A 43776-nucleotide genomic window follows, 5' to 3' on the forward strand; every position below is an offset into this window, starting at 1 on the left:
TCACCCGTTCGCCGCTCGAGTACCCCCGAAGGGGCCTTTCCGCTCGACTTGCATGTGTTAAGCACGCCGCCAGCGTTCGTCCTGAGCCAGGATCAAACTCTCCATTAAGGCCTAACGACCAACCAAGGCGCGAACCCCAGCCGGCCAAACCTCGAAGAAAATCCCAGCAAACACAAAACCCCAAGGGTCTGTGCATTGCCTCAAAGAAATCCCAGACCATCACCACAAAAGATGACGGTCACGGGGCGGTCCAGCCACAACAGGCCGAACCGATAAAGGCACTGGCTTTTAACACGCTGTTGAGTTCTCAAGAAACGGACACCCACCGCGCTGGATTCGCTTTCGCGTTTCCCGCTCCGGGGCGACTCGTCTTACTTTATCGGATTCTTCCGGGCTGTCAATTTCCCGGCTTCTCCGATACGCCTTTCCGTTGCCGCTTGCGCGGCGCCTTCCGGGCGGTGGAGCTATTTCATCAGATCCGGCCCGATTGTCAAAACGAGCCTTTTCCGCCCCACCATGACTGAGCCGACGCGACGATGCCGCGTCAGTTGGTCGGTTGGTGGTTCCCCGCGGGCCGGCCGCCGTGAGGCGTCCCGCACTCCTGTGGGGCGAAGTGAACAGTATGCCCAAGACGAGGGAACGTCAAACCGGCGCGCCCGCACGAATGTTGCGCTGCTCCTCCTCCGGCTCAAGCCGCACGCGCATCGGCACGCCGTCTACCTTGGGTTTTGTCCGGCTATCGCCCGTCCGAACATCATGTGCAACGCATACCGCACGACAAATGTTTCGGTTCGGCAACGCCGATTCGGCGGCGTGCCTCACGGCTTGGCGAGGTACCCGCCGATGAACAGGACGCCCTCGGCCAGCACCCAGATGAACGCCGCGGCGGTGAGGAGGAGGTCCAGCCGGTCGGGCCTGCGCCGGACACCGGGCATCGACCACGCGGTCACCGCGACCGCCGCGGCGATGACGGCCACCGGTGCCGAAAGGCGGACGGCGTCGTCGAATCCCGCGGCGCACCCGGGATCGCGCAGCTCGCCCTCGCCGCAGAAGGCGGCGTCGCCCCAGCCGCCGAGGGCCGAGAAGCCCCACAGCACGGCCAGCGCGCAGTTCGCGATCGTCGGAATGGCCGGCGATATCCACCAGCCGTTCGGACGTCCGGGCATGGCCTGCACGCACGGAAGGTACCTCGCCGCGCCGGAGCCGGGAAGTCCCAACGCGGGCGATGGCCAGGTCAGGTGATCTCTTTCGCCTCGTGCAGGTTCATGTCCATCACGATCGCCGTCATGACCGCCAGCGTCCGCAGCGGTTCCCGGACCGGATCGGAGATCTCCACGGCGTACTTGTCGGCCGTCGTCAGCAGATGCGTGGCGAGACCCGCCCATTTCTTGCGGACATGGGCGACCTTGTCGCCGTCGGCGTCCTTGACTTCGAAGTTGTTGCGCGGCACGTCCACGTCCACGGCGCCGATGAGGGTTCCGTCGTCGTCGTAGAGGACGTACCGGCGGCCGACCCTTTCGGTGACGAACGAGCCGACGCGCTCCCCGTCCGGACGGAGGACTTCGGTGTACTCCCGGCCGCTTTCCTTGTCCACGACCAGGAGCGGATCTCCGTCCGGCGTCGTCAGCAGGACGGCCCGTGCGTCGAGATTCGACTTGCCCGGAAACAGCCCGCGCATGACCGCGCTGTCCCCCTGGTCCTCGGTCGGTGCGGCGATCGCGACGACGGTTCCGTCACCGTCCAGCACCTTGTACCGCGACTTGGCGAACGGTCCCCGGCGAGGCTGTTCGACCCTGAGTACGGAGGAACTGAAAGGGTCGGTCATGCATTCTCCTAGCCTTGTCTCGTCAGGCACCCGTTCTGCACGGCCCACGGTACGCGAAAGTCCCTACGCGGACGGGCTATCCGACAGGCCAGTCCTTGCCCTCGTACAACATCAGATCGATCGCGAGCGGCGCCGAGACCACCAGGACCCGGAGCGGATCGGGCAGGGGTTGAAAGATCTCGACCGAGTACCTGTCGGCGGTGGTCAGCAGCTCGGTGGCGGCGCCCTTCCATTTCTTGTCGATTCGGGCGACATGGTTCCCGTAGCCGTCGAGCACGCGAAACTTGCGGCCGGTGCGGTTGCCGTCCAGCCCGCCGACCTGACGCTCCGCCGCGTCCAGGAGCGCGTATTCGTATAGCCGGACGTTCCGCAATGACCCGTACAAATGCCCGTCGGGCGTGCTCACCCGGGTACTGCGCGCGTTCTGTTTCTCCACCGTGAGCAGCGGCGTGCCCTGCCCGTTCTCGACATGGACGGTGCGGGCGGCGTCGCTGCCGCCGAAAGCGGTCCTGACGGTCTGGCGGGCCAGCGAGACGTCACGTTCTTCGCCAGTAGCGAGCAGCGTCCCGTGCCCGTCGTACACCCTGTACCGGGACCGGGCGGCGGGGGCGCCGCGGGGCTGATCGACTCGCAGCACCGGGGAGCTGAACAGATCGCTCATGGATCGGCATGATGGCAGGTGCCCCGGACAGTGGGCACGCGAAAGGGGCGGCCCCGAAGGACCGCCCCTTGGATTGTGCCGCGATGGACTTCGCTCAGAAGTCCATGCCGCCCATGCCGCCGGACGGGTCGCCCGCCGGGGCCGGGGTCTTCTCCGGCTTCTCGGCGATGACGGCCTCGGTGGTCAGGAACAGCGCGGCGATCGACGAGGCGTTCTGCAGCGCGGACCGGGTCACCTTGGCCGGGTCGAGGATCCCGGAGTCGAACATGTTGACGTAGTCGCCGGTGGCGGCGTTCAGGCCCTCACCCGGGGTCAGGTTGCGGACCCGCTCCACCACGACGCCGCCCTCAAGGCCGGCGTTCACGGCGATCTGCTTCAGCGGCTCCTCCAGAGCACGCTTGACGATGTTGGCACCGGTGGCCTCGTCGCCCGCGAGCTCCAGCTTGTCGAACGCCTTGGTGCCGGCCTGCAGCAGCGCGACGCCACCACCGGGGACGATGCCCTCCTCGACGGCCGCCTTGGCGTTGCGGACGGCGTCCTCGATGCGGTGCTTGCGCTCCTTGAGCTCGACCTCCGTCGCGGCGCCGGCCTTGATGACCGCGACACCGCCCGCGAGCTTCGCCAGGCGCTCCTGGAGCTTCTCGCGGTCGTAGTCGGAGTCGGTGTTGTCGATCTCGGTGCGGATCTGGTTGACCCGTCCCGCGATCTCGTTGGCGTCACCGGCGCCGTCCACGATGGTGGTCTCGTCCTTGGTGATGACGACCTTGCGGGCGCGGCCCAGCATGTCGGTCGTGGTGTTCTCCAGCTTGAGACCCACGTCCTCGCTGATGACCTGGCCGCCGGTCAGCGTGGCGATGTCGCCCAGCATGGCCTTGCGGCGGTCGCCGAAGCCCGGCGCCTTCACGGCCACGGACTTGAAGATGCCGCGGATCTTGTTGACGACCAGGGTGGCCAGGGCCTCGCCCTCGACGTCCTCCGCGATGATCAGCAGCGGCTTGCCGGACTGCATGACACCCTCGAGGACGGGCAGCAGGTCCTTGTTGGCCGACGCCTTGCCCTGAACGATCAGGATGTACGGGTCCTCGAGGGTCGCCTCCATCCGCTCGGGGTCGGTCACGAAGTAGTGCGAGATGTAGCCCTTGTCGAAGCGCATCCCCTCGGTCAGCTCGAGCTCCAGACCGAAGGTCTGGCTCTCCTCGACCGTGATGACGCCTTCCTTGCCGACCTTGTCCATCGCCTCGGCGATCATCTCGCCGATCTGCGGGTCGCCCGCGGAGATGGACGCCGTGGAGGCGATCTGCTCCTTGGTCTCCACGTCCTTGGCGAGCTTGGACAGCTCCTCGCTCACCCGCTCGACCGCGGCCTCGATGCCCCTCTTCAGCGACATCGGGTTCGCGCCGGCCGCCACGTTGCGCAGGCCCTCGCGCACCAGCGCCTGGGCCAGCACGGTCGCGGTGGTGGTGCCGTCACCCGCGACGTCGTCGGTCTTCTTCGCTACTTCCTTGACGAGCTCCGCGCCGATCTTCTCCCACGCGTCCTCGAGCTCGATCTCCTTGGCGATCGACACGCCGTCGTTGGTGATCGTGGGGGCGCCCCACTTCTTCTCCAGCACGACGTTGCGGCCCTTGGGACCAAGGGTCACCTTCACGGCGTCGGCGAGCTGGTTCATGCCGCGCTCGAGACCGCGGCGGGCCTCCTCGTCGAACGCGATCATCTTTGCAGCCATAGGCTCCAGTCCTCCCGGAACAAGGTGGCTTAAACGGATCGAGCCGACGCCCGCGACGGACGGCCACCGCCGACGACTGCCATTCCGCCGCCGGACTGAGGCCTCATCGCCCCGACCCAGACTGTGTGAAGTTGTCACTCTCCACAGCAGAGTGCCAACCGTTTGTTTAGCACTCTACCCCGCCGAGTGCAAGCGCCACACATCCTCACCCACCCCCGCCTCCCCCCCTCCCCCAACCAGTCCTGACCAGGCGCAGGACGTCCAGACGAACTGTGCCAGCGCAACCCACCACGCGCGCCCAAACTCCGACGTTCACAGCACAAGGCCACGTGGGTGAAGGTTCAGCGAAGAAACCCGCACACGGCCGCGACACCGGCAAGAGCACCCGCCCGCCCACAACGTCACAGCACGGACGGCCTCGGCCATACGCACCTGACCGAGCTGCTGGGCACCCCGCTCGCCGGGCCGGCCGCCGCGCAGCGTTCGCGTGGCAAGCAACACCAGCCGCCACTCCGCCAGCCGGCCATCGCCGTCGATGGAGTGAGCACACGTGCCCAGGTCCAAGCCACCGAGTACCCGACACGACCTGCCGCAAGAACGCCGCCGCTCAGTCAGAGCGCGAGGCAGGTCGCAGGGCCGTTCCGCCAAGGGCGTAGCGAGCTGGGCAGCGCTCAGAACATGTTCACGCGCCCGCCGCCAAACCGACTCGTAACTGACAGGCGCCAGCCGGTTGCCGCGCTGCCTGCGGAACTGACGACCATCGTCAGCCGTGCCGAACCGGTCGACATGCGCGCGAAGGATGGCAGCCAACTCAGGGCAGGCCGAAACCGGCCGCTTCACGCTCTCAGCGCGAGCCTTGAGGCTTCGAGGCTGATGGTGCTGGCCGTCATCCGTCCATTGCTTGCCGGCAGCCGGGCTCGAACCGGCCAGCAGCAGACGACCCCAGCCAACTGAGCGCCCGCGTCGTTGGCGCGCCCAGCCGTCTGCACGGCGGCACATCGGCGACGCTCGCCCCGAGGCGCACGGTGAACGGCCGTCACCGGATCGCGCAGCTGAATCGCGATCGCCCCGGAACACAGCGCCGCGAGATCCTTGGGTGGCCTAAAGGGCCGATCCGAGGTTGGTACTCAGCGCTTGGTCTCGTACCTGGTCAGGAGTACGCCGTCGGGGAACGTCCGGGTCTCCACCAGGGTCAGGTTCACCCAGTTGTCCAGGGCTGTGAAGAACGGCTTGCCGCCGCCCAGCAGGACCGGCACGGTGACCAGTATGTACTCGTCGATCAGTCCGGCCCGCATCGCCGCTGCGGCGAGTGTGGCGCCGGCGATGTCCATGGGGCCGCCGTCCTCGGCCTTGAGCCGGGTGATCTCGGTGACCGCGTCGCCGGTGACCAGGCGGGCGTTCCAGTCGACCGTGCTGATCGTGGAGGAGAACACCACCTTCGGCATGTCCCGCCAGCGGCGGGCGAACTCGATGTGCGCCGGTGTGACGCCGGGCTGCTGGTCGGCGGTCGGCCAGTGGGAGCTCATCTCCTCCCACAATCTGCGCCCGTACAGCGCCAGGCCGGTCGCCCCCACCCGGTCGGACCAAAACTGGAACAGCTCGTCGCTCGGCAGGCTCCAGTCGAGATCGTCGCCGGGCGCGGCGACGTAACCGTCCAGGCTCAGGTTCATGCCGTACGTCAGTTTCCGCATGGCGTCAGCCTCCTGTGGGTCGGTGCTCGGCCTACAGACCAGCACGGCGCGGAAGAATCATCGGTCACGCCACACCGAGATGCAGGCGGTGGCCCTCCAGGTCGCGTGGCGTCTGCGCAGCGAGCGACCCCCGGCACTCTCCCAATGGAGTGAGCACACGTGCTCGGGTGCAGGGCCGCCAAGTTTCCGACGCAAACGCCACGGGAGCGCCACCGCTGGGCCAGAACACGGCGTACGTCGCAGAGCCGCCGCCGTGGGCGTAGGACAGCGGCAGGCAGGCCGTTGGCCCGGCCTTTCGCCTTGCCACCAGGAACGTCCCGCGTGGGCCATGGCGGCTCCCCTGCCCGCCCCTTAGTCGCCTGTGGTCACGGAGACGCGACGTTGCCCGGCGGAGATGGAGCGCCAGAACTCCCGCTCTGTCCCAGCTCAGTTTTCAATCCGACCGCCAGCTCATCAATCTTGTCGCTGATCTTCCGCAATTCGTCGACCAGATCCTTGGCTCTGCCCTGGTGTGGCTCCGGCATCTGTGAAGCGACAGCGTCGAGGATCGGTCCTCCCAACCAGCCGACGCAGGCGTCCAGCATGAACACGATCCGGTGTGTCTCCTGCGGGTCAGGCGGAGGTAGTTCTCCGTGTCTCACCTGATTGGCCCAGGTAGTCGCTTCGCGGATCACATCCTTAATGCGCTGTACCTGATCGACCAACTGGTGTACTGACGGCTCAATTTCGTTCACCGTGCTCCAATCCGCTCACAAGGGGTCGTAAGGCATCTCTGCCAGAGGCGTTGTGAGTTGGCGACGTTGGAGTCACCACGGGGGCCGGGGGTGTCATTTCCTCGGTGGTGGGTTCCTCATTCGGGCCGCTGTTTGGGCTTGCTCAGGGTAGGGCCGAGGTACACGCCGGACGGCCTGACCGCGAAGGCGACCCGACGGCGCATGATGAACCATGTACGGCGAAAGAACAGGGAGACCGCGCCGATACTCCCTGCCCAGGAACCGCTCAGCTCGCCGGTCAGTAACACACCGATGACGGCAATCACGGTGGTGATGGCGATCGGCACAATGACGGGGGGGATCGAAACGCGCGACGCAGTCGCTCTCAGTGGCGATGTCAGATTCCTGGCCTCCCACGCTGATTGGACGCCTGCCGTCGAGGCCGGGTTGTCGCGAAGGGCTGACAGCGCGGACAGCGGCCCCGTCCAGCACTCGTCCTTCGGTCACTCCAGCTGCCCTGTTGAGCGTGGTGACATTCTCCGTCGAGGTGGCGCCCTGGCAGCAATTCGTCGTGGCCGGGTTGTGCGGGCTCGGGGTGATCGCGGTGAGCCGGGTGTGGAGAAGGCTTCGCAGACGCTAATCGCCGGGACTGGGGTGGACCGTGGTGTTCTGGCAGGCGGTCAGGTGCCAGTGGTCGTCTTCCTTGGCCATGACGAACAGTGGTGTGCCCACTTCTTCGCCGTTGGGGGTCCGGTATGTCTGGAGGACCTTGACGGCTGCGACGTCGGGGCGGATGAACAGGACGTGTTCCACCTCGAAGGTGACCGTGGTCTCGCGCATCGCGCCGGGGAGGACCTGGTGGGTGAAGGCGGCGATCGCGTCGCGCCCGTAGAGGCGCTTGCCGCCGCCCGTCGTCCAGATGGCGTCGGCTCGGAACAGGGCCGCGAACTCGTCCGGTAGCTCGTTGTTCTGGGAGTGCTCGACCGTGGCGACCACCTGCTCTATCGCCTCGATCTCGACGTTCGGTGCGCTCATGAGGGTCAGCGTGCATCCTCAAGGTAGCTTGAGGTCAAGGACGGCGCTGTAGTCGGGAACGCCGACTAGGTTGTCCGGATGACGCTTGCATACACCTTCTCGGCTCTGGCGGGGCTTCTGGCCGCCGTTTGCCTTTTGCAGGTCATCACCGGTCGCGAAGTCGTCAGGCTTTCGAGGACGAGGCATCCACCTGGCCGGGTGAGGCGCATGTACTCCGGCCCGACGCTGATCGGGGTCGGTGGCGTGCTCTTGGGCGCGGGCATCGTCATGTGGGTGGGGATGGGGCTGCTCTGGGGCGGGCTCATCCTGGCGGTGGCCACGACGGCCCGGCGCTCCTGACCTGGGTCGAGCCGACGCCGCAGGGTGGGCTCCCGGCGCTGCATATGTCGGGGCCGGGGAAGCTGAGGTGGTCGAGGGTCTTCACGCCCGCGGGGAAGAGGGCGAGGACGGCCGGCGCCGACGTGGAGGCAGTCGAGTTGGCGTGCCCGGTCGGCGCGGGCCTGCGAGGCGGACATGGTCCAGAAGCCGAGGAGCACAGGTAGGTGAGGGTGGGAGCGAGGGCGCCGAGCCAGCGCCATGTCGTCCGTCGGTGGATGGCACAGGCGGGCCCGGTGGGGGCCGGGCCCGCCCAGGACGTCGTCAGCCGCCGGCCACGGCGGGGATGATGGAGATCTGGGCGCCCTCGGGGGTGGGGGTGTCCAGGCCGTCGGCGAAGCGGACGTCCTCGTCGCCCACGTAGACGTTGACGAAGCGGCGGATCTTGCCCGCGTCGTCGAGGATGCGGGCGGAGATGCCGGAGTAGCTGGCCTCCAGGTCGGCGACGACGGCGCGGAGGGTGGCGCCCTCGGCCTTCACCTCCGCCTCGCCGCCGGTGTAGGTCCGCAGGATCGTCGGGATACGGACGGACACGCTGCTCATGCTGCTCCTTCGTTCTCAGGCGAGGCCCGCGGCGCGGAACGCTTCCAGGGACGGGGCGATGTTCGCGGACGGGGCGACGACGGGTGCGACGGCGTCCAGGGTCTTCAGGCCGTCCCCGGAGTTGATGATCACGGTTTCGGCGGACGGGTCGAGGGTGCCGCCCTCGATGAGCTTGCGGAGCGTCGCCACGGTGACGCCGCCGGCGGTCTCGCCGAAGATCCCCTCGGTGCGGGCCAGGAGGCGGATGCCCTCGACGATCTCGGCGTCGGTGACGTCCTCGACGGCGCCGCCGGTGCGGCGGGCGACGTCCAGGACGTACGGGCCGTCGGCGGGGTTGCCGATGGCGAGGGACTTGGCGATCGTGTCGGGCTTCACCGGGCGGACGACGTCGTGGCCGGCCTTGAACGCGGCGGCGACGGGGTCGCAGCCGGCGGCCTGGGCGCCGAACACGCGGTACGGCCGGTCCTCGACCAGGCCGAGCTTGATCAGCTCCTGGAAGGCCTTGTCGATCTTGGTGAGCTGGGAGCCGGACGCGACCGGCACGACGATCTGGTCCGGCAGCCGCCAGCCGAGCTGCTCGGCGATCTCGTAGCCGAGCGTCTTGGAGCCCTCGGCGTAGTAGGGCCGGACGTTGACGTTCACGAACGCCCAGTCGTCCTGCTCGCCGGCGATCTCGGACGCGAGCCGGTTCACGTCGTCGTAGTTGCCGTCGACCGTCACGAACGTCCCGCCGTACACGGCCGTCGTGATGATCTTCTGGGATTCGAGGTTGGACGGGACGAACACCGCGCTGCGGATCCCGGCGCGGGCCGCGGCGGCGGCGACGGCGTTGGCGAGGTTCCCGGTGGACGGGCAGGCCAGCACCTTGAAGCCCAGCTCGCGGGCGGCGGCGAGCGCGACGGCGACGACCCGGTCCTTGAAGGAGTGGGTCGGGTTGCCGCTGTCGTCCTTCACCCACAGGCTCTGCAGGCCGAGGCTCTCGGCGAGGTTGTCGGCGCGGACGAGCCGGGTCAGGCCGGGCTCGGTGTTGGGCGTGTCCGCGACCGTGGACGGGACGGGCAGCAGCCCGCGGTACCGCCAGATGTTGCGCGGCCCGGACTCGATGCGCGCGCGGGTGACTCCCCCGAAGTCGTAGGCGATCTCCAGGGGGCCGAAACACTCCTCGCAGGCGTAGAACGGCCCAAGATCGCGAGTGGAGCCGCATTCGCGGCAGACTAGGGCGGTAGCCGGTCCGAGGTCTGTGGCAGGCGTGAGTGCCATGAGGGCGAGGCCTTTCTCCCCATCTTTCCTGCGCCACCTTGGTCGCAGGCCGGAGTTGGCACCATCTCCCGGCCGGCCTCGCAGGATCGCGAGTGCGCCTCAGCCGGGTGGTTGCCGGGGCTTCGCAGGGCCGGTCCCTCCACCCCTCTGGATGAGCGGTATTCAGTTGTCGAGAACCGCGAGCGGTTTGAACTCGTATGCGTGACTTTACATGAGCTGACCGGATGCCAGACAGGTGGGTCCGCCGATTGAGACGTTACCCGGACGAGTTCTTGATCACGCGGCCGGTCTCCGGCGGGACGGTCCGCTGCGTGGGGTCGAGGAACACGTGCCGGACGACCGGGACCCGTTCCCGGAGCCGCCGGTCGATCTCGCCGGCGACGTCCTCGGCCTGGTCGGCGCTGATGTCGTCGGAGAAGTGGACCTTGGCGGCGACGAGGAGCTGCTCGGGGCCGAAGTGCATGGTGAGCAGCTCGTCCACGCCGGTGACGCCGGGCGCGCCGAGGATCTCCGCGCGGATCTCGCGCTGCGCCGCCGGGTCGGCGGCCTGGCCGATGAGCAGGCGCACGCTCTCCCGTCCGATCGAGAACGCGAGGACGACGAGGAGGAGGCCGATGAGGACGGACGCGAGCCCGTCCCAGAAGTCCGAGCCGGTGATCTGCCGCAGCACCAGGCCGGCGGCGGCGAGCGCCAGCCCGATCATCGCGGCGGTGTCCTCTAACAGGGCGGTCTTGAACGTCACGTCGGGCGACTTGCGGACGTGCTCGACGAGGTCGCGCCCGTTGTCGCGGGTCTCCTTGCGGGCCTGGTAGTAGGCGCGGACCCAGGACGTCCCCTCCAGCACCGCCGCGAGGGCGAGGACGGCGTAGGCGAGCCACACGGCCGTCCCGGTGCCGCCGTGGCCGGTCATGGTCAGGATGCCCTCGAAGATCGAGAACCCGGCACCGGCCACGAAGATCCCGAACGCGGCGAGCAGCGACCACACGTACCGCTCGTTGCCGTATCCGAAGGGGTGGTGCCGGTCGGGGGGCCGTTCGCTGCGCCGCAGCGAGGCGAGGAGAAAGCCCTGGTTGAGGGTGTCCGCCACGGAGTGCGCGCTCTCCGCGAGCATCGCGCTGGAGCCGGCCAGCAGGCCGGCGATCAGCTTGGTGATCGCAAGGATGAGGTTCGCGGCACCGGCGACGAGCACGGTCTTCGTCGTCTCGGACCTGCTCATGCCGCTCGGTTACCCGGCGCTTCGCGGGCTAACCGGCGGCGGGCCGCGCGGTGACGCATGCCACGCGGGTCACTTTGAAGGCGCTCGGCCACAACTGAGACCCTGCCGTCATGAGCCAAGTGCTGGTGGCATCGAACCGGGGGCCGGTCTCGTTCTCGCTGTCGGAGGACGGGGAGCTCACCATGCGGCGCGGGGGCGGGGGGCTGGTGTCGGGGCTCGCCGCCGTCACGGGCGCGCCGCGCGACCCCGGACCGCCGCGCCCGGCCGGAACGCACGCGGAGCCGGCCGGCCAGGACCCGGACGTGCTCTGGGTGTGCGCGAGCCTCGGAGAGGCCGACCGGACGGCCGCTCGCCGGTCACCGGACGGCCGCATAGACCTCGCGGGTTACGAGACCGGCGGCGCGGCAGTGCGGATGCTCGACATCCCCGCGGCGACGTTCCACCGCGCGTACAACGCCGTCGCCAACTCGACGCTGTGGTTCGTCCACCACCTTCTCTACGACACGCCGCGCAGCCCGCATTTCGATGCTCGCTCACGACGTGACTGGCAGTCCTACGAGGCGTACAACGCAGCCTTCGCGGACGCCCTCGCACGGGACGCCTCCCAGGGCGCGAAGGCGGCCGTGCAGGACTATCACCTGTCGCTGGCACCGAGGATGTTGCGTGACCGCCGTCCCGATCTGAGGATCGTCCACTTCTCCCACACGCCGTGGGCGCCGCCTGAGTACTACAGCCTTCTCCCGGACGACATCGGTACGCAGATCCTTCAAGGCATTCTCGGCGCCGACCACGCAGGGTTCCTCACCGAGCGGTGGGCATCGGCGTTCCTTGACTGCTGCGAGCTCCTACCTGGGGCACGCGTCGATCGGTCTGCCCGCACGGTCACCTGCGCAGGGCACACCACGCGCATAGGTGTGCATGGTCTCGGAGTGGACGGGACGGCGTTGCGCCAGCGTGCGGCAGAACAGGACGTCACCGAGCGGGCGCGCGCGCTGCGCGAGCAGGTGGGCGACCGGCAGCTCATCGTCCGGATCGACAGGACGGAGCTGTCCAAGAACATCGTGCGGGGGCTCGCCGCGTACCGCGAACTGCTCGTCAACCATCCGGAGTGGCGCGGCCGCGTGGTCCATCTGGCGTTCGCGTACCCGTCCCGCTACGACCTGCCCGAGTACCGGGAGTACACGGCGGCCGTCCAGCGGATGGCGAAGCAGATCTCCGACGAGTTCGGCACCGCCGACTGGGAGCCGCTGATCCTGCAGGTGAACGACGACTACCCGCGTTCCCTCGCCGCCTACGGCCTGGCGGACGTCCTGCTCGTCAACCCGATCCGCGACGGCATGAACCTCGTCGCGAAGGAGGGGCCCGTCCTGTCGCGGCACGGCTGCGCGCTGGTGCTGTCCCGGGAGGCGGGCGCGGCGGCGGAGCTGTCCGAGGACGCGCTGATGGTCAACCCGTACGACGTGTCGCAGACGGCGGAGACCCTCCATCAGGCCCTGCTCATGCCGCGCGCCAGGCGGGCCGAACGCTGCGCCCGGCTCGCGGCGGCGGCGACGGCGCTGCCTCCGCAACGCTGGTTCGCCGACCAGCTCGCGGCCCTCGACCCGGCCGGATAGCGGCGCGCCGTCCCCCGGGCGACGGGTCCGGCGCGCCGCGGGTCATATCAGGGCGCGCTGCTGGTGGACGGTTCGACGGCCAGGAGGGACGCGACCGGGTTGGGCTCGTGGTGCTGCTTCCAGCGTTCGCGCAACGCGGCCTTGCTCTGCGCCATGCGGCGGTGGGCGGCGGTCCGGGTGAAGCGGGCGAGTTGGGCCGCGGGCGGCTTCGGCAGGCCGCTCGGCTCGTAGCCGTACTCGGCGAGACGCTCGCCGAACGCCGCCTCGGCCAGGCTGATCTCCCAGGGGTCGAGCCGCTCCGCCCACGCCCCGACACGGCTGGTGGTGACGGCCTCGTGAGTCCGCTCGTGCCATCGCTTGCGGGACGGGACGATCTGCTTCGCGAGGCCCTCGGGGTGCGTCATCGCCGGGTCGAAGTCCTCGTCGAGGAACCCGCAGAGCCGGGTCAGCTCGTCGGCCGGGTCGGTGACGAGCCGCTCGTACTGCAGCTCGTAGTAGGTGTCGGGGCCGAGGCGCTCGGCGAGCCGCCGGCCCCGGTCGATCGTCTCCCGCCACGCGCACACGGCGTGGTGGAGGTCCCCGTCGAACCAGGGCATCTCCAGCAGCGACGCGACGCAGTCCCGCCCGTCCCGGACGAGGTGGACGAACTGCGCGTCGGGGAACAGGCGCAGCAGCGTCGGGACGTGCTGGGAGTAGCTCGGGCGCTTGTCGCCCCAGCGCTGCTTGCCGTGCAGGCGGGCATAGGCGCGGAACACGATGCCGATCGCCGAGCCGAGCGTCGGCGGCCCGGCGGCGACCTCGTCGACGAGCCGGTCGGGGTCCATGCCGAGCGCGTGCACCTTGGTGGACCGGTCGCCGATGATCCATTCGGCGAGCCGCCGCCTGTTCTTGCTCTCCTGGAGGTCACCGAACTCGCACCGTGCCGTATAGGCGGGCAGGACGAACTTCGTCTCCGCGGGGATCGCGACGCGGGGATGCGAGTGGAGCATCAGCCGCAGCAGCGTCGTCCCCGAGCGGGGGCAGCCGAAGATGAAGATCGGGCGGTCGTGGCGGGGCGCCTGTCCAGGTGACATGCACCGCATGCTGGTGCAGACACCCAGCTCACAGCCCCGGTCCTGGACGCACCGTTGCCGCCCGATGACCGACCTTTGACGGGGCGCCCGGTCAGGTGTAGGACTCGCCGAGCGTCTGCCGGACCTGCTTGCGGGCCTCGTGGATGCGGGACTTGACCGTGCCGAGCGGGAGCTTCAGCTGCTCGGCGATCTCGGCGTACTCCAGCTGGGAGACGTCCCGCAGCACGAGGGCCTGGATGAGGTCGGGCTTGCGGGCCTCCAGGTCCTCCATGGCGTCCAGGATGTCGACCCGGGACCCGGCGATGACGCTGGTCCGGCGCGGGTCGGGGCGCTGCTGCGGAAGCTCGCCGGCCTGCTCCACCGAGCGGCGCTTCAGCGACCGGTAGGTGGAGCGGGCGGAGTTGGCGACGACGACGTGCAGCCAGGTGCTGAACCGCGACCTGCCCTCGAACCGGTGGATGTTCCGTGCGACCTGCAGTAGCGCGTCCTGGCAGGCCTCTTCCGCGTCCTGCCGGCAGGGCAGGAACCGGGAGCTGTGCCGCAGCACGTCAGGCTCGATCCTGCGGAGGAGCTCGTTGAGGGCACCCTGGTCGCCCTGGGCCGCCCGAACCGCCAGCTCCTCTGTCCTTTCGTCGAATGCCATGCCGCCTCAATGCTCGTTCGCGCGCTCACCCCGTTTGCTGGGATGATACGGGAGTGTCGTTCCCACCTTCAGTAGGCCGCTACCGAATCGATCGCGTCCTGGGTTCGGGTGCGTTCGCCTCTGTGTGGCTGGGCCACGATGACGCCCTGGAGTCCCAGGTCGCCATAAAGGTCCTGAACGAGAGCCTGATCGACGATCTCGACGTGCGCAACCGTTTCCTGGAGGAGGCCCGGATCCTGCGCCGCGCCGACTCCGAGCGGCTGGTCCGCGTCCACGACATCGGCGAGCTGCCCGACGGGCGCCCCTACTTCGTGATGTCCTACGCGGACCGCGGCACGCTCGGCGACCGCATGCGCGAACGGCCACTTCCGGTCAACGAGGCCATCGCGCTCGCCGAGCAGATCGCCTACGGCGTCGAGGTGATCAACACCCTCGGCGTGATCCACCGGGACCTCAAGCCCTCCAACGTGCTGTTCCAGTCGACGCCCGACGGCGGCGAGAAGCTCCTCATCGCCGACCTCGGCCTCGCCAAGGCGCTCGCGCACGCGTCCGGGGCCTTCACCCTCCCGGTCGGCACGCCCGGATACATGTCGCCGGAGCAGGCGCGGTTCGGCGGCGGGCTGGACGTCCGCGCCGACGTGTACGGGCTCGGCGCGCTGACGTACCACATGGTCACCGGGCGTCCCCCGGGCCCGGCGCCGGTGAAGAAGGCGCCGAGCGAGATGCGCGAGGGGCTGTCCCCGGCGTTCGACCAGGTAGTCCTGCGGGCGCTGGAGGTCGAGCGGGAGAAGCGGTGGCCGACCGCCGAGGCGTTCGCCGAGGCGCTGTCCACCCTGCGTCCGACGTCCGCGCCGTCCCCCGCAGCGCCGTCCCCCGCAGCGCAGGGCCCGGCCGCGCCGGCGCCGGTGCCCGCGTACACGCCGCAGATCGACGCGGACGCGACCGTCCAGGACTTCTACCGCGACGGCGGCGGGACCCAGCCGCCGAGGCCCGCGCCGCAGCCGGGCCCCGGCCCGGGCGTCCCGCCGGCCACGCGGTTCGACCCTCCCGGCGAGGACGACGTCCACACCTCCGAGATGCGCGTCCCGCCGAGGCCGCAGGACGGCGAGGCCACGATCGTGGACGGCCCGAGCGGGCGCGCCACGCCGTTCGGCCAGGCGGAGCAGCCCACCGCCCCCGACAACGACAATGACCGGACGATGGCGTACCAGGCCCAGCCGCAGCCGCCGGTGTCGGGCGACGACAAGACCTCCGTGTTCCCGACCCAGCCGCCTCCGCAGAACGGCGCCCCGCAGGGTGTCCCTATGCAGCAGCCGATGGGTCAGGGCGGCGGCCGGCCCTACGGCCCGCCGCCCACCGGCTTCCAGCCGCCGCCTCCCGGCCCCGCCCAGGGCGGCGGCCGGCAGGGCGGCGGAGCGCCGAAGAAGTTCGTCACACCGCTGATCATCACGGTCGTCGTGCTGGTGGTCGCGCTGATCGGCGGGCTGACCCTCGGCATGCTGTTCTCCGGCGACGACGGCAAGAAGGAAGAGAAGAAGAAGACGCCCGCGATCCCGAAGGACTTCGTGGCCGTCTCCGACGCCGCGGGGAAGATCAAGACGGCGGTGCCGAAGGTCTGGCCGAAGCAGAACCAGGAGCAGACGTGGACCCCGTCCACCGTCAACCTGAACGACGCCCAGCCGCGGCCCGTCCTGCGCGCGACACCGAACAAGGCCGCGTTCCTGGGCGACGGCAAGGGCCCCGGCGTCTTCATCGGCGTGACCACGGACGTGCGCCCCAACCAGCTGCCCCCGCCGAGCGCCGCCCAGCACCCCCAGTGCACGAAGGCCGCCCCGGAGAACTACACCACCCCCGACGGCGCCCTCAGCGGAACGATCACCCGCTTCACCGCCTGCAAGACCGGCACCACCTCGGTCACCGAGGTCGGCCTCAAGGACAAGTCCGGCAAGTTCGGCCTGTGGATCCGCGTCAAGGAAACCGACGACCGAGACGCCACCAAGGACATCCTGGACAACCTCAAGGCAAGCCTGTAACTCCCAGGGGGGCGACCCCCTGGAACCCCCGTTGCGGGCGACCGCCGGGCGCCAGAGCGACCTCCGGCCACCCGACCCGCGAGTCACGGGCTGAGCCCCGCGCCAAAGCTCAGCACCACTCCAAGCACCCAAAGGCCGTGCACCACCCAAGAGCGCTCTCACACGAGCCCGTTGCCCACGCCCCGACCCAAACCCGCCCCACGGCCACTTAGGAACCTGCCCACCCGTGAGCGTGACGGTCCCAGCGGGCCGTGCACTCCCGACCACCCGAGCCTGCGGCCGCCTGGGACAGGTATCACCCCTGAGCGTGACGGTGTCGAAGGGGCGAGAACCTGCGGACGCGACGGCCCGGCAGCGGCCAGGGTGTGCAACATCCAAGAGCGCTTTCTGGATGTGAACGATCCGCGCGCTCTTGGGTTCGAAGCTCAGCCGGGGTCACGGGCAGGCGCGTGGAGCGAGTGCAGCGAGCGGAGGGCGCATGCCCGTCGAGCCGGGCGACCGCAGCGACACGTCGCGAACCCGCACGGTCACAGCACACCCGCACCGTGGCGTGAGGATCGACCGGCTCGCAACGGGGGTTCCAGGGGGTCGCCCCCCTGGGCCAACACCTCCCCCCTGGGCCAACACCTCCCCCTGGGTAGACAACGACATGTTAGCGATATATCGTTGATGCGTCGCAACCGATCGATGTTAAGGAGACTGCGATGCATGAGCACATGATGAGTGGGCGCCGCGGCGGGGTTCGCGGGCCCAAGGAGCGTGGGCGGCGCGGGGATCCGTTCGGAGGCTGGGGCCCCGGTGGGCCCGGTCATCGCGGGCGCGGTGGGCGCGGGCGGCGGACCCGGCGCGGGAACGTCCGGGCGGCCCTGCTGGCCCTGCTCGCCGAGCGGGCCATGCACGGCTACGAGATGATCCAGGAGTTGGACGCGCGCACCGGTGGTGTCTGGCGGCCGAGCCCGGGGTCTGTCTACCCGACCCTGCAGATGCTGGAGGACGAGGGCCTCGTCAGCAGCGAGGAAGAGGGCGGCAAGCGGCTGTTCTCCCTCACCGATGCGGGTCGTGAGGAGGCGTCGGCGCAGACCACCGCCCCCTGGGACGAGGTCACCGAGGCCGCCGGCGAGAACGTCCTGCGGGGACGTGAGGCGATCGGGCAGCTGATGGTCGCTCTCCAGCAGGTGATGGCCGTCGGCAGCGAGGCACAGAAGGCGCGGGCGCTGGAGGTCGTCAACGACTCCCGCCGCCGCCTGTACGGGATCCTCGCCGACGATCCCGAGGCGGAGTGAAGCGGCGGTCTCACCTTCCGTTCGGGAAGGGGGCCTGCTTGGCGAGCTGGTCGGCCATGTAGAGCTGCTTCCACACGTAGAGGGCCATGTCCGAGCGCTTGATGTTCTGGTCGACGGGGACGTCCACCGTGGCGCGCACCAGGTACGCGGCGCCCGGCGGGATGTACTTGTCGCCGCCCTCGCCCGGGATGAGCGCGCCGCCGGAAAGGCGCCGGACGACCTGGCTCCTGGTCGGCGGCGTGCACATGGCCTCGGGGACGCCGGCCTGCGGCATGCAGCGTCCGCGCGCGTTCGGGGCGACGAGGTCGCCCTTGACGAACACGTCGCCGGGGAAGTCGAGGAGGACCTTCTGGTCCGACGGGTTGCTGAGGATGTACTCGATGTAGGGGAACGACGTCCCGGACGGCGGGGTGGACTGGAACGTCGTCACGACGCCCTCGCTGACCCCGGACGTCACGGTCGCGATCCGGTACTCGGAGCCGTCGGCCGTGCCGATGGTGATCGGCGGTCCCGCGGGGGGCAGCTCGCCGCCGGCGCCGGCCGGCTGCCCGCCGGCGGCCGCGGCGTCCGATCCCGAGTCGCCGCCGGAGCCGGGGGTCAGCACGAGCCCGGCCGTGACCAGGCCGGCCAGGGCGAGCACGCCCGCCGCGACGAGACCGCCGCGGCGCCCCGCGCGCCGGCGCGCCTGGCGCTGCCGCTCGCGCTCCCGCGACCCCAGACGCACCTGGACGCCGCTGGTCTCGTGAACCCCCATCGGTCCCGTCGTGGAGTTGCGTTCTCCTCGTTCGGGCCGGGCGTCCCTCACGGTGGCCCTCGGGTCGTGCTCGGGCGGTGACTGCGGAGGCGTCCCCCAGACGCGCGGCGGCGTCTGCGGGGCCGGCGCCCCGTGGACGATCGGGCGCTGCGGGGCGTCCGGCGGGATCGGGGCGCCCGGCGGGCGTACGGGGGTCCCCTCCCGCGGCGTCGCCTTCGGTATGCCCTGGGAAGGCGTGTGCCTGATCTCGCCTGGACGGCGCGGAAGTCCCGCCTGGGTGTCCACCGTCTAGCCTCCCCATGTCGTCAGTGTGGCTTCCCCGTCACACCACACTTACCGCAATTCACCATATTTTGGCTCAATTAGACCCGTGGTCCACCGCCGCCCCCAGAGTCGCGCGAGATGCGACAAGTGCGATCACGACTCTTGTCACTCGGCCAACAATCCAGGCGGGGCCGCGCGGCCGAGTCAGGCCGTGCGGTAAGGCCCGCCCTTCAGGAGAGGGAGCCGGCGAGCGTCTCCAGGAGCTCGACCATCCCCGCCGGGCCGTCGGTCACCACGTCCGCCCGCTCGGCGAGCGCGGTCACCTCGGCCGAGCCGCTGCAGACCAGGACGCCGGGGACGCCCTCCGCGCGCAGCGCGTCGACGGCGTCGAAGGCGGCCAGGTCTCCCAGGTCGTCGCCCGCGAACAGCACGGCGGACGGGCGGGCGCCCCGCGCGCCGGTGAACTCGTCGACGAACGAGCGCAGCGCCTTGCCCTTGTCCATGCCGTGCGGGCGCAGTTCGAGGACGAGCCGTCCGGGCTCCACGGTGAGCCCGGTGCGTTCGGCGAGCGCGGCGATGATGCCGCGCAGCCGTTCGAGCGCGACCTCCGGTTCGGCGCACCGCCGGGTGTGCACGGCGAGCGCCTGCCCCTTGTCCTCGACGAACGTCTCCGGCGGGGCGCCCGCCGCGGCGAGGACGCCGGGCAGCTTGGCGCGGGCCTCGGCGACGCCCGGGGGCGGCTCGGGCTCGGTCAGCACGCCGGACTCCCACCGTTCGAGCCCATACTGCCCGAGGACCACGAGCCCGTCGATGCCCTCGAACCCGCCGTACTCGACGGCCACCGCGGCGGGACGTCCGGTGACGATCACCAGCGAGCCGACCAGCGGGGCCAGCCGGGCCAGGGCCGGGGCGGCGCCCGGATGGGCCCTGGCGGACGCCGGATCGGCCACGATCGGCGCCAGCGTGCCGTCGAAGTCGAAGCCGAGCACGGCCCCGGCCGGATTCTTACCGATCGCGTCAAGGCCGTCCGCGCCGGCGGCCGTCACAGAGCGGGGAGAGTTCACGTGACCAGTGTCGGTCAGATCAGGGCCGGATTCCGAGTCGGCGCGCGGCGCGGCTCCGCTGCCGCTGTGTCCGCATCCGGCGGAGGCGCTTGACGAGCATGGGGTCGCACTCGAGCGCCTCGGGTCGGTCGATCAGGATGTTGAGGAGCTGGTAGTACCGCGTCGCCGACATGTCGAACTTCTCGCGGATGGCCTGCTCCTTGGCTCCGGCGTACTTCCACCACTGCCGCTCGAAGGCGAGGATCTGGCGGTCGCGCTCGGACAGCCGGCCGGCACTGAAGGCGGCGTCGTCCGCACCGCCCTCGTCGTCGCCGATGCCGGGTCCGGCCGGGGGTCTCGGGGGTGCGTGGTCCGTGGATCCGTCCCGCGGGGGGACGTCACCAGGGGGGCCACCGGGGGCGTTCGCCGCTCGCATCAGGTCCCCTCTGTGGTTACTGATCCCGGGTCGTCCGGGTTCGGGCGGGTGCCATGCTACGCGTCCGGGCCGACAAGTACCGGCGTTCGCCGGGAACCGGAACCGGTGGTTCAGTGCATCACATCCCTGCTCACCTGGGGCTCTTTCGCGTCGTGTGTCTCGTGGGGAAGGAGCGTCCCGGCGGTGCACAATAATGTGCACACTACATGCGTTAGAGTGGGGGGTCCGCGGCGTCCGGCGCCCGGCACGGCGACCACGGAACGGAGACCTGACATGGCGACGGAGACCCCCGCCACGGGACGGCCCGCCGAGCCGGACGCGCCGCGCGACGGGAACCCTCCCGACCCCGACCTCTCCGACATCGCCACCGCGCTGTTCCGGCTCCGCCGCGTCTGGGCCAAGCCCGACCTCGTCAAGCGGATCCGCGCGCAGACCTCCGCCTGCGCCGACGGGCGCCCGCTGCAGCTGTCGAACCTCATGGTGGTGAACGCCGTCGCCGCGCTCGGCGCCGGCGCCCACGCGGACGCCGAGCAGGCGGGCGAGCCGCCCGCCGAGATCACCGTCGGCGCCGTCGCGGAACGGCTGGAGATCGACCCGTCCACCGCGAGCCGGCTCGTCGGGCACGCCATCGACGCCGGCCTGGTGTCGCGGCGCCCCTCCCCCGTGGACGCGCGCCGCGCCAACCTCGGGCTGACCGAGGCCGGGCGGCGCGTCAAGCAGGTCTCCGACCGGTTCCGCCGCGCCTACCTCGACGAGCTCATGGCGGGCTGGCCGGCGCGGGACCGGGCGGAGTTCGCGCGGCTGCTCACCCGCTTCGCCGACGCGGCCGTCCGGGCACCGATGTACCCGGACGGCGTCGACCGGATCTTCCAGGAGGCGGGCGCCGAGTAGGCGCCGCGTCAGTCCCCGTTCCGCAGCGCCGACATGCGCATCAGGTACTCGTCCTCGTCGATCTCGCCGCGGGCGAACCGCTCGGCGAGCACCGACCGCGCCTTGGCCATCGGGTCCGCCGCCGCGGCGGCGGCCGTGGCGGTCGTGTTCATCCTGCGGCGGATGAAGTAGAACGCGGTCCCCAGCACGGCCAGCCAGAACAGGCCGAACGTGATCGGGAAGACCGGCCAGAACGCCGGGGCGTCCCCGTCGTGCCAACCGCCCGGACCCATCTCCGTCACCTGCGTCGCCAACATCGTCAACATGGTTCATCGACCCTTCCTGTGTTCGGATACGTCGATGCTCGGCGACGGGTACGGGACCCCGCATCGTCTGCCCGGAGGCACCCGCGCTACGCCCGCCGGAGTACCGCGGTCACCACCAGGGCGGCCGGTAGTCCTCGTCGTCGGCGGGACGCGGACCGCGCGAGTGCCGGCCGCGCGGCTCGTCGCCGGCCTGGTCCGGCGGCGGGACGGGCCCGTCCGGCGGTCCGTGGTCGGCGGCACCGGGCGGCGGGACGGCGGGGAACGCCCCGGTGGACGGCTCGTCCGCCGGAAGTACGGGCGGGGGCGGCGGCTCGTCGGCCGGCTCCGGGGATACCGCGGAGAGCGGAGCGGTCGTGCCGCCCTCCGGAACGTCCGGTAGGTCGAGGGCGCCGCGGCGGAACGACTCCCAGTCGTCGTCATCGAGCGGCGACGGCTCGCCCCGCGCCGGGGAGCCGTTCAGTCCGGCACCGTTCAGGGCGGCGCCGCCGTCGCCGTTCCCGTTGTGGCTGTTGCCGTTGAGGACGTCGTGACCGTTCAGGGTCCCGTTCCCGTTCCCGCCGTTCACCGCGAACTCGCCAGGGTCGAACGGGCGCAGCTCGCCCGGCATCACCGGTGGCCGCTTCGGCTCGATAACCGAGGGCGGCTCCTCCCCGTCCCACGGGGAACCGCCCGGGTCGGGATCGGCCAGGGCGGGATCGGCGGGGGCCGGAGCGGGGTCGGCCGGGGCGTCCCAGAGCGGCACGTCCAGCGGGCTGGGGGCGGGCTGGGGCGCCTCCCACGCCTCCGGCGACGGGGCGTCCTCGCCGAAGGCGGGCCCCGGGTACACCTCGTTGTTCTGGAACAGCGGCGCGTTGACGGGCGCGACGGCGGGCGCCGGGCGGGACGCCGCCGGCGTGTACGCCCCGGACGGGACGGCGGACGCGGGCTCGCGCGGAGCGGACGGCAGCCCGTAGTCGGCGACGGCGTCGGTGTCGCCGGTGTCCTCCTCCGGGCGGCGCCGCTGCCGCCACCCGAGCACCAGCCCGAGGACGATCAGCAGCCCGCCGCCGCCGAGGACGAGCGGGAGCAGCACGCCGGAGTCGCGCACCGGCGACGCCGCCGCGGGCTCCGGCGTGACGGCCGCGGGCGGCGGCGTCTCCACCGGCCCGCTGGAGGTCTTGTTGATCTCGTTGGCGGCGACGAGCGTGCGCACGGCGTCGACCGTCCCGCGGCAGGTGGCCGAGCCGGTCGGGCGGCCGGCGCGGGCCGGGGACCCCTGGACGAGCGCCCGCCTGACCTCGTCCGGGCTGAGCCGCGGGTAGCGGGCGCGGACCAGGGCGGCGACCCCGGCGACCATCGCGGACGAGGCGCTGGTGCCCGTCCCGACGACGTAGCCGTTGCTGGCGTCGGCGCTGACGATCTCGACGCCGGGCGCGCAGACGGCCGCGTTGGAGCGCCGGTTGCTGTCCTTCCAGAGGCGCAGCCTGCGGTCGAGCGCCCCGACGGCGATCACGCCCGGGTAGGCGGCGGGGAAGTTGCGGCGGTTCGCGCCGGAGCCGTCGTTGCCCGCCGAGGCGATCAGCACGACGCCCTTGCCGAGCGCGTACCTGATCGCCTTCTCCTGGGACGGCGTGCCGTTGTAGGACTGCCGCCCGCCGCCGAGGGACATGTTGATGATCTCGGCGCCGTGGTCGACGGCGTACCGGATGCCCTGCGCGACGGCGTCGCGGTCGCCGGTGCCGGCCTGCTGGCCGTTGTCGCGCCGCAGCGGGTCGTCGTTCTCCAGCGTGACGCGGATGGACAGGACGCGGCTGAGCGGCGCGACGCCCATCATGCCCTGCGTCAGGCCGGGTCCATGGCCGTGGCCGGAGATGATGCTCGCCATCGACGTCCCGTGCAGGCCCCAGTAGCGGCTGCCGGGCTTGCGCAGGCCGCCGGTGAGGTCGGGCCCGTTGATCACATGCCCGGTGAGGTCGGGGTGGCGCCGGTCGACGCCGGTGTCGAGGACGGCGACGGTGACGCCGCGCCCCCGGGAGTACCGCCACGCCTTCTGGGCGCGCAGGGCGTCCAGGTGCCATTCGCGGGAGCGGATCTGGTCGGTCGGCGCGGCGCGCAGCGGTGCGGCGGCACCGGCCGCGGCCCCGCGGACGGCCTGCCCTCCCGCCGGGGCGCCGGGGACCATCGCCGCCGGCACCGCCACGGCGGCGCCGAGCGTGACGGCGGTCAGCGCCGCGGTCGCGCGGGATCCGAGCCGGAGCGCCGGACGTGCAGGGCGCGGGTGCGCCCGCCGGATACGCGCAGGACGGCGTCGACCGGCTCCGGACACGCCGCCGCACCTCCCTCCGGCAGACCGCCGCGCTCCACGGCGGGTGACATTCTGCCACGCGAACCGCCCACGGCCCGGGCACTCGGCACATTAGGGCACGGTCCGGGACAGCCCGCATCGTCCCGCTCACCCTGGCCTTCCGGGCATCTCGCTACCCGCTGGTAACCCGGTCCGCGAGGGAATGTTAACCCGCCCACACCGGCGTGTCGGCGCGTCCCCGCCCGGACCGGGGTTCAGCGTTCGTAGCGGCGGTGCCTGCGGCGCGCCCGGAAGCCCGCCACGAGCGCGACGCCGATCATGGCCAGGCCGACCTGGAAGACCAGCTCGATCCAGTCGATCCCGTCGGTGGTGTCCACGCCGACCTGCTGCGCGATGGCCGTCCCGGCGATGGCGGCGACGATGCCGACGATCACGGTCATGATGACGCCGATGGGCTGGCGGCCGGGCAGCAGCAGCCGGCCGAGCGCGCCGATGATCGCGCCGATGACGATCGCGGTGATGATGCCAGTGATGTTCATGCCCTGCCTGTGCCCAATCCAGGCGGGTCGTCACGTGGCCGGTTCGTCCCGCATGGATCGCAGGTCATCGAAGGTCAGGGCGGGTCCGCCGAGCTCGGACGGCCGTCCGGCGCGCAGCCCGTCGACGACCAGATCGAGGTGCCGGTGCGCCAGCTCCGCGCCCGTCTCCGGCGGCATCGGGCCGGGCATCGGGCGCGACAGCCGGACGAGCATCATCCCGACGTCGGCGTGGGTGACGTCCGGGCGCAGGTCGCCGTCATCCTGGGCCGTGGTGACGAGCTCGCGCATGATGGCGACGCCCTCGTCGCGGACGGCCGCGATCTCCTCGTCGTCGAACGGGATCTCGTTGAGCAGGACGGGGAAGACGGCACCGATGCGGATGTCCAGGACGCGGTGCATGTACCGGACGAGGGCGGCGAAGGCGGTCGCCTCCTCGTCCCGGGCGCGCAGGACCTCCTCGGTCGTGCGCCGCAGGGCGTCCAGCGCGACCGCCCTGATCAGCGCCTGCCGGTCGGGGAAGCGCCGGTAGAGGGTGGCGATGCCGGTGCCGGCGCGCCGCGAGATGTCCTCCAGGGGCGCGCCCGGCCCCTGCTCGACGAACACCTCCCGGGCGGCGGCGAGGATCCGTTCACGGTTGTCGCGCGCGTCGGCCCGCAGCGGCCGCTCCTTCGTTGCCATGCGCCGAGCCTAGCAAATAAGTGGAGACAAATCCTCCGGACCGTGTTACGGTGCTTGCAAGTGGAGAAAAATCCTCCGGAAGGAAGCCGTCATCATGAGCACCGCCACCGCCGGAACCACCATCGGCAGCACCCTCGGAACCGCCGCCCGCTCCGCCGGCCCGCTGGTCGTCGAGGCGACCGGGCCCGCCGACGTCCGCGCCGCGGTCCTCGCGTCCCGCGAGCTGGGCGTCCCGCTCACCGTCCAGGCCACCGGGCACGGCACGGTCGTCCCGCCGGACGAGGGGATGCTGCTGAAGACGTCCCGCATGTCCCGGGTGCTGGTCGACCCGTCCCGCCGCGTCGCCCGCGCCGGGGCCGGCGCCCGCTGGAGCGACGTGATCGCCGCCGCCGCGCCGCTCGGGCTCTCCCCGCTGTCGGGCTCGCACGCGTCGGTCGGCGTCACCGGCTTCACCCTCGGCGGCGGCGTCGGCTGGCTGTCCCGCCGGTACGGGTTCGCCGCCGACCACCTGCTGCGCGCCGAGATCGTCACCGCCGACGGCCGGCACCTGACGGCCGACGCCGCCCACCACGCCGACCTGTTCTGGGCGCTGCGCGGCGGCAGCGGCAACTTCGGCGTCGTGACGTCGCTGGAGTTCCGGCTCCAGCCCGTCTCGGCGGTCTACGCGGGGGTCGCGCTCTACCCGGCCGAGCGGGCCGCCGCCGTCCTCACCCGGTTCCGGGACGAGGCGGACCTCCGCCCGGACGCCCTGTCCGTCTCGATCGCGCTGGCCGACCACCCCGCGCACGGCCGGGTCGTCGCCGTCCGCGGCGTGTACGCGGGGTCCGCGGCGGACGGCGCGCGGGCGCTGCGATCACTGCGGAACGCCGCCGGACCGCCCCTGGAGGACACCTTCCGGACGATGCCGTACGCCGAGACCGAGTCGCTCGGCGGCACCCCGCCGCACCACTTCCACCTGTACGCCGACCTGCCCGACGCGCTGATCGGCGCGATCGCCTCCAGCGACGCGGCCGGGATCGAGGTCAAGCACTGGGGCGGCGCGATGGCCCGTCCGGGCGCGGACGCCGGTCCCGTCGGGCACCGCGACGTCCCCTTCTCCCTCACCATCGACGGCTCCGACGCGGCACTCGCCCCGTACGCGACCGGCGGCTCGTTCCTGAACTTCCTGCACGACACGTCCAGGACGGCCAGCGCCTACACCCCGGAGAACCTCCGGCGGCTTCGCGAGGTCAAGCGCGCCTACGACCCGCAGAACGTGTTCCACCGCAACCACAACATCCAGCCCGCCTGAAATGCGAGGAACCTGCCATGACCACGCTCACCTCGGCCCCCGCGCCGTCCCAGAAGCTCGACCGCGGCCTCGTCACGATCGGCCTGGTCGTCGTGCTCGGCGCGATCATGTCGGTGATCGACGCGACCGCCGTCAACGTCGCGACCCGCACGCTCGCCGAGGACTTCGGCGCCTCGATCACGTCCGTCCAATGGGTCCTGACCGGCTACATGCTGGGCCTGGCCGCCGTCATCCCGGTCACCGGCTGGGCCACCGAGCGGTTCGGGGCCCGCCGCGTCTGGATCAGTGCGCTGGCACTGTTCCTCCTCGGCTCCGCGCTGGCCGGCCTCGCCTGGTCGATGCCCGCCCTGATCGCCTTCCGCGTGCTGCAGGGCATCGGCGGCGGCATGATCATCCCGGTCGCGCAGACGATCCTCGCGCAGGCCGCCGGCCCCTCCCGGATGGGCCGCATGATGGGCTTCATCGGCCTGCCCATGCTGCTCGGCTCCGTCGCCGGCCCGATCGTCGGCGGCCTGATCATCTCGACGGCCGGCTGGCGCTGGATCTTCCTCGTCAACCTGCCGCTCGGGGCCGCCGCCATCGCCGCCGCCCTGCGCCTGCTGCCCGCCTCCCCGAGGCGGCCCGCCCGCCTGGACGTCCGGGGCCTGATCCTGCTGTGCGGCGGCGTCACCGCGTTCGTCTACGGCACCACCGAGGCCGGACGTCCCGGCGCCCTCGACGCCCTGCGCACCTGGACGATCCTCGGCGCCGCCGCCGCGCTCGTCGTCCTGTACGTCCTGCACGCGCGGGGCCGGTCCGCCCTGATCGACATCGCGCTGTTCCGCGAGCGGGGCTTCGCCGCGGCCGCCGCCACCAACGTCGTCGTCGCGGTCGCGCTGTTCGGCGTCCTCGTCCTGCTGCCGCTGTACTGGCAGGTCGTCCGCGGCCACGGCCCGCTGGCCACCGGCCTGCTCCTCGCGCCGCAGGCGCTGGGCGCGGCCGTCGCCATGCCGCTGGCCGGACGGGTGACCGACCGCCTCGGCGCCGGCCTCGTCGTCCCCGCGGGGATCGTCCTCGGCCTGGTGGGCACCGCCGCGTACACGCGGATCCACGCGGACACCTCGCCGGTCCTGCTGGCCGCGGCCCTGTTCGTCATCGGCCTCGGCCTCGGCGCGACGATCATGCCGTCGATGGCGGCCGCCTACCAGGCCCTGCCGCCGGCGATGATCCCGCGCGCGACCAGCGCGATCAACACCCTGCAGCGGATGGGCGCGTCCGTCGGGACCACCGCCCTCGCCGTGATCCTGCAGCACGAGATCACGGCTCAGGCTCCCGCGACGGCGGGCGCCGCCCTGGCGCCGCTGCCCGACGCGGCCCGGACCGCCGTCGCCCCGCTCCTCGCGACCGCCTTCGGGCACGCCTTCTGGGTCGCCCTCGCGATCGGGGCCCTGGCCGTCGTCCCGGCGCTGCTGCTGCCGCGGCGCGCGGCGCCTACCTCCGGATGACCCGCATGGGAACCGGCCCGGCCGGGCGGAACGTGATCTCCGCCCGGCCGGGCACGCGCACGCCGGGCAGCAGGTCGAGCCGGTGCGTCCGGCTGATCGTGGCGAGCACCAGGGTCGCCTCCAGCATCGCGAAACCGGCGCCCACACAGATGCGCCGCCCGCCTCCGAACGGCAGATACGCGTAGCGGGAACGCCGCTGCTCGCCCATGAACCGTTCCGGCTGGAAGCCCTCGGGATTGGGCCAGACGTCGGGGTTGCGATGGATCAGATAGGGCGGGACGGCCAAGGTCGCTCCGGCCGGGATCGGTGTCCCCGCGACCTCGTCGTCGCCGACGGCATCGCGCTCGATGGTCCAGGCGGGCGGGCACAGGCGCATGGCCTCCGACAGGACGGCCTTCGTCCACGGCAGCTGATCGACGTCCTCGGCTTTCGGCTCCCTGCCGCCGAGAACGTCATCGACCTCGCTCTCCAGCCGTTCCCTGGCGGCCGGATACTTCGACAACAGCATGAACGTCCAGGCCAGCGAGGCCGCCGTCGTTTCGTGGCCCGCCAGGAGGAGTGTCAGGACCTCGTCCCGCAATTCCTCCTCGCTGAATTGCCCGCTTTCCTTGAGCAGGTTCAGCAGTTCTCCGCCGGACGATCCCCGGACGACCCGCTGCACCATCTCCTCAAGATGGCCGAGAGCACCGCCGAGGCCGGGCACCCGCTGGTAGATGCTTCGCTTCGCGGCCGCTCCGGGCAGGAACGTCCCGACGACGGCTGCTCGTTGAAGGGCCTCAAGGGCACGGCCCGTCCGGTTGGCCTCACCACTCAACTCACTTCCGAACAGGGCGCGGCCGACGATTCCCAGCGTCAGTTTCCGCATTTCAGCCGCTGCGTCGAGCGCCACTCCGTCCGGCCATCGCCGCACGATCTGCTCGGTCGTCTCCACCATCTGCGGCGCGAACCCGACGACGTGCCGGTGCGAGAAGACCGGCTGCACGACGCGCCGATGCCGGCGCCACGTCTCCCCTTCGCTCGTCAGCAGGCCGTCCCCGAGAACGGCGCGCAGGGGCCGATACGTGAACGCCTTCACGTAGTTGTCCTGATTGGCGACGAGAATCCGCTCGGCGTGCTCGGGCCGCGACAACAGGTAGAACGCCCGCTTCACCCCGAACGGCACCCGGACGGCGTCCCCGTACCGGCCCGAAAGGCCGACATACGTCCGCAGCGGATCCCGGGCCATCCGCCCCCACCACCGAAGTGCGTCAACGCCCGCGGCCGGCCCCGCAACACCCGTCTGCCCCATGCCCCAACCGTAGAAAGCGCCCCAGCCGCCGACAACCCCGGGTTTGCCGGGCATTGGCTCCCGCACGCTACCGAGCCGCGGCGCCCGGCTCGGCGTCCGCTGCCTACGCGCTCGACAATCTGGAGGCGCGCGTCAGGAAGACCGGCCGCCAGTTCATGCTGGCACTCCGGTTTTACCGCCCGAGAGGGCGGCGACCCCGGAACGCGCCCGGGTCGGCGGCTTGGGATCAGCGGAGAAGGGTGTTGCGCAGCGTGATGCCGTGCAGGAGTCGCAGCCTGCGCATTTCGTAATAGGCGAGCGCGGACACCGTCAGTGGCGCGCCCAGCAACAGGGCTGTGGCCAAGGTGGTCGGCACGCCCTCATAGGCGTCGGTGAACAGGTTGACGACGGCCATCACCCAGGACGCCGACACGCTCACCAGCGGTGGGACCACCTCGTGAATGTCGGCCGTCCGGAACACGTTCGTCAGCGACAGGACGATCCCGTACAGCGCGAAAGGCGCCATCCACAGAACCAGGATCACGCCTCCGGGGATCAGGACGATCGGCCCGGCCGCGTCTCGCAGGCCTTTGAAGGTGGGCGCCGCCGCGAGCACGAAGGTGAACATGGAGCCGAACATCGCCCCGACCGCGATCAGCGGGTAGCGGAGCCTGCGCGCGAACGCGCCCCGGCTCGGCGGCCGGGCGGCCATGATGAAGGCGCCCACCACCAGCGGCAGCGCGCAGGTCAGGATCAGGACGTTGAGCCAGGCGTCGTTGAACCGGTCGCTCGCCAGCGCCTCGGGAGCGGTGGCCTTGTAGACCACGGCCACGCCGAGCGTCACGACGATGCCCGCCCAGGCGCGGGCGACCTGGAGCTTCCGGACACGCGCATCGGTGATCAGGTCCGGCCGCGAGGGCCGGAACACCGCCCGCGCCGCGAGAAGGGGATTCAGCCTCCGGATGCCTCGCACGTTGCGGGACGGCGGAGGTGGCGGCGGATAGGGCCCTTGAGGACGCGGCGGAAGCGGCGGGGGTGGCGGGTGCGGGCCCTCCTGCCAGGGCGGCGCCCCGTAGGGCCCGCGCGGGGGCGGCGGAAGCGGCGGCGGGACGGGCGGCGGCCGTCGTCCGCCCTGGCCCCCGGGCGGCGGACCGGCGGGACCTGTCACAGAAACTCCTCCGGCGGGTGTCGTCACAGACTCCCGGAGGACACCCCCGGAAAAGCGACTCGGGAATATTTTGCATGATCCCGAGCGGCAAACGTACTCCGATTGTGGGAGTAGCCGTGCTCACGGACCGCGCCCGCCACCTTGCGAGCCCGCGGGTTCGTCCTGGGCAGGTGCTCAAGGCTGCCGTTGGAGGGGCGCTCCGGACTAACTCCATGGTGGCCGTCCCACTCCCCTTCGGGTGTGAGCGAGCGGATGGCTCACGCGATGGATGTGCGGCCGATGCGCCGATACATAGCGTGACACTCCATGATCACAAGGAAAGTCATGCTCCGGAGTACGGCGGCGGCGCTGGCCCTGGCGGTGACGGCCTCGACCGTCATGGCGGAAACGTCCTCCCCGGCGAAGGCGTCCGGCCATTCGAAGCTGCGGCAGGCGGTGCACCGGCTCACCGGACCGGACGGAGCACCCGGCGCGCTCGCACAGGTCAACGACCGGAACCACGAGCTGGTGATCACCAGCGGCGTCTCCGACATCGAAACGAACGCGCCGGTGGATCCCGGCAGCCATTTCCGGCTCGGAAGCCTGACCAAGCCGTTCACGGCCACCGTGGTGCTCCAGCTCGTCGGCGAGGGCCTGATCGATCTCGACGCACCGGTGGAGCGCTACCTGCCCGGGGTGGTGCGCGGCGCCGACAACGACGGGCGGGAGATCACCGTCCGCCAGCTGCTCCAGCACAGGAGCGGGCTGCCGGACGTCCTGAAGTACATGTCCCCGCTGGACGTCCTCAAGGACCCGCTCCGGCACTGGGAGGCACGCGAGCTCGTCGACATCGCCCTGCCCCACCCCCGGAACTTCCGCCCGGGCGAGAAGTTCGGCTACTCCAACACCAACTACCTCCTGGCCGGCATGATCATCGAGAAGGTCACCGGGAACACCTACGGCGAGGAGATCCGGCGGCGCATCATCGTCCCGCTCGAACTGGGCAACACCTACACGCCGACCGACGATCCCGACCTGCCCCGCCCCCACCCCGAGGGGTACGTGCGCCCCGAGTCCGATCTCGTGAACATCAGCCGCCTCAACCCGACCGTCGGCGGAGCCGCCGGCGGAATGATCTCCAGCGCATCGGACATCAACCGCTTCCTGGCGGCTCTGCTGCACGGAGACCTCCTGAAGCCGGCGCAACTCCACGAAATGCTGGACGCCCTCCCCACAGGACGCACATCAGGCTCGAAGTATGGGCTGGGCCTTGAATGGTTCCCGGTCAAGGGCTCCGCGAAGTGCAAGAAGGGCTTCTGGGGCCACGACGGCGACATGCTCGGATTCAGCGTCCGCGCGGGCGCCATCAAGCACCGCAAGCAGGCCACGGTGATGGTCAACCTGAAGCCGGGCGGCGGCCCGGCCTTGGACGACGCCCTGGAGAAGGTGCTTCCCACCGCCCTCTGCGACGATTGACCGACCAGCCTTCCGTCCGGAGGCACCATGGCGGAGATCGAGGTCAAAGGTGGCAGGCCGACCACTACACCTCTGACGGCGTCCGACCGCGACACTTCGCGTCTTGATCGGGGATCCTCAGTTCACCGCTCACAGCTCACCGCGCAGCGCCCGGCCGTCCGGCCAATGGCACGAGGCCAGGGAGGCCCCGGCCTCGTGCCGTTGGCCGAGGCCGGGGCTCGCGTGCTGGGCATCGGCTCGAAGGAAGCCTGGCGGGGCTCAGGTGCCCTGGGGTTTGCGGAACTCTTCGATCAGCACGGGGTATTGCTCGCCACCGTGTCCGGCGACGATCGAGCGGTCGGCGATCGCTTTGAACAGCCTCGGCATCTCGGCGTTGACGCCCACCGCCTCGCTCTCCTCGATCAGGTGCGTCATTGCCCGCACGTCCGTCTCCAGAGCCGACACCTCCGCCGGGAAGGAGCCGCTGTCGACCTGCTCGGCATATCCGGGGAGCCACTCGACCACAACGGAAGCGAGCTGCTGGGCGAAGGGCGTGAACGTCGCGGCGTCGACGTCGGCCGTCCCGACCAAGGCGGTTCCCTGGAGCCAGGCGTTCAGAATGCTCCACATCATGGCAAGTCCGGCCACGTCGTAGAGAGACGCCAACCCATGGTCGGCCCCGAGGTAGGTGGTGCCACCGAGCGCGCCGAGCATGGCCTTGTGCGACTCGAAGTCCGATTGCGGGCCGCTGAGCAGGATCATCGCCTCGGCGGTTCCGATCGCCGGTGGGACGGCCATGATGGCGCCGTCCAGGTAACGGGCGCCACGCTGTTCGGCCCACCGGGCGGCCTCCCGGGCCTGGGTGGAGTCGCCCGAGGTCAGGTTGATCAGAAGCGTCCCGTCCAGCTTGATTTCGCCGGCGCCGAGCAATTCGTGGACGACCTCGTAATCGGTGAGGCAGACGATCGCCACGGAACTCGCCTCAAGCGCATCGCCGACCGTCGGCGCCAGCCGCGCGCCCTCGGCAACCAACTGCTCCGCCTTCGATGCCGTCCGGTTCCACACGGTCGTGGGATGCCCGGCTCTCAGAAACGCGCCGGCGAGCGCGCGGCCCATCAGCCCGAGTCCGATGACCGTCACAGGTGCGGTTTCGTTGTCCATGGCAGCATCGTCAACGTTGATACCGGTGTGAAGGTCAAGTGAGGTTCGGATGCGGATCGGGGAGCTGAGCCACCGGACGGGCGTCAGGGCTCATCAGTTGCGCTACTACGAGGCCCAGGGTCTGCTGGACGCGGGCCGCGGTGCCAACGGTTACCGCGAGTACGACGAGGACGCGGTAATGCGGGTGAAGCAGATCCGGCATCTGCTCGATGCGGGCTTGTCCTCCGAGGACATCGCGTATCTGCTGCCCTGTGCGGTCGGAGAGGCCCCGGGTCTGCTCGGGTGTCCCGAACTGTTGACCGCGATGCGGTCACGACTGCGGCGACTGGACGACCAGATGCACAGACTCGCCCAATCACGCGAAGCCCTCGCCGACTACATCAACGCAGCCGAGCAAACAGGCTATGAGGGCCGGGTCCCCTGCGAGGCATAGAAACTGCGAGACGAGAACACCGCCCGCCGTCCGACCGTGACGGCACGGTGTGCTCATTGCCTCGCGCGAGTCCGACGCCGGTAGTAAGCGACGGTGACGGCGGCGAGGAGAGGACCCCAAGCAACCAGCGGCAGGTAGGCGACGATGGCCAGAATCCCCTGCCAGGTGTCGGCGTTGAGAGGATCGTCGGCAGTCAGTGGACGTCCCGTCATATTCCGTCCGAGCATCAACGCGACCGCTGACCACGTCCACAAGGCGGTCAGGATGGTCGCGCCGAGAGCTGCCGGCACCACGGCCACGGGCGTCGGCACCCGACGTCCACGCAGGAAGGGAATCCACCGGGGGAACACCTCGCCCCAAGTCGCGACGAGCCCGACGGCGGTGAACGCCAGCAGCTCCGAGAACACCGAGAGCAGCACCACGTACAGCTCCAGCGGCATCCACGACGGCAGGTCGCCACTGGCGTCCGGCCCCACGTCCCGCATGATCGGCAAGTGCAGGGTGACGGCCGAGATCCGCCACAGGCTGGACGGCAACACCGTGAGCGGCACGAGCAGCGCAGCCACCCGCGCCCAACGCGGCACCCCGGCGACAGGTGCATGCGCACCAGCCCAGACAGCCCGCGACCGAGGAAACCACGGCTTACGAGAAGCGACAGCAAAATCAGTCATGCCTAGAAGATCGCGTGCAAGGCCCGGCCCTCACCTCCCCCACCGGCGCCACCGACATCCCCCGCCAGGGGGAGATCTCCGCGGCACGCGACGTCAACGCCTCCGGCCGAGGTCAGCATCGGCGTGTACCGGGTGCGGGGGTCAGGTCGGCCCGTCCACCTGCTCGGCGACCGTCGCCGCCAAAGCATCGATCGTGATCTCTGCTTGGCGGCGCCGTTCATCCGGGTGGGCCGCGGTGGTGTTGGGGGCCGGGCGGTGCTTGACGACCGACGGTCGTTTCAGTTCAGGCGATCAGACCTGCCAACCGCCTGCGGCGCCAGTGGACGTGGCGAACTCGGCGAAGGTCCGTGGCGGGCGGCCGAGGGCGCGCTGCACGCCGTCGGAGACGTGTTCGTCCTTTCCCTCCCGCAAGGGCTCGATGACGTCCGCGAAGCTTTCGGCGTCCGCGGGCGGCCACCCCTGCTGGACGAGTTCAGCGACGTAGTCCTGGACGGCGAGCGGCACATAACGGACCTCGCGGCCGGCGGCCTCGGAGATCGTGGCGACCGCCTCGGTCAGCGTCACCGCCCCAGGGCCGGACAGCTCATAGATCTGGCCCGCGTGCCGGTCCTCGGTCAGCGCGGCGACCACCACCGCGGCGATGTCCTCTGCGTCGACGAAGGCGGCCGCCCCGTCGCCGGCGGGCAGCCGCAGTTCACCGGCACGGACGGCATCGGCGAAGAAGCCCTCGCTGAAATTCTGCGCGAACCAGCCCGGCCGGCTGATCGTCCACTCCAGGCCGCTGTCGCGTACGGCGGCCTCGCTGTCGAGCATGCCTTCCAGGACGCCGTTGTTGTCCTTGACGTAGTCGGGCCGGTCGATCCCGCGCCCGGAGGCCAGCACGATCCGCCGGGCCCCGTGCCTCACCGCCCGCTCGACGAAGGGGCGTACGAACTCTGTGCCGTCCAGTTGCACGATGTAGGCGGCGCGCACGCCCTCAAGTGCTGCATCCCAAGTGCCGCGGTTTGTCCAGTCGAAGGGGTGCTCGCCGTTGCGGGCCGCCGCGCGGACCGGTAGGCCCTTGGCCCGCAACTGGTTGACGACGCGGTGGCCGGACTTCCCCGTCGCCCCGGTGACCAGGATCGGATGTTCAGTCATGGCCCCAGCCAATCGGCTACCTCTGAGACGTTCCATGGCCAGAAAGCTCAGCTCGATGTCTAGGCGTCTACCTTGGGTCTGTGGACGCGGTGTCAGAGCTCTTGGCCGAGGTACGAGCGCGCGGCGCGGTCTTCCGTCGGACCATCATGCGACCGCCCTGGGCCCTGCGGATGGCCGGCGGCGCCCCGCTGACGCTGGCCACGATGCTGAACGGCCATGCCTGGATCGTTCCCGACCAGCACGAACCGGTGTCCATCGGCGTCGGCGACATCGCCGTCGTCCGCGGCGATGTGCCCTACACCGTGGCCGACGACCCCGCGACCACCCCCTCGCTGGTGGTGACCAGCGCCGACTACTGCCCGGGCGCCGAAGGCGTCGAGCACACCTCCGGACCGGCCCGGACCTGTGGAACGCTCACCGACGGGGCGCCCGTACTGGTCAGCGGGGCTTTCGAGCGTCGGGGAGAACTCAGCGACCGGCTGCTACGGGTCCTGCCCGACGTGCTCATGGTGCCGGCCGAGCAAAGCCGCAACCCACCGGTGGAGATGGTGGCCACGGAGGTCATCAGAGACCGTCCAGGACAGCAGCTGGTGCTGGACCGCCTGCTGGACCTGATGCTGGTCACCGCGCTGCGCACCTGGTTCGACAGCCCCGACTCCAGCGCCCCGGCGTGGTGCCGCGCACTGGACGATCCGGTCGCAGGCACCGCGCTCCGGCTGTTGCACGACTCCCCCGCACACCCGTGGACGGTGGCGGACCTGGCCACCAAGGTGGGCGTGTCCCGCGCGGCGCTCGCCCGCCGGTTCACCGCGCTGGTCGGCGAACCGCCGATGTCCTACCTCGCGAGCTGGCGGATCGCCCTGGCCGCCGACCTGCTGCGCGAGACCGACCAAACAGTAAACGCGATCGCAAGGAAGGTGGGCTACGCCAACGCCTTCGCACTGAGCGTGGCGTTCAAACGACTACGCGGCACGCGCCCCAGCGACCATCGGGACCGCGCGCGGCGGTCCCGATGAGACCCCGAGTTCGATAGATCGGGGTCGGGGGAGCCCCGCGCCTTTCCAGCTCAGCCCCAGCCCTGGTGGGATGCAGCAGGAGCACGCCGGTTACCTCCTCAACCAGCTCTCCGACGCGGACAAGCAGCGCGTTGCTGACGAGCTGGCAGTCCTGGCGGCGGGTGAGACGGACCCGGCATACCGAGTGTTCCTGGAGACGTTCGCCTTCGCCATGGGCCTGGTGGAACCGGAGGATGGCCGAAGCGGCGCCGCAGCCGGGACAAGCAGTCGGGATGGGAGCCCGGCCGCCGGGTCAAACCGTGACGACGATCTTCCTTCCGGCATGGAGACCGTTCTCGAGGTGGCGGTGCGCCTCGACGATGTCGTCAAGGACGAACACCTTGTCGATCGCGGGTGCCAGCGCACCGAGGCGTACACCGGCGTTCAAGAAGGCCGCCATGCGCTTCACCACTACGGGGTCGAGGGTGTGCTCGAAGCTCCGGTAGCCGAAAATGGTGAGCGGCGTGCTTGCCGGGAAGGATGTGGGCCGAGGGTCCAGGAAGCCCGCGGCGACCAGTGTTCCGCCGGGGCGGGCCGCCTTCGAAAGATCCTGCTGGCCAGGGCCCATAACGACGTCGAGGACGATGTCGGCGCCGGTCCCGCCGGTGTGGTGGCCGACGGCTTCGATAACGTCCATGTGGTCGGTCGCGATGACCGCGGCGGCACCGGCTGCGCTCAACTCGTCCTTCTTGGCAGTGTGCCGGGTGATGGCGATGGGCACGGCGCCGATCTGGTTGGCGATCTGCATCGCCGCCCGGCCGACGCCGCCGGACGCCGCGGTGATGAGGACGTGGTCGCCGGGACGCATCCTCGCCTTCTCGATGAGCGCGCCGTAGGCGGTGGAGTAGGCGACCCAGATCGCCGCCGCCTCCGTGATTCCGAGCCCGGCAGGCCGGGCGACGACCCGTCTCGCGGGGAGCGTGGTGTATTCGGCGTAGCTACCCCTTACGCTCGCGTCCGGGATTGCCGCAATGATGACCGGATCGCCGATCCGCAGCCCGGCGACCTCGGCGCCCACCGCATCGATGACGCCGGTCCCTTCGACGCCGAGGCGAGCGTGCGGCAGCGGAACGATCGCGGGCGAACTGCCGGAGCGCATCATCTGGTCGAGCGGGTTGACGGCGAACGCTTCGATCCTGACCCGTACCTCACCCGCCGCGGGCTCGACGACCTGCTCCTCCACCACGTGCATGACTTCCGGCCCGCCGAACTCGTCGAACACAACGACTCGTGGCATGGTGACTCCTCCGCATCGTGCGCTTAATTCGTGCTCGCCGAAGACGCTACGGAGCCGTCGGTTACCTCCTGGTACCTTCGATTTCATGCAGAACCCGGCTGGACCGGTCTTCCTCGCCGACTGCCCCACGCGACTCGCGGTCGAGATCATCTCCGACAAATGGGCCGTGCTCGTGCTCTTCGGGCTTAGCCAGCAGCCGCGCAGGCACGGCGAACTCGTCGACCTCATCGGCGGCGTCTCGCGCAAGGTCCTCACCCAGACACTGCGCCGACTCCAGCAGTACGGTCTGGTCGAACGCCATGCCGAAGCGCCCCGACGGGTCGAGTACAGCCTCACCGACCTCGGCCAGACCCTCGTCGAGCCCATCGAGGTCCTCACGAACTGGGCAAGGGACTACGGCGGCGCCATAGTCGCCTTCCAGGAGGCGCAGGCACCCGCCGCTCCCGCTCGGACTCCCCAGGAAGCGACAGAACAACTCGCGTGAACTTGCGGACGACCGAACCGGCGCGACGAGCGGCCTCAATAAAGCCGGCGCAGCTTGAGCAGGCGGACCTCGCCGCCCGGCGCCGTCCAGGCATCGAAAGACGACGGGGCGCTCCCGGCAAAGCATGATGGTTACTGCTTGGGGAGGAACACGCCGTACTCGGCGAACCGAGGGGTGAGTTCCGGAGGCAATGCCGTCAGCGCGGCGACCTCCTCGGGTGAGACGAAACCACCGGTCTGGCTTCGGACGTCGACGATGATGTTCGCCTGTTCGGCCGTGAGGCCCAGGATGGCGGCCAGAGCCGGGGCCGGGGCATTGTTGATGTCCACAAGGCCGCCGTCATCGTAGGTCCGGGGCAGGTCAGGGCGTCCGATGTGCATCTCCCTGGCGAGCTCAGAGTCACTTCGAGCGGTCTCGGCCGCCATAGCGCGCAGCTGACGGCGCTGCCGCGCGTCCTCCTGCGCCCTCTCAAAGGCGCTTCTCCGGGCTCCCGACCCGCCGAAGACTCGGGGTCGGATCAAGAGAGCGTGAATGGTCCCACCCAACGCCAAGAGGAGAAACGCGATGAAGTTAACGGCGAAACCAACACCCTCCTCAGCTGCAAACGTGGCGAAGAAGGTCACCCAGAGCGCGAAGTAGACGCCCGTCGACAGGATGTACGGCAAGGACTTCATTCGGACGGCCGCATAGCCGAAAGTGAGCGGCGTCCCCAAGCCCAATGTGATCACAGGGCTCAGCGCCCACGCGACACCTGCGACAGTGCGCCCCTTTCCCCCGTTTGTCATGTCTCATTCCTCCTCGTCCTATCAATCAGACGCTGAGGAGCCGGAGCCGGTAACACCAGGCCGATGGCCACATACGGACCGCCCAGCCCTTGTGCCCTGCCCCCGTGGGGCACGTAGGTCGAACGGCAAGGTCAGAGACCTGAACACAGAGGACCGCACCGGTGCGGCTACCGCCCTTGAGGTGTTCTTCCTGGTGAGGCTCCGGCAGGAGGACAGGAGATTCGATCTCCTGACGGGTTGCCTCCAGCACCCTTCCCTGACAGCCACGGACAGAGGCGACACGGCGACAAAGCCGAAAAAAGAAAGTGATCCCCGGGACACATGGGGGTTGTGAGGTGTTGGCGAACGGACGCAAGGTCGACGCTACGCCGCTGTGCAAGGAAATCGAACAGCTGCCCCGGCGCGGTGGCGTCGTTCAGACCGCACACGTTCCGGTAGCGCCGGGAACATGCCGGCCTGTGGAAACTCCACCCCCGCGACCTGCCGACCGCTACCCAGCCGAGGCGTTCTACGCCTCCGGCCTGTCGGTGAAGCCGCGAGACCGCCGACGCGCTGACGATAGGGACCAGATGCCGACGCCGATCCCGCACATAGCTCGGCGAGCTAGGCAAAAGCGTGACAGGACGCCTGCGAGGTCGATCCGCCAGGCGCGCGGCTGGATACGCCGCGAACTCCCCCGAAACATGCGGAACGCTCTGCGGCGAGCACTCACGCAGGCAGAACGAGAGGGACCCGTCAACGCTGAGCAGCGCCCTGTTCGGTGGCTGATTCCGTGGCTCCCGCAGTGGCTCCAGGGTGGAGCAAAAGGCCCTCACGATGATCGCGAGGGCCTTTGAGCTGGGAGCCGGCGAGGGGACTTGAACCTCTAACCTTCTGTTCACAAGAACCCGGCCACCCCAAGATCGCCACCATCACCGCAGGTGGGACGGTGTGCACCCGGTCGCCGATGCCAGCAGCAGTAAGCCCCCGTTGCGGTACTTCCGTGCTGTACTTCCCAGTCCCATGACGGGCACTGACAGACGGCCGTCCCCCGGTCGTGCCACCCCTTCGAACACCCGGCTTGCGCCCTCTACCGGACGGCACACCCGTAGCCTCCTGATGAGGGATGGCAAGGGGCACTGAGTACTGAGGAGGGGCGTCATGACGGCTGGACCACTCAATCATGATCATGACCCGCTCGATCCGGAGGACATCCTCCGTCGACTGCCCTATGACGAGCGAGAGCGGTTCATCCGTGACTACCGCAGCGCTCTCGACGCCGCACACGAACTCTGGCGCTACCGCCAACTCCAGAGGTCCTCCGCCTCTGGCACATGCGGGCCACTGCGTACGCCCGTCCCGACTTCGCCGATCGGGCACAGCAGGCACGCACGGGCGCCCCGGCCGTCTTCACTACCGCTGCAGAAGCGATCCCCGGGTGGCCTGAGCGCACGGACGGCGCTCGTTGAACTACCGCGTCGAGCTGCACGCGACTGCACTCGCCCAAATCGGCGGCCTGCCTCCTGAAGCCTTCGACGCCCTGGTGACCTCACTCGCTGACGTCGCCGAACGCCCCTGGGACGCGATGGCCCTGGCCAATGACGAGCCCGAATACCGCCAGGTCATCTTCGTACCTACGGCCTGGTGTCCTTCTACGTCGACGACACAGCCGAGATCATCCGCGTCTTCGACATCACCTGGACCGGCTGACACCAGGACAGACCCCGGCACACTGAGCCTCTGGGTCTCGACACGCAGCCATGGGTCCGCACAGGAGCCCGGAGCCCTCCCCGTGCTGTGTCCGATGGTGGCCCTTTAGACCATGGGGGGCCATGGGCCATCATGGCTTATGGCTTGGGAGTGGGTAACCCCGTTCGCCACTACGCTTGGTGGCACATCGATCGGTCTAGCGGGCATCACCGCTACAGTCCGCGCGGCCAAGGGCCAAAGGGAGCTACTCGACCGGTTGTCCCAGCGCGAGCAGGAGCACCGTTCCTACGCTGACTTACGGGCACTCCGGCGGGAGATATATGTGCAATTTGTGAAGGCCGCATACGAAACAATACATGCAAGTGATAGCCAGATTGACAAGCAAATGGCTCTATACGTTCACCTGCACCAGGTGCAGACCGTGGCGAGTAGGAACGTATCGAACTTCGCCACAGAACTCTTTGGCGCTGCCCTGAGCACTCGTATGCAGAATGGAGACCTCCACCCTGCAGAAGCCGATTACCCAGGGGAAGAATTCATGGAAGCAGAGCACGCTCTAATAGAGGCTATACGCGAAGAAATTCAGAAGGGGTTGCCGAAAGGAGCGCTGTGAGCCTTTAGACGTCATTGGCATCCGACCAGTGCCACAGCACCGAGCATCTAGTTACAAGCAGGATCAGGGATGTCCAGGACCGTCCCCACACATCCCCTGACCAGGGCCGCGCCCTGCCGCACGTCCAGCCCCGTCCGTGGTCATCCGACCCCGTTGTTAGCACCGCCGTTAGCACTCGCACCCCGTCCCGGAGAGTGCGCCCGCGCGAACAGCGGGAAGGTGTGACAGACAGTTTCGCGCGGGCGTGCCCTCCGGCCCGCGGGGGGCTGGGGGCCGCGAGGCCCCCGCTTCACGCACGCTCGACCAGTGACTAGGAATGAGCGGACAATGTCCCACTTATGCTTTCGCGCTGACATTCAACTAGCCTCTACCGCGTGGCCGCGTCGCCTCGGCGGGATAGCCTCTAGCAGGAGTTGAAGAACCCACGTGAGCAGCCCGCCAGCAAGGCCGATGAATGCGCCTGCAATAAAGAGATTGCGATTGGAGGCTGCCTCTCCTGGAATAGAAGAGATTGTCAGGACGCCCGGCTCCAGCAGATCCGCTGACGTAGTCCATCCGAAGCCGGAACTATCAGTTGGCGTTGGCTGTGAGGCTTCAACCTTTGTGAGTGGTGGCGTGTAGGAAAGAGCTGCCTTAATTGTAATCCTGGCTCGCGGCGACTTTTGCTGATGCACTGAAATTGCAGGGAATTGAACTGACATGCGATAGCCGCTCACAGCGGTCTGGCCAGCGTTCGTGATGCGATAGACGCCCTTAACTTTACGGGACGGCCGTCCCCAGGGCCAGCCTCACCTCCTGGACAGAGTAGGAAATCGTAGGCATGGAAGCCAGCCGCGCTCGTCTTTTCGAGTCCAGAAGGCTTCAGTGCCGTGTTGATATCTACTCCGATAGTGTCGAGCGTGTTCACCGGCGCTGGATCCGGAATGAACTTCGCCTGCATAGTGACGCATGTGTTGCGCGCCTTGTTTAGAGTTAGATTGATAAATATCTCCGACCGCTCCCCGGCGCTGCGCTGAGAACTAGGAAAACGACGATTAGCATATCCCTTGCCAGTGCGCTCAAATGGGTCACCAAGGTATTGAATAGTTCCGGACTGAACGCCTGCCGGCGCAGTGAGGACAATATTCCCTTCAGGCCCCTGGTTGATCGGTGCTGGCGCGGTAGAGAGCTCGAATCGGTCCCATGCATTCACCGCGAATACTACGCCCAGACCACCGACGATGAGGACTACGACGAATTTGAGGTTAAGCCAACGGAGATAGAGCGGCCTACGGTGAGGGTCACCTGATTCGCTGCCCGGCTGGCCATCTCCTCCATCCCCTTGGGGCTGATGCGGCCCAGGCTGTGATGCCGGACGCCGCAGTAGGCGAGCTAACCCTGCAAGTACGGCCATCCCAATAATGATCGTCAGCAGTCGCCGCACCTCGGCCTCCCCGTATCGCTATTCTTGATCCTCTTAGACCTCTTGCCTTCCACAGAGGTTCCGTCACGCTGCACCACCAAGCGCATACTCCTTTCTGTCGCAAACCTCTGTCTACCCCGAAAGATCGCTACATTGAAGGGTCCCGAGCCAGATGGTGTGTCTACAGCCAGGCCAGCACCAGCACGACAGGCACCGTCCCTCTCGTAAGAGGTAGTCGAATCAGAAGTTGCGCTCCCGGTATACCGATCGTCTGCCCCAAGGCACAGGCCAATTAGATCTGCTGGCGCGCAACGGGTTTCGCAATACCAGCCTGCTCTTGCTGCGCCTAAGGCAGAACGATGTCCACTCGTATCGCGGCGGCGATAGGCGCTGAGCGTTGACTGAAGACTCGCCTCAATCCTTCATTCTCTATTCCGTCATCAACTACGTAGCCTTCCCGACACTTCAGAACCTCATCAGCAACAAAATCTGGAAGTTGCACGCCCAGGGCTGGAACTTTTCCCTTAACCTCTGCATACGATGGCGCATAGTTCCTAGGAAAAGTTCTTGCGAGCAAATGCAGGACAGAAGCACGCAACACCCGACTCCCCACTTCCGGCTCCGACTCGTTGAACCTAACTGGCAGGCGTACCGGTATTTCGACTTCTGAATATGGAATTGCATGCGGATGATAGAGAAGATAATGTACCGGGATTTTATAATTTTCCTCGTAGTCTGCTATAGACTGCCACTGTCTGTCGCCGATCTGCAGTGCTTTATATCGGCAAGCTTCGTCGAACGTAAAGTTGCGAGGTCCTTTGCCCAACAGACTAGACGGCTCCATAAGCGAGCCAAACCCTCCATGCATGGTGACGCCAGCATCCTCTATGAACTCCGACTCGCGCGGATAGAGGCGTTTACTCTGCAACAGAACAACCTTAGTTCTAATCAGCTCCGAGGGGCGCCTGAAATTGACAATAAATCCCAGATCGGCTACTTCCCATCTTTTCCAATGAACTCCACCTCCAACGAAATGTACAGCAATATCGACCGTGACACCGGATTGTGTTTCATGGGGCCCACTAGCCTCGCTTATAGCATCAATAAGAGAAAAGTCTAGCCACTCTTCGTGAGTCGTTGGCATGCGATCAAGTTTGCTCGTGGCACGACGGTCGGCCAGTTTAAAGACGTCTCGAACATACTCAATGACGTCCTCGGGAACGTCAATGTTATCCAGGTTCACGGCCTTCTCCCGGTAGGTAGTTCCTTATCGCCCCTAGTCTGGCGGAAAAGTGAACTGATCGCGGTAAAACGCGCGGGAGAGGCTGGCCACGTATGGCCGATAAGGTGCAGGCAAGGCCGGGCGGCCGGGGCGGGTCGGCCCGGAGAGGCCGCATGCCCGGCCCGGATCGACCGGCGGCGGCCGCGTAGCGGGCGCCCTTGAAGACGTAGAGAAAGTTCTCATTCGCAGGATGGGCGCCCTGTGTGTCCTGTCCCGGGACATGCTTGACATCTCTGTCCCATCACATGCTTGACGGGTGCCTGTTCGGCTTGGCTGTCGCGTGTTCGTTTGCGGGCGTC

General features: G+C 69.3%; 42 protein-coding genes, 1 rRNA gene and 1 riboswitch. Of the genes, 14 read left to right on the forward strand and 29 right to left on the reverse strand.

What is annotated here, in order from left to right; all coding sequences use genetic code 11:
* The 5 genes from BM339_RS46155 to groL all read right to left on the reverse strand — a co-directional run.
* Window positions 1-108: ribosomal RNA gene (locus BM339_RS46155) — 16S ribosomal RNA — on the reverse strand; the annotation flags it as partial.
* 710 nt (window positions 109-818) lie between these two features.
* The gene (locus BM339_RS46160; protein ID WP_021596197.1) at window positions 819-1175 is read right to left on the reverse strand and encodes a hypothetical protein; all 357 of its coding nucleotides are present in this window, start codon (window positions 1173-1175) and stop codon (window positions 819-821) included.
* Between the two features lie 59 nt (window positions 1176-1234).
* Window positions 1235-1825 (reverse strand): phospholipid scramblase-related protein, encoded by a 591-nt coding sequence (locus tag BM339_RS46165; protein WP_021596198.1) that lies wholly within the window; start codon window positions 1823-1825, stop codon window positions 1235-1237.
* Between the two features lie 76 nt (window positions 1826-1901).
* Window positions 1902-2486, reverse strand: a complete 585-nt coding sequence (locus BM339_RS46170; RefSeq protein ID WP_075024963.1) for a phospholipid scramblase-related protein — start codon at window positions 2484-2486, stop codon at window positions 1902-1904.
* Window positions 2487-2580: 94 nt separating this feature from the next.
* The gene (gene groL, locus BM339_RS46175) at window positions 2581-4212 is read right to left on the reverse strand and encodes a chaperonin GroEL (RefSeq protein ID WP_024936450.1); all 1632 of its coding nucleotides are present in this window, start codon (window positions 4210-4212) and stop codon (window positions 2581-2583) included.
* Window positions 4213-4890: 678 nt separating this feature from the next.
* Between groL and BM339_RS49415 the strand changes: the two genes are divergently transcribed.
* Entirely contained in the window at window positions 4891-5166 is a 276-nt protein-coding gene (locus BM339_RS49415; protein WP_143118870.1) for a hypothetical protein, read from the forward strand.
* Between the two features lie 173 nt (window positions 5167-5339).
* On the opposite strand, the gene BM339_RS46180 is transcribed toward BM339_RS49415, so the two are convergent.
* From BM339_RS46180 to BM339_RS46190, 4 genes are all read right to left on the reverse strand, one after another.
* Window positions 5340-5903 (reverse strand): dihydrofolate reductase family protein, encoded by a 564-nt coding sequence (locus tag BM339_RS46180; protein ID WP_075024964.1) that lies wholly within the window; start codon window positions 5901-5903, stop codon window positions 5340-5342.
* A gap of 365 nt (window positions 5904-6268) precedes the next feature.
* Entirely contained in the window at window positions 6269-6637 is a 369-nt protein-coding gene (locus BM339_RS49420; RefSeq protein ID WP_143118871.1) for a hypothetical protein, read from the reverse strand.
* 116 nt (window positions 6638-6753) lie between these two features.
* A complete protein-coding gene (locus BM339_RS46185; protein WP_075024965.1) occupies window positions 6754-6963 on the reverse strand; it encodes a hypothetical protein in 210 nt (69 codons plus the stop codon).
* 289 nt (window positions 6964-7252) lie between these two features.
* On the reverse strand, window positions 7253-7651 hold the full coding sequence (locus BM339_RS46190; protein ID WP_021596202.1) for an SgcJ/EcaC family oxidoreductase: 399 nt from the start codon (window positions 7649-7651) through the stop codon (window positions 7253-7255).
* Window positions 7652-7858: 207 nt separating this feature from the next.
* Between BM339_RS46190 and BM339_RS52190 the strand changes: the two genes are divergently transcribed.
* Window positions 7859-7990 (forward strand): hypothetical protein, encoded by a 132-nt coding sequence (locus BM339_RS52190; protein ID WP_256255874.1) that lies wholly within the window; start codon window positions 7859-7861, stop codon window positions 7988-7990.
* A gap of 300 nt (window positions 7991-8290) precedes the next feature.
* Here the strand turns inward: BM339_RS52190 and BM339_RS46200 are convergent, their stop codons facing one another.
* The 3 genes from BM339_RS46200 to BM339_RS46210 form a co-directional block, all read right to left on the reverse strand.
* Window positions 8291-8569 carry a MoaD/ThiS family protein gene (locus tag BM339_RS46200; protein ID WP_021596204.1) on the reverse strand — a complete coding sequence of 93 codons (279 nt, stop codon included), beginning with the start codon at window positions 8567-8569 and terminating at the stop codon, window positions 8291-8293.
* 15 nt (window positions 8570-8584) lie between these two features.
* On the reverse strand, window positions 8585-9829 hold the full coding sequence (thrC, locus tag BM339_RS46205) for a threonine synthase (RefSeq protein ID WP_075024967.1): 1245 nt from the start codon (window positions 9827-9829) through the stop codon (window positions 8585-8587).
* A 16-nt stretch (window positions 9830-9845) separates the two neighbouring features.
* Window positions 9846-9987, reverse strand: a riboswitch (SAM riboswitch).
* A 98-nt stretch (window positions 9988-10085) separates the two neighbouring features.
* Window positions 10086-11045 (reverse strand): cation diffusion facilitator family transporter, encoded by a 960-nt coding sequence (locus BM339_RS46210; RefSeq protein WP_075024968.1) that lies wholly within the window; start codon window positions 11043-11045, stop codon window positions 10086-10088.
* 110 nt (window positions 11046-11155) lie between these two features.
* Here BM339_RS46210 and BM339_RS46215 point away from each other — a divergent pair, with 110 nt between their 5' ends.
* Complete coding sequence (locus tag BM339_RS46215) at window positions 11156-12658, forward strand: alpha,alpha-trehalose-phosphate synthase (UDP-forming) (RefSeq protein WP_033333856.1); 1503 nt, start codon at window positions 11156-11158, stop codon at window positions 12656-12658.
* A gap of 47 nt (window positions 12659-12705) precedes the next feature.
* On the opposite strand, the gene BM339_RS46220 is transcribed toward BM339_RS46215, so the two are convergent.
* Both BM339_RS46220 and BM339_RS46225 read right to left on the reverse strand, forming a co-directional pair.
* Entirely contained in the window at window positions 12706-13731 is a 1026-nt protein-coding gene (locus BM339_RS46220; protein ID WP_033333872.1) for a sulfotransferase family protein, read from the reverse strand.
* 91 nt (window positions 13732-13822) lie between these two features.
* Window positions 13823-14374 (reverse strand): RNA polymerase sigma factor, encoded by a 552-nt coding sequence (locus BM339_RS46225; RefSeq protein ID WP_021596209.1) that lies wholly within the window; start codon window positions 14372-14374, stop codon window positions 13823-13825.
* Between BM339_RS46225 and BM339_RS46230 the strand changes: the two genes are divergently transcribed.
* Window positions 14368-16407, forward strand: coding sequence for a serine/threonine-protein kinase (locus BM339_RS46230; RefSeq protein WP_256255876.1), 2040 nt, complete (start codon window positions 14368-14370; stop codon window positions 16405-16407). The genes BM339_RS46225 and BM339_RS46230 overlap by 7 nt on opposite strands.
* Window positions 16408-17111: 704 nt before the next feature.
* A complete protein-coding gene (locus BM339_RS46235) occupies window positions 17112-17690 on the forward strand; it encodes a PadR family transcriptional regulator (RefSeq protein WP_021596211.1) in 579 nt (192 codons plus the stop codon).
* Window positions 17691-17700: 10 nt separating this feature from the next.
* Here the strand turns inward: BM339_RS46235 and BM339_RS46240 are convergent, their stop codons facing one another.
* From BM339_RS46240 to BM339_RS46250, 3 genes are all read right to left on the reverse strand, one after another.
* On the reverse strand, window positions 17701-18444 hold the full coding sequence (locus tag BM339_RS46240) for a hypothetical protein (protein ID WP_075024970.1): 744 nt from the start codon (window positions 18442-18444) through the stop codon (window positions 17701-17703).
* A gap of 494 nt (window positions 18445-18938) precedes the next feature.
* Window positions 18939-19772, reverse strand: coding sequence for a trehalose-phosphatase (gene otsB, locus BM339_RS46245; protein WP_024936447.1), 834 nt, complete (start codon window positions 19770-19772; stop codon window positions 18939-18941).
* A gap of 19 nt (window positions 19773-19791) precedes the next feature.
* Window positions 19792-20187 carry a DUF3263 domain-containing protein gene (locus BM339_RS46250; RefSeq protein WP_021599769.1) on the reverse strand — a complete coding sequence of 132 codons (396 nt, stop codon included), beginning with the start codon at window positions 20185-20187 and terminating at the stop codon, window positions 19792-19794.
* Window positions 20188-20460: 273 nt separating this feature from the next.
* Between BM339_RS46250 and BM339_RS46255 the strand changes: the two genes are divergently transcribed.
* Window positions 20461-21078 (forward strand): MarR family winged helix-turn-helix transcriptional regulator, encoded by a 618-nt coding sequence (locus BM339_RS46255; RefSeq protein WP_021599770.1) that lies wholly within the window; start codon window positions 20461-20463, stop codon window positions 21076-21078.
* An 8-nt stretch (window positions 21079-21086) separates the two neighbouring features.
* Here the strand turns inward: BM339_RS46255 and BM339_RS51045 are convergent, their stop codons facing one another.
* The 4 genes from BM339_RS51045 to BM339_RS46275 all read right to left on the reverse strand — a co-directional run bounded on the left by BM339_RS51045 (window position 21087) and on the right by BM339_RS46275 (window position 24884).
* Window positions 21087-21374, reverse strand: coding sequence for an SHOCT domain-containing protein (locus tag BM339_RS51045; RefSeq protein ID WP_218163944.1), 288 nt, complete (start codon window positions 21372-21374; stop codon window positions 21087-21089).
* Window positions 21375-21492: 118 nt separating this feature from the next.
* Window positions 21493-23688, reverse strand: a complete 2196-nt coding sequence (locus BM339_RS46265; RefSeq protein WP_143118872.1) for a S8 family serine peptidase — start codon at window positions 23686-23688, stop codon at window positions 21493-21495.
* Window positions 23689-23921: 233 nt separating this feature from the next.
* A complete protein-coding gene (locus BM339_RS46270; RefSeq protein ID WP_021595539.1) occupies window positions 23922-24206 on the reverse strand; it encodes a GlsB/YeaQ/YmgE family stress response membrane protein in 285 nt (94 codons plus the stop codon).
* Between the two features lie 30 nt (window positions 24207-24236).
* A complete protein-coding gene (locus BM339_RS46275; protein ID WP_075024972.1) occupies window positions 24237-24884 on the reverse strand; it encodes a TetR/AcrR family transcriptional regulator in 648 nt (215 codons plus the stop codon).
* A gap of 94 nt (window positions 24885-24978) precedes the next feature.
* Here BM339_RS46275 and BM339_RS46280 point away from each other — a divergent pair, with 94 nt between their 5' ends.
* Together BM339_RS46280 and BM339_RS46285 are read left to right on the forward strand one after the other, a co-directional pair.
* Entirely contained in the window at window positions 24979-26175 is a 1197-nt protein-coding gene (locus BM339_RS46280) for an FAD-binding oxidoreductase (protein WP_075024973.1), read from the forward strand.
* 17 nt (window positions 26176-26192) lie between these two features.
* Window positions 26193-27659: an MDR family MFS transporter gene (locus tag BM339_RS46285; protein ID WP_075024974.1), complete on the forward strand. Its 1467-nt coding sequence runs from the start codon at window positions 26193-26195 to the stop codon at window positions 27657-27659.
* Here BM339_RS46285 and BM339_RS46290 read toward each other — a convergent pair.
* Together BM339_RS46290 and BM339_RS46295 are read right to left on the reverse strand one after the other, a co-directional pair.
* A complete protein-coding gene (locus BM339_RS46290) occupies window positions 27646-28884 on the reverse strand; it encodes a cytochrome P450 (RefSeq protein WP_177287940.1) in 1239 nt (412 codons plus the stop codon). The genes BM339_RS46285 and BM339_RS46290 overlap by 14 nt on opposite strands.
* Window positions 28885-29173: 289 nt before the next feature.
* The gene (locus BM339_RS46295; RefSeq protein WP_143118874.1) at window positions 29174-29899 is read right to left on the reverse strand and encodes a hypothetical protein; all 726 of its coding nucleotides are present in this window, start codon (window positions 29897-29899) and stop codon (window positions 29174-29176) included.
* Between the two features lie 519 nt (window positions 29900-30418).
* On the opposite strand from BM339_RS46295, the gene BM339_RS46300 reads away from it, so the two are divergent.
* Window positions 30419-31549 carry a serine hydrolase domain-containing protein gene (locus BM339_RS46300; RefSeq protein ID WP_218163945.1) on the forward strand — a complete coding sequence of 377 codons (1131 nt, stop codon included), beginning with the start codon at window positions 30419-30421 and terminating at the stop codon, window positions 31547-31549.
* 258 nt (window positions 31550-31807) lie between these two features.
* Here the strand turns inward: BM339_RS46300 and BM339_RS46305 are convergent, their stop codons facing one another.
* Complete coding sequence (locus BM339_RS46305; RefSeq protein ID WP_075024978.1) at window positions 31808-32689, reverse strand: NAD(P)-dependent oxidoreductase; 882 nt, start codon at window positions 32687-32689, stop codon at window positions 31808-31810.
* A gap of 49 nt (window positions 32690-32738) precedes the next feature.
* On the opposite strand from BM339_RS46305, the gene BM339_RS46310 reads away from it, so the two are divergent.
* Window positions 32739-33122 carry a MerR family transcriptional regulator gene (locus tag BM339_RS46310; protein ID WP_075024979.1) on the forward strand — a complete coding sequence of 128 codons (384 nt, stop codon included), beginning with the start codon at window positions 32739-32741 and terminating at the stop codon, window positions 33120-33122.
* A gap of 53 nt (window positions 33123-33175) precedes the next feature.
* On the opposite strand, the gene BM339_RS46315 is transcribed toward BM339_RS46310, so the two are convergent.
* Both BM339_RS46315 and BM339_RS46320 read right to left on the reverse strand, forming a co-directional pair.
* A complete protein-coding gene (locus BM339_RS46315) occupies window positions 33176-33688 on the reverse strand; it encodes a hypothetical protein (RefSeq protein WP_024936441.1) in 513 nt (170 codons plus the stop codon).
* Window positions 33689-34084: 396 nt separating this feature from the next.
* On the reverse strand, window positions 34085-34930 hold the full coding sequence (locus BM339_RS46320; RefSeq protein WP_075024981.1) for an NAD(P)H-binding protein: 846 nt from the start codon (window positions 34928-34930) through the stop codon (window positions 34085-34087).
* An 80-nt stretch (window positions 34931-35010) separates the two neighbouring features.
* On the opposite strand from BM339_RS46320, the gene BM339_RS46325 reads away from it, so the two are divergent.
* Window positions 35011-35946 carry an AraC family transcriptional regulator gene (locus tag BM339_RS46325; protein WP_075024982.1) on the forward strand — a complete coding sequence of 312 codons (936 nt, stop codon included), beginning with the start codon at window positions 35011-35013 and terminating at the stop codon, window positions 35944-35946.
* A gap of 292 nt (window positions 35947-36238) precedes the next feature.
* Here BM339_RS46325 and BM339_RS46330 read toward each other — a convergent pair whose 3' ends face one another.
* Entirely contained in the window at window positions 36239-37207 is a 969-nt protein-coding gene (locus BM339_RS46330) for a zinc-dependent alcohol dehydrogenase family protein (RefSeq protein ID WP_256255879.1), read from the reverse strand.
* A 100-nt stretch (window positions 37208-37307) separates the two neighbouring features.
* Here BM339_RS46330 and BM339_RS46335 point away from each other — a divergent pair, with 100 nt between their 5' ends.
* On the forward strand, window positions 37308-37706 hold the full coding sequence (locus BM339_RS46335; protein WP_075024984.1) for a winged helix-turn-helix transcriptional regulator: 399 nt from the start codon (window positions 37308-37310) through the stop codon (window positions 37704-37706).
* Window positions 37707-37837: 131 nt separating this feature from the next.
* Here the strand turns inward: BM339_RS46335 and BM339_RS46340 are convergent, their stop codons facing one another.
* Window positions 37838-38491, reverse strand: a complete 654-nt coding sequence (locus BM339_RS46340; RefSeq protein WP_083598580.1) for a helix-hairpin-helix domain-containing protein — start codon at window positions 38489-38491, stop codon at window positions 37838-37840.
* 1140 nt (window positions 38492-39631) lie between these two features.
* Between BM339_RS46340 and BM339_RS52800 the strand changes: the two genes are divergently transcribed.
* Window positions 39632-39997 (forward strand): DUF6247 family protein, encoded by a 366-nt coding sequence (locus tag BM339_RS52800; protein WP_369076983.1) that lies wholly within the window; start codon window positions 39632-39634, stop codon window positions 39995-39997.
* 505 nt (window positions 39998-40502) lie between these two features.
* A complete protein-coding gene (locus BM339_RS49430) occupies window positions 40503-40793 on the forward strand; it encodes a hypothetical protein (protein ID WP_143118875.1) in 291 nt (96 codons plus the stop codon).
* A gap of 1748 nt (window positions 40794-42541) precedes the next feature.
* Here BM339_RS49430 and BM339_RS49435 read toward each other — a convergent pair.
* Entirely contained in the window at window positions 42542-43438 is an 897-nt protein-coding gene (locus BM339_RS49435) for a hypothetical protein (protein WP_143118876.1), read from the reverse strand.
* Window positions 43439-43776: the final 338 nt, after the last annotated feature.

This window comes from Actinomadura madurae (assembly GCF_900115095.1).
Lineage (GTDB): Bacteria > Actinomycetota > Actinomycetes > Streptosporangiales > Streptosporangiaceae > Spirillospora > Spirillospora madurae.

Excerpts from the sequence above, each read along its gene's own strand:
- BM339_RS46165 (WP_021596198.1), bottom strand. The coding sequence starts at position 1,825 with ATGACCGACCCTTTCAGTTCCTCCGTACTCAGGGTCGAACAGCCTCGC.
- BM339_RS46170 (WP_075024963.1), bottom strand. The coding sequence starts at position 2,486 with ATGAGCGATCTGTTCAGCTCCCCGGTGCTGCGAGTCGATCAGCCCCGC.
- groL (WP_024936450.1), bottom strand. The coding sequence starts at position 4,212 with ATGGCTGCAAAGATGATCGCGTTCGACGAGGAGGCCCGCCGCGGTCTC.
- BM339_RS49415 (WP_143118870.1), top strand. The coding sequence starts at position 4,891 with ATGTTCACGCGCCCGCCGCCAAACCGACTCGTAACTGACAGGCGCCAG.
- BM339_RS46180 (WP_075024964.1), bottom strand. The coding sequence starts at position 5,903 with ATGCGGAAACTGACGTACGGCATGAACCTGAGCCTGGACGGTTACGTC.
- BM339_RS46190 (WP_021596202.1), bottom strand. The coding sequence starts at position 7,651 with ATGAGCGCACCGAACGTCGAGATCGAGGCGATAGAGCAGGTGGTCGCC.
- BM339_RS52190 (WP_256255874.1), top strand. The coding sequence starts at position 7,859 with ATGTACTCCGGCCCGACGCTGATCGGGGTCGGTGGCGTGCTCTTGGGC.
- BM339_RS46200 (WP_021596204.1), bottom strand. The coding sequence starts at position 8,569 with ATGAGCAGCGTGTCCGTCCGTATCCCGACGATCCTGCGGACCTACACC.
- thrC (WP_075024967.1), bottom strand. The coding sequence starts at position 9,829 with ATGGCACTCACGCCTGCCACAGACCTCGGACCGGCTACCGCCCTAGTC.
- BM339_RS46210 (WP_075024968.1), bottom strand. The coding sequence starts at position 11,045 with ATGAGCAGGTCCGAGACGACGAAGACCGTGCTCGTCGCCGGTGCCGCG.
- BM339_RS46215 (WP_033333856.1), top strand. The coding sequence starts at position 11,156 with ATGAGCCAAGTGCTGGTGGCATCGAACCGGGGGCCGGTCTCGTTCTCG.
- BM339_RS46220 (WP_033333872.1), bottom strand. The coding sequence starts at position 13,731 with ATGTCACCTGGACAGGCGCCCCGCCACGACCGCCCGATCTTCATCTTC.
- BM339_RS46230 (WP_256255876.1), top strand. The coding sequence starts at position 14,368 with ATGCCATGCCGCCTCAATGCTCGTTCGCGCGCTCACCCCGTTTGCTGG.
- BM339_RS46225 (WP_021596209.1), bottom strand. The coding sequence starts at position 14,374 with ATGGCATTCGACGAAAGGACAGAGGAGCTGGCGGTTCGGGCGGCCCAG.
- BM339_RS46235 (WP_021596211.1), top strand. The coding sequence starts at position 17,112 with ATGCATGAGCACATGATGAGTGGGCGCCGCGGCGGGGTTCGCGGGCCC.
- BM339_RS46240 (WP_075024970.1), bottom strand. The coding sequence starts at position 18,444 with ATGGGGGTTCACGAGACCAGCGGCGTCCAGGTGCGTCTGGGGTCGCGG.
- BM339_RS46250 (WP_021599769.1), bottom strand. The coding sequence starts at position 20,187 with ATGCGAGCGGCGAACGCCCCCGGTGGCCCCCCTGGTGACGTCCCCCCG.
- BM339_RS46255 (WP_021599770.1), top strand. The coding sequence starts at position 20,461 with ATGGCGACGGAGACCCCCGCCACGGGACGGCCCGCCGAGCCGGACGCG.
- BM339_RS51045 (WP_218163944.1), bottom strand. The coding sequence starts at position 21,374 with ATGTTGGCGACGCAGGTGACGGAGATGGGTCCGGGCGGTTGGCACGAC.
- BM339_RS46270 (WP_021595539.1), bottom strand. The coding sequence starts at position 24,206 with ATGAACATCACTGGCATCATCACCGCGATCGTCATCGGCGCGATCATC.
- BM339_RS46275 (WP_075024972.1), bottom strand. The coding sequence starts at position 24,884 with ATGGCAACGAAGGAGCGGCCGCTGCGGGCCGACGCGCGCGACAACCGT.
- BM339_RS46280 (WP_075024973.1), top strand. The coding sequence starts at position 24,979 with ATGAGCACCGCCACCGCCGGAACCACCATCGGCAGCACCCTCGGAACC.
- BM339_RS46285 (WP_075024974.1), top strand. The coding sequence starts at position 26,193 with ATGACCACGCTCACCTCGGCCCCCGCGCCGTCCCAGAAGCTCGACCGC.
- BM339_RS46290 (WP_177287940.1), bottom strand. The coding sequence starts at position 28,884 with ATGGCCCGGGATCCGCTGCGGACGTATGTCGGCCTTTCGGGCCGGTAC.
- BM339_RS46300 (WP_218163945.1), top strand. The coding sequence starts at position 30,419 with ATGCTCCGGAGTACGGCGGCGGCGCTGGCCCTGGCGGTGACGGCCTCG.
- BM339_RS46305 (WP_075024978.1), bottom strand. The coding sequence starts at position 32,689 with ATGGACAACGAAACCGCACCTGTGACGGTCATCGGACTCGGGCTGATG.
- BM339_RS46310 (WP_075024979.1), top strand. The coding sequence starts at position 32,739 with ATGCGGATCGGGGAGCTGAGCCACCGGACGGGCGTCAGGGCTCATCAG.
- BM339_RS46320 (WP_075024981.1), bottom strand. The coding sequence starts at position 34,930 with ATGACTGAACATCCGATCCTGGTCACCGGGGCGACGGGGAAGTCCGGC.
- BM339_RS46335 (WP_075024984.1), top strand. The coding sequence starts at position 37,308 with ATGCAGAACCCGGCTGGACCGGTCTTCCTCGCCGACTGCCCCACGCGA.
- BM339_RS46340 (WP_083598580.1), bottom strand. The coding sequence starts at position 38,491 with ATGACAAACGGGGGAAAGGGGCGCACTGTCGCAGGTGTCGCGTGGGCG.
- BM339_RS52800 (WP_369076983.1), top strand. The coding sequence starts at position 39,632 with ATGACGGCTGGACCACTCAATCATGATCATGACCCGCTCGATCCGGAG.